Annotated in this window: 50 protein-coding genes, 1 tRNA gene and 1 pseudogene; 29 read left to right on the top strand and 23 right to left on the bottom strand. The window is 69.7% G+C overall.

Features of this window, described 5'->3' with window-relative positions:
• Positions 1–331 precede the first annotated feature (331 nt).
• Positions 332–1,456 (bottom strand): septum site-determining protein Ssd, encoded by a 1,125-nt coding sequence (gene ssd / locus EBH09_RS19835; RefSeq protein ID WP_121748311.1) that lies wholly within the window; start codon positions 1,454–1,456, stop codon positions 332–334.
• Between the two features lie 670 nt (positions 1,457–2,126).
• On the opposite strand from ssd, the gene EBH09_RS19830 reads away from it, so the two are divergent.
• Entirely contained in the window at positions 2,127–2,984 is an 858-nt protein-coding gene (locus EBH09_RS19830; protein ID WP_193776413.1) for an HAD-IB family hydrolase, read from the top strand.
• A 418-nt stretch (positions 2,985–3,402) separates the two neighbouring features.
• Here the strand turns inward: EBH09_RS19830 and EBH09_RS19825 are convergent, their stop codons facing one another.
• Positions 3,403–4,227, bottom strand: a complete 825-nt coding sequence (locus EBH09_RS19825) for an oxidoreductase (RefSeq protein ID WP_121748309.1) — start codon at positions 4,225–4,227, stop codon at positions 3,403–3,405.
• A gap of 111 nt (positions 4,228–4,338) precedes the next feature.
• On the opposite strand from EBH09_RS19825, the gene EBH09_RS19820 reads away from it, so the two are divergent.
• Positions 4,339–5,319 carry an ATP-binding protein gene (locus EBH09_RS19820; protein WP_193776412.1) on the top strand — a complete coding sequence of 327 codons (981 nt, stop codon included), beginning with the start codon at positions 4,339–4,341 and terminating at the stop codon, positions 5,317–5,319.
• Positions 5,320–5,348: 29 nt separating this feature from the next.
• Here the strand turns inward: EBH09_RS19820 and EBH09_RS19815 are convergent, their stop codons facing one another.
• Positions 5,349–6,632 carry a hypothetical protein gene (locus EBH09_RS19815; RefSeq protein WP_121748307.1) on the bottom strand — a complete coding sequence of 428 codons (1,284 nt, stop codon included), beginning with the start codon at positions 6,630–6,632 and terminating at the stop codon, positions 5,349–5,351.
• Between the two features lie 349 nt (positions 6,633–6,981).
• On the opposite strand from EBH09_RS19815, the gene EBH09_RS19810 reads away from it, so the two are divergent.
• From EBH09_RS19810 to EBH09_RS39080, 6 genes are all read left to right on the top strand, one after another.
• Positions 6,982–9,522, top strand: a complete 2,541-nt coding sequence (locus EBH09_RS19810; RefSeq protein WP_121748306.1) for a SulP family inorganic anion transporter — start codon at positions 6,982–6,984, stop codon at positions 9,520–9,522.
• A 265-nt stretch (positions 9,523–9,787) separates the two neighbouring features.
• Positions 9,788–11,749 (top strand): acetate--CoA ligase, encoded by a 1,962-nt coding sequence (acs, locus tag EBH09_RS19805; RefSeq protein WP_121748305.1) that lies wholly within the window; start codon positions 9,788–9,790, stop codon positions 11,747–11,749.
• Between the two features lie 238 nt (positions 11,750–11,987).
• Positions 11,988–13,412 carry a Na+/H+ antiporter NhaA gene (gene nhaA, locus EBH09_RS19800; RefSeq protein ID WP_121748304.1) on the top strand — a complete coding sequence of 475 codons (1,425 nt, stop codon included), beginning with the start codon at positions 11,988–11,990 and terminating at the stop codon, positions 13,410–13,412.
• A 113-nt stretch (positions 13,413–13,525) separates the two neighbouring features.
• Entirely contained in the window at positions 13,526–14,014 is a 489-nt protein-coding gene (locus EBH09_RS19795; protein ID WP_121748440.1) for a phage holin family protein, read from the top strand.
• Positions 14,011–15,024 carry an alpha/beta hydrolase gene (locus tag EBH09_RS19790; RefSeq protein WP_121748303.1) on the top strand — a complete coding sequence of 338 codons (1,014 nt, stop codon included), beginning with the start codon at positions 14,011–14,013 and terminating at the stop codon, positions 15,022–15,024. The genes EBH09_RS19795 and EBH09_RS19790 overlap by 4 nt, the downstream gene beginning before the upstream one ends.
• Positions 15,025–15,151: 127 nt before the next feature.
• Positions 15,152–15,343, top strand: a complete 192-nt coding sequence (locus EBH09_RS39080) for a hypothetical protein (RefSeq protein ID WP_121748302.1) — start codon at positions 15,152–15,154, stop codon at positions 15,341–15,343.
• Between the two features lie 43 nt (positions 15,344–15,386).
• Here the strand turns inward: EBH09_RS39080 and EBH09_RS19780 are convergent, their stop codons facing one another.
• The 3 genes from EBH09_RS19780 to nth are packed head-to-tail and all read right to left on the bottom strand — an operon-like array spanning position 15,387 to position 18,323.
• Positions 15,387–16,586, bottom strand: coding sequence for a MarP family serine protease (locus EBH09_RS19780; RefSeq protein WP_121748301.1), 1,200 nt, complete (start codon positions 16,584–16,586; stop codon positions 15,387–15,389).
• 47 nt (positions 16,587–16,633) lie between these two features.
• Positions 16,634–17,341 (bottom strand): CoA pyrophosphatase, encoded by a 708-nt coding sequence (locus EBH09_RS19775; protein ID WP_121748300.1) that lies wholly within the window; start codon positions 17,339–17,341, stop codon positions 16,634–16,636.
• A 52-nt stretch (positions 17,342–17,393) separates the two neighbouring features.
• On the bottom strand, positions 17,394–18,323 hold the full coding sequence (gene nth, locus EBH09_RS19770) for an endonuclease III (protein WP_193776411.1): 930 nt from the start codon (positions 18,321–18,323) through the stop codon (positions 17,394–17,396).
• 348 nt (positions 18,324–18,671) lie between these two features.
• Here nth and EBH09_RS19760 point away from each other — a divergent pair, with 348 nt between their 5' ends.
• On the top strand, positions 18,672–19,346 hold the full coding sequence (locus EBH09_RS19760) for a Crp/Fnr family transcriptional regulator (protein WP_003975365.1): 675 nt from the start codon (positions 18,672–18,674) through the stop codon (positions 19,344–19,346).
• Between the two features lie 50 nt (positions 19,347–19,396).
• Here the strand turns inward: EBH09_RS19760 and EBH09_RS19755 are convergent, their stop codons facing one another.
• The 5 genes from EBH09_RS19755 to EBH09_RS19735 all read right to left on the bottom strand — a co-directional run bounded on the left by EBH09_RS19755 (position 19,397) and on the right by EBH09_RS19735 (position 23,167).
• Positions 19,397–20,254 carry an MBL fold metallo-hydrolase gene (locus EBH09_RS19755; RefSeq protein ID WP_121748299.1) on the bottom strand — a complete coding sequence of 286 codons (858 nt, stop codon included), beginning with the start codon at positions 20,252–20,254 and terminating at the stop codon, positions 19,397–19,399.
• On the bottom strand, positions 20,251–21,222 hold the full coding sequence (locus EBH09_RS19750) for an NUDIX domain-containing protein (RefSeq protein ID WP_121748298.1): 972 nt from the start codon (positions 21,220–21,222) through the stop codon (positions 20,251–20,253). Before EBH09_RS19750 ends, EBH09_RS19755 begins: the two co-directional genes overlap by 4 nt.
• Before the next feature lie 59 nt (positions 21,223–21,281).
• A complete protein-coding gene (locus EBH09_RS19745) occupies positions 21,282–22,277 on the bottom strand; it encodes an alpha/beta hydrolase (protein ID WP_121748297.1) in 996 nt (331 codons plus the stop codon).
• Between the two features lie 264 nt (positions 22,278–22,541).
• The gene (locus EBH09_RS19740; protein ID WP_121748296.1) at positions 22,542–23,009 is read right to left on the bottom strand and encodes a RidA family protein; all 468 of its coding nucleotides are present in this window, start codon (positions 23,007–23,009) and stop codon (positions 22,542–22,544) included.
• Complete coding sequence (locus tag EBH09_RS19735; RefSeq protein WP_003975360.1) at positions 23,006–23,167, bottom strand: DUF4177 domain-containing protein; 162 nt, start codon at positions 23,165–23,167, stop codon at positions 23,006–23,008. The genes EBH09_RS19740 and EBH09_RS19735 overlap by 4 nt, the downstream gene beginning before the upstream one ends.
• Positions 23,168–23,285: 118 nt before the next feature.
• Between EBH09_RS19735 and EBH09_RS19730 the strand changes: the two genes are divergently transcribed.
• Complete coding sequence (locus tag EBH09_RS19730; RefSeq protein WP_121748295.1) at positions 23,286–24,263, top strand: ArsA-related P-loop ATPase; 978 nt, start codon at positions 23,286–23,288, stop codon at positions 24,261–24,263.
• Positions 24,260–25,675, top strand: a complete 1,416-nt coding sequence (locus tag EBH09_RS19725; protein ID WP_121748294.1) for an ArsA family ATPase — start codon at positions 24,260–24,262, stop codon at positions 25,673–25,675. The genes EBH09_RS19730 and EBH09_RS19725 overlap by 4 nt, the downstream gene beginning before the upstream one ends.
• 67 nt (positions 25,676–25,742) lie before the next feature.
• On the opposite strand, the gene wblA is transcribed toward EBH09_RS19725, so the two are convergent.
• The gene (wblA, locus tag EBH09_RS19720) at positions 25,743–26,081 is read right to left on the bottom strand and encodes a transcriptional regulator WblA (protein ID WP_193776410.1); all 339 of its coding nucleotides are present in this window, start codon (positions 26,079–26,081) and stop codon (positions 25,743–25,745) included.
• 460 nt (positions 26,082–26,541) lie between these two features.
• Between wblA and EBH09_RS19710 the strand changes: the two genes are divergently transcribed.
• A complete protein-coding gene (locus tag EBH09_RS19710; RefSeq protein WP_121748292.1) occupies positions 26,542–28,821 on the top strand; it encodes a transglycosylase domain-containing protein in 2,280 nt (759 codons plus the stop codon).
• Positions 28,822–28,954: 133 nt separating this feature from the next.
• Here EBH09_RS19710 and EBH09_RS19705 read toward each other — a convergent pair whose 3' ends face one another.
• Complete coding sequence (locus tag EBH09_RS19705; RefSeq protein WP_121748291.1) at positions 28,955–29,419, bottom strand: GatB/YqeY domain-containing protein; 465 nt, start codon at positions 29,417–29,419, stop codon at positions 28,955–28,957.
• 109 nt (positions 29,420–29,528) lie between these two features.
• Between EBH09_RS19705 and EBH09_RS19700 the strand changes: the two genes are divergently transcribed.
• The 5 genes from EBH09_RS19700 to EBH09_RS19680 all read left to right on the top strand — a co-directional run bounded on the left by EBH09_RS19700 (position 29,529) and on the right by EBH09_RS19680 (position 34,005).
• Complete coding sequence (locus EBH09_RS19700) at positions 29,529–30,455, top strand: metallophosphoesterase (RefSeq protein WP_121748290.1); 927 nt, start codon at positions 29,529–29,531, stop codon at positions 30,453–30,455.
• Positions 30,456–30,714: 259 nt separating this feature from the next.
• Entirely contained in the window at positions 30,715–31,464 is a 750-nt protein-coding gene (locus tag EBH09_RS19695) for a Pr6Pr family membrane protein (protein WP_121748289.1), read from the top strand.
• Positions 31,465–31,531: 67 nt separating this feature from the next.
• Positions 31,532–31,605 (top strand) — tRNA-Pro (locus EBH09_RS19690).
• 667 nt (positions 31,606–32,272) lie between these two features.
• Entirely contained in the window at positions 32,273–33,112 is an 840-nt protein-coding gene (locus tag EBH09_RS39075; protein WP_238697372.1) for an HNH endonuclease signature motif containing protein, read from the top strand.
• Positions 33,113–33,240: 128 nt separating this feature from the next.
• On the top strand, positions 33,241–34,005 hold the full coding sequence (locus EBH09_RS19680) for a GNAT family N-acetyltransferase (protein ID WP_121748287.1): 765 nt from the start codon (positions 33,241–33,243) through the stop codon (positions 34,003–34,005).
• Positions 34,006–34,026: 21 nt separating this feature from the next.
• On the opposite strand, the pseudogene EBH09_RS19675 reads toward EBH09_RS19680, so the two are convergent.
• The 5 genes and pseudogenes from EBH09_RS19675 to EBH09_RS19655 all read right to left on the bottom strand — a co-directional run.
• A pseudogene (locus EBH09_RS19675) lies at positions 34,027–34,662 on the bottom strand (IS5 family transposase); the annotation flags it as partial.
• Between the two features lie 45 nt (positions 34,663–34,707).
• Positions 34,708–35,691, bottom strand: coding sequence for an IS481 family transposase (locus tag EBH09_RS19670; RefSeq protein ID WP_121748286.1), 984 nt, complete (start codon positions 35,689–35,691; stop codon positions 34,708–34,710).
• Between the two features lie 126 nt (positions 35,692–35,817).
• Positions 35,818–37,323 (bottom strand): LacI family DNA-binding transcriptional regulator, encoded by a 1,506-nt coding sequence (locus EBH09_RS19665; protein WP_121748285.1) that lies wholly within the window; start codon positions 37,321–37,323, stop codon positions 35,818–35,820.
• A 32-nt stretch (positions 37,324–37,355) separates the two neighbouring features.
• Positions 37,356–37,733, bottom strand: a complete 378-nt coding sequence (locus EBH09_RS39070) for a helix-turn-helix domain-containing protein (RefSeq protein WP_078879445.1) — start codon at positions 37,731–37,733, stop codon at positions 37,356–37,358.
• Positions 37,734–37,864: 131 nt separating this feature from the next.
• Positions 37,865–38,383, bottom strand: coding sequence for a helix-turn-helix transcriptional regulator (locus EBH09_RS19655; protein ID WP_121748284.1), 519 nt, complete (start codon positions 38,381–38,383; stop codon positions 37,865–37,867).
• Between the two features lie 288 nt (positions 38,384–38,671).
• Between EBH09_RS19655 and EBH09_RS19650 the strand changes: the two genes are divergently transcribed.
• The 4 genes from EBH09_RS19650 (at position 38,672) to EBH09_RS19635 (ending at position 43,410) form a co-directional block, all read left to right on the top strand.
• Entirely contained in the window at positions 38,672–39,949 is a 1,278-nt protein-coding gene (locus tag EBH09_RS19650) for a DUF3631 domain-containing protein (RefSeq protein ID WP_193776409.1), read from the top strand.
• 211 nt (positions 39,950–40,160) lie between these two features.
• Positions 40,161–40,925 (top strand): DUF2637 domain-containing protein, encoded by a 765-nt coding sequence (locus EBH09_RS19645; protein ID WP_238697371.1) that lies wholly within the window; start codon positions 40,161–40,163, stop codon positions 40,923–40,925.
• A gap of 131 nt (positions 40,926–41,056) precedes the next feature.
• Positions 41,057–41,722, top strand: a complete 666-nt coding sequence (gene mobC / locus EBH09_RS19640; RefSeq protein ID WP_121748282.1) for a plasmid mobilization relaxosome protein MobC — start codon at positions 41,057–41,059, stop codon at positions 41,720–41,722.
• On the top strand, positions 41,719–43,410 hold the full coding sequence (locus tag EBH09_RS19635) for a mobilization protein (RefSeq protein WP_121748281.1): 1,692 nt from the start codon (positions 41,719–41,721) through the stop codon (positions 43,408–43,410). The genes mobC and EBH09_RS19635 overlap by 4 nt, the downstream gene beginning before the upstream one ends.
• 30 nt (positions 43,411–43,440) lie before the next feature.
• Here the strand turns inward: EBH09_RS19635 and EBH09_RS19630 are convergent, their stop codons facing one another.
• The 3 genes from EBH09_RS19630 to EBH09_RS19620 are packed head-to-tail and all read right to left on the bottom strand — an operon-like array spanning position 43,441 to position 45,965.
• Positions 43,441–44,130 (bottom strand): WbqC family protein, encoded by a 690-nt coding sequence (locus EBH09_RS19630; protein WP_121748280.1) that lies wholly within the window; start codon positions 44,128–44,130, stop codon positions 43,441–43,443.
• A 46-nt stretch (positions 44,131–44,176) separates the two neighbouring features.
• Positions 44,177–44,845: a YdcF family protein gene (locus EBH09_RS19625; protein ID WP_121748437.1), complete on the bottom strand. Its 669-nt coding sequence runs from the start codon at positions 44,843–44,845 to the stop codon at positions 44,177–44,179.
• Positions 44,846–44,861: 16 nt separating this feature from the next.
• On the bottom strand, positions 44,862–45,965 hold the full coding sequence (locus EBH09_RS19620) for a helix-turn-helix domain-containing protein (RefSeq protein WP_065487942.1): 1,104 nt from the start codon (positions 45,963–45,965) through the stop codon (positions 44,862–44,864).
• Positions 45,966–46,119: 154 nt separating this feature from the next.
• Between EBH09_RS19620 and EBH09_RS19615 the strand changes: the two genes are divergently transcribed.
• The 5 genes from EBH09_RS19615 to EBH09_RS19595 all read left to right on the top strand — a co-directional run bounded on the left by EBH09_RS19615 (position 46,120) and on the right by EBH09_RS19595 (position 49,290).
• On the top strand, positions 46,120–46,548 hold the full coding sequence (locus tag EBH09_RS19615; RefSeq protein ID WP_121748279.1) for a hypothetical protein: 429 nt from the start codon (positions 46,120–46,122) through the stop codon (positions 46,546–46,548).
• Between the two features lie 8 nt (positions 46,549–46,556).
• Complete coding sequence (locus tag EBH09_RS19610; protein WP_065487943.1) at positions 46,557–47,009, top strand: ATP-binding protein; 453 nt, start codon at positions 46,557–46,559, stop codon at positions 47,007–47,009.
• 53 nt (positions 47,010–47,062) lie between these two features.
• On the top strand, positions 47,063–48,166 hold the full coding sequence (locus EBH09_RS19605; protein ID WP_121748278.1) for a radical SAM protein: 1,104 nt from the start codon (positions 47,063–47,065) through the stop codon (positions 48,164–48,166).
• A complete protein-coding gene (locus EBH09_RS19600; RefSeq protein WP_069735528.1) occupies positions 48,163–48,375 on the top strand; it encodes a hypothetical protein in 213 nt (70 codons plus the stop codon). Before EBH09_RS19605 ends, EBH09_RS19600 begins: the two co-directional genes overlap by 4 nt.
• Before the next feature lie 120 nt (positions 48,376–48,495).
• On the top strand, positions 48,496–49,290 hold the full coding sequence (locus EBH09_RS19595; RefSeq protein ID WP_238697370.1) for an aminoglycoside phosphotransferase: 795 nt from the start codon (positions 48,496–48,498) through the stop codon (positions 49,288–49,290).
• Positions 49,291–49,312: 22 nt separating this feature from the next.
• Here the strand turns inward: EBH09_RS19595 and EBH09_RS19590 are convergent, their stop codons facing one another.
• The gene (locus EBH09_RS19590; RefSeq protein WP_121748276.1) at positions 49,313–50,542 is read right to left on the bottom strand and encodes a TerD family protein; all 1,230 of its coding nucleotides are present in this window, start codon (positions 50,540–50,542) and stop codon (positions 49,313–49,315) included.
• A 522-nt stretch (positions 50,543–51,064) separates the two neighbouring features.
• Here EBH09_RS19590 and EBH09_RS19585 point away from each other — a divergent pair.
• The gene (locus EBH09_RS19585; RefSeq protein ID WP_121748275.1) at positions 51,065–52,081 is read left to right on the top strand and encodes a hypothetical protein; all 1,017 of its coding nucleotides are present in this window, start codon (positions 51,065–51,067) and stop codon (positions 52,079–52,081) included.
• Between the two features lie 570 nt (positions 52,082–52,651).
• Here the strand turns inward: EBH09_RS19585 and EBH09_RS19580 are convergent.
• Complete coding sequence (locus EBH09_RS19580; protein ID WP_121748274.1) at positions 52,652–53,158, bottom strand: ATP-binding protein; 507 nt, start codon at positions 53,156–53,158, stop codon at positions 52,652–52,654.
• A gap of 150 nt (positions 53,159–53,308) precedes the next feature.
• Here EBH09_RS19580 and EBH09_RS19575 point away from each other — a divergent pair, with 150 nt between their 5' ends.
• Together EBH09_RS19575 and EBH09_RS39065 are read left to right on the top strand one after the other, a co-directional pair.
• Positions 53,309–54,226 (top strand): helix-turn-helix transcriptional regulator, encoded by a 918-nt coding sequence (locus EBH09_RS19575; RefSeq protein ID WP_121748273.1) that lies wholly within the window; start codon positions 53,309–53,311, stop codon positions 54,224–54,226.
• Positions 54,180–54,320 carry a DUF397 domain-containing protein gene (locus tag EBH09_RS39065; protein WP_345940946.1) on the top strand — a complete coding sequence of 47 codons (141 nt, stop codon included), beginning with the start codon at positions 54,180–54,182 and terminating at the stop codon, positions 54,318–54,320. Before EBH09_RS19575 ends, EBH09_RS39065 begins: the two co-directional genes overlap by 47 nt.
• The last annotated feature ends 25 nt before the right edge of the window (positions 54,321–54,345 follow it).

The following is a 54,345-nucleotide window of genomic DNA, read 5'->3' as shown; positions in this document are numbered from 1 at the left end:
CCCGCGGGCCGCCCCTCGGGCATCCCGGGGGCCTCGCCCGGCGACCGCCCGGCGACCGAGCCCGGTACCTGCCCGGGGCACGCCCCCGCCGACCCCCGAGAGGCCGGCTCAGCAGCCCCCCGGAGGGTCATCCCCGAAGGCCCCCCGAAAGCCATCCCTGCCGACCCCACGAGCCCTGCCGACCCCACGAACCCCGCGGCCCTCGCGACCCCCGTCACTCCCGCGCCCGGAGACCCGCCAGGCACCCCCGCACCCGCCTCGACCCGCCTCTCACCACTCACCGCGCCGGCCCACTCACCACCAGTCGCCCTCTCCGGACCCGTCAGCGCCCTCATGCGTCCCCTCCCGTCTCCGCCAGCGCCCGCTCCCAGAACTCCCCGCAGAAGCGCGCGAGCGGCCCGCGTGCGGACGCGCCCGGGGGGCGCCTGGCCTCGGTGGCGCGCAGGAGGCCGGACTCGACGGGCACCTCGCCGGCCAGGGGCAGTCCGAGCAGCCGGGCCACCTCGCGGTCGTCCAGTCCGGAGGCGTACGGCCCGCGTACCGCGACCCGGAGGTCGCGCAGGACCATGCCGACCGCGGCGGCCACCCGGCCGGCTGCCGCGACGGCCCGCAGTTCGGCCGGGACGACGAGGAGTCCGACGTCGAGCTGGGCGAGGACCTCGGCGACGCCGTCGTCGATCCGGCGCGGCAGGTCGACGACGACCGTGCCGCCCCGGCGCCTGGCCGCCGCCAGCACCGCCCGTACGGCCTGGGGCGGCACCGTGACGCAGTCACCCCGGTCCCAGCTGAGCACTCGCAGCGAATGCAGCTCGGGCAGCGACTCCTCCAGGGCGCCGCCGCCGACCCGCCCCCGCGAAGCCGCGAACGCGGGCCACCTGAGCCCCTCGGCCGTCTCCCCGCCGAGGAGCACGTCGAGGCCACCGCCCAGCGGGTCGGCGTCCACCAGGAGGCTGCGCAGCCCCTCTCGTGCGGCGCTGACGGCGAGTGCGCAGGCCAGCGTGGACGCTCCGGCGCCGCCTCGGCCGCCGATGACGCCGACGGTGAGTGCGGGCCGGCCGACGCCCTCGGTGACGTCGGCGATGCGGTCGATCAGCCACTGTTCGCCGTCGGGCAGCATCAGGACGTGGTCGGCGCCGATCTCGACGGCCCGCTGCCAGACCCCTGAATCGTCCTGATCACGGCCTACGAGGACCACTCCTCGTCTCCGCACGGCGCCGTGTACACGTCGCGCGGCGTCGTCGCCGACGAGCACGAGCGGCGCGGATTCCCAGCCGCCCCGCGGTCCGGAGGCAGCGGGCGCCGAGGGCACCGAGTGGTGTACCTCCGGCGTGGCGCCGGCCGCCGCGCACAGGCGCAGCAGGTCGTCGAGGAGTGCGGTGTCCTCGGTGACGATCAGTGGTCCGCTCTGCCGCCCTCCGGCGGCGGGCGGCGGATCATGGGTGATGGTTCCGGTCATGGCTTGCGTCCCCCTTCGCCGCGACTCCCGCGGTCGCGCCCGACTTCTGTGACCTCGCGCAGCCCTCGCGGCCCCGCGTTTCCCAACCGTGTGAAGAACCGGCAAACGTTCTCCACATGAACGGCCTACGTGAACGCCCGACTTGGCCACCGACTTGCGAGTCGGCTTGAACATCGGTCGAACTCGGCCATACGCATCCGGCAAACGGAACCGGCCGTGGAAGACGGCGCGGCCCGGACGCATGGGAATCACGGTGCAGCGATCCGGAAAATCGTGTGGATCTTGGTCAAAAACTGTGGACAACTCAACGATTGTGAATATCGCGTCACTCAAACCGGTGAGTCGGGGCGCACGCCGCTCTACCCCGTGTACGACTCCCGCAGAGCAGTCCAACGACTACCCTGCGTAGTGCATCATGCACATGACACGTCATCCGGGATCGGCGCCGTCACGACCCGAAAGCGGGGGCGGGGGGAGCGGAAAAACCCATCCGGACATGCGACGACCCCCGCCGGGGGGGAGAGCGGGGGTCGTCTCCACGGCCGACTCGGGGGGGGAGGAGTCGGACCGGGTTAGCACGGTCGCGAACGATCCGTGACTTCCATGGTGTACCCGAGAGCCATCTCAGGCAAACCCACGCGCCCCACCTTACGCCGAATGGGCTGCGCCTATGCTCGGGGTCGTGGAAAACCACTCCTTGCCCCACTCCTCGGCGCACTCCATGCCCCGCACAGCCGCCTTCTTTGACCTGGACAAGACGGTCATTGCGAAGTCGAGCACGCTCACGTTCAGCAAGTCGTTCTACCAAGGCGGGCTGATCAACCGCAGGGCAGTCTTGCGTACCGCATATGCCCAGTTCGTCTTCCTGGCGGGCGGAGCCGACCACGACCAGATGGAGCGGATGCGCGAGTACCTCTCCGCGCTGTGCCGCGGCTGGAACGTCCAACTGGTCAAGGAACTCGTCGCCGAGACCCTGCACGACCTGATCGACCCGATCATCTACGACGAGGCCGCCTCCCTGATCGAGGAGCACCACACCGCCGGCCGCGACGTCGTGATCGTCTCCACGTCGGGCGCCGAGGTCGTCGAGCCGATCGGTGAGCTGCTCGGCGCGGACCGGGTGGTGGCGACCCGCATGATCGTGGGCGACGACGGCTGCTTCACGGGAGAGGTGGAGTACTACGCGTACGGCCCCACCAAGGCGGAGGCGATCCAGGAGCTGGCCAAGTCCGAGGGGTACGACCTGACCCGCTGCTACGCCTACAGCGACTCGGCGACCGACCTGCCGATGCTGGAGTCCGTCGGACATCCCCACGCGGTGAACCCGGACCGTGCCCTGCGCCGCGAGGCACTCGCGCGCGAGTGGCCGATTCTCGATTTCCACCGTCCGGTGCGCCTCAAGCAGCGGATCCGGGGTTTCTCCGTACCGCCGCGCCCGGCGCTCGTCGCCGCTGCCGCGATAGGCGCCGCGGCGGCCACCGCGGGCCTCGTCTGGTACGCGAGCCGACGGCGGTCCGCAGCGGCCTGAACAGCCGGTCCATGGAGGGCCTGAACCGCCGAACCCGGATGCGCCCTTTCACCCGTGTATGAGCGCAAAAGTAAAGAAGTGCGCCCGGCACTTCCGCTTGCTCCGGGGCAGGAGTACAAAGGAATCAACGGCCCGCGAGACCGAGGACATCCGAAAGGATCGCCTTAAGAACGCATATGGCCCCACGGACCGAGCATGAACACCGGGCACCCACGCGACGTCGACCCGTCGATTACGGGCCAGCCGCACCAGGTGACGGGCAAAGTTCCCGACCTGATGGGCAACACATCGAGGACGCCTGGTAACCCGGTGGCCATGCCAGCGGCGGTACGAGCACTCGTACCGCCGCATTTCTGTGTCCGGAGCGCCTCTCATACGCCTCTCGTGTGACGCTCGTGCGCTTCTCTTGCCGCCCCTCCTACGCCGCCCCGCGCTGGAGCGCCTCGCACACCGCCGTCGACTCGCGCGCGCCCAGTTCGACCGCCCTGCCGCAGTGGGCGATCCAGGCGGCCATGCCCTCCGGGGTCCCGGAGACGTAGCCGTCGAGCGCCGCCAGATAGGCCGCGCGGCCCAGCTCGGCATGGCCGACCTCGGCCGGACAGACCGACTTCGGGTCCAGACCGCTGTTGATCAGAACGATGCGCTCGGCCGCGCGCGCGACCAGACCGTTGCGCGTCGTGAAGGGACGCAAGGCCAGGAGCTCGCCGTGCACTACGGCCGCCGTCACCAGAGCAGGCGCGGTCCCGCCCGCCATGACCAGCGCGGCCAGGCCGTCCAGACGGCCGTGCGCCTCCTCGGCGCCGGGCAGCGGCAGCTCCACGAGCGGCTCGTCCACCGGCTCGCCCTCCTGGCGGGGCCGGCCCACCTGGTCGGCCTTGTCCGCGGCCGCCACCAGGTGCAGCCGGGCCAGGACCCGCAGCGGGGACTGCCGCCAGATGGACAGCAGCTGCCCCGCCTCGGCGGTCAGCCGCAGGGCCGCACCCACCGCGCGCGCCTCGTCGTCGCCACTGAAGTCGGTCCGCCTGCGCACCTCCTCCAGGGCCCAGTCCGCCCCGGACAGCGCCGCCGAGCCCCGGGCGGCGCGCAGGGCCGCCTCGGAGGTGATCTCGTTGCTGCGGCGCCGCATGATCCGGTGGCCGTAGACCCGGTCCACGGCCTTGCGTACGGACTCCACGGATTCGGCCACGCCGGGCAGTGCGCCCAGGGCCGCGAGCGGATCGGCGGTCGCGCCTGTCGTACTCATGAGTACGACCCTACGCATCCCGGCGCCACACCCCACGAACGAGTGGTCTTCTTCACGTGCCTCCGGACTCCCGCGCCACCTACGGCTATCACCCAACTACGCTTGGTGAACATGAAAATTGCTTTCGTCGGGAAGGGCGGCAGCGGCAAGACCACCCTGTCCTCCCTGTTCGTCCGCCATCTCGCCGCCACCGGGGCACCCGTCGTCGCCATCGACGCCGACATCAACCAGCACCTGGGGGCCGCGCTGGGGCTCGACGAGGCGGAGGCGGCCGGGCTGCCCGCGATGGGCGAGCACCTCCCGCTGATCAAGGAGCACCTGCGCGGCACCAACCCGCGTATCGCCTCCGCCGAGCAGATGATCAAAACCACCCCGCCCGGCGAGGGCTCGCGCCTGCTGCGGGTACGCGAGGACAACCCGGTCTACGACACCTGCGCCCGGCCGGTGGAACTGGACGGCGGGGCCGTCCGTTTGATGGTCACAGGGCCTTTCACGGACGCCGACCTGGGTGTCGCCTGCTACCACTCCAAGACAGGAGCGGTGGAGCTGTGCCTGAACCACCTGGTCGACGGCCGTGACGAGTACGTCGTGGTCGACATGACCGCCGGCTCGGACTCGTTCGCCTCCGGCATGTTCACCCGCTTCGACATCACGTTCCTCGTCGCCGAGCCGACCCGGAAGGGGGTCTCCGTCTACCGCCAGTACAAGGAGTACGCCCGCGACTTCGGCGTCGCCCTGCAGGTCGTCGGCAACAAGGTGCAGGGGCCGGACGACCTCGACTTCCTCCGTGAACAGGTGGGGGACGACCTGCTGGTGACCGTCGGGCACTCGGACTGGGTGCGCGCCATGGAGAAGGGCCGGCCACCTCTGTTCGAGCTCCTGGAGGACGCCAACCGCCGTGCGCTCAGCGCCCTGCACACGGCCGCCGACGCGACGTACGAGCTGCGGGACCGGGAGCGCTACACGCGCCAGATGGTCCACTTCCACGTGAAGAACGCCCGCAGCTGGGGCAACGAGCGCACCGGGGCCGACCTGGTGGCGCAGGTCGACCCCGGGTTCGTTCTGGGCGAGGGAGTCGTCGCCTCGGCGTGACGACTCCCTGACCGTTCCGGCCGCCTCGGCTACTGCTTGGCGGCCGGCGCCCCGGGCACACCCTTCGGCGCCGGTGCGGGGGCGGCCGAGAGGAAGGACGCCCAGCCCTTCTTCGGGGCCTCACCGACATCCAGGGTGCGCAGCTTCTTCAGAACCTTCGGGTCCTGGGCGTCCAGCCAGTCCACGAGTTGCCGGAAGGAGACGCAGCGCACCTCGTCCTTGGTGCACACCCCCTCGATGACCTCCTCGACGGCGCGCATGTAGGTGCCGCCGTTCCAGGACTCGAAGTGGTTGCCGATGATCAGAGGCGCGCGGTTGCCGTCGTAGGCCCGCTGGAAGCCCTGGAGCAGGCCGTCGCGCATCTGGTCGCCCCAGAACTCGTGCTTGGCCGGGTCGCCCTGGGTGGTGGTGCCCGACTGGTTGACCATGAAGTTGTAGTCCATGGTGAGCTGCTCGAAGGTGTGCCCGGGGAACGGCACGAGCTGCATCGACAGGTCCCACAACTCCTGCTTCTTCTTCGGCCAGACCTGGTTGTTCACGCCGCTGCTGTCGTAGCGGAAGCCCATCTCGGCGGCGGCCCGCACGAAGTTCTTCTGGCCCTCCAGACACGGGGTGCGGGCGCCGATCAGCTCCTTGTCGTAGTCGAAGGGCAGGGGTGCCGCGTTCTTCGCGCCGGTGTTGGTCTTCCAGGTCTTCACGAACTGCTTGGCCTGGTTGATCTCGTCCTTCCACTCCTCGACGGACCACTCGCCGACCCCGCCACCGGCACCGCAGAAGTGGCCGTTGAAGTGGGTACCGATCTCGTTGCCCTCCAGCCACGCCAGCCGCAGCTGCTTGACGGTGTCGGCGATGCCCTGCTCGTCGTTGAAGCCGATGTCGGAGCGGCCCGGGGAGTGCTGCGGCGGCCGGTACAGGTCCCGCTTCTCCTTCGGCAGCATGTACACGCCGCTCAAGAAGTACGTCATCGTCGCGTTGTTCTCCTTGGCCACTTCGCGGAAGTGGGAGAACAGCTGCTGGCTGTCCTCGCCCGCGCCGTCCCAGGAGAACACCACGAACTGCGGGGGCTTCTGGCCCGGCTTGAGGCGTTCGGGACGGGGCAGGTGCGGCTGGGCTCCGGTGTACGCGGTGGAACCGTCACCGATGAGCCGGACCGCGTTCTTGGGTGCCGGTGCCGCCTTTCCCTTCTCCTTCTGCGGATCGTGCGTCCCATCACCGGAACCGTTACTGCTGCCGATCGCGCAACCGGCGAGCGACGCGGCGCAGACCGCGGCGGCGATCGCGGTGCGCGCGGCGATCCTCTGGGTGGCGGCCATGTTCCGCCCACCTTCTTCCTTCTCTCGGGCCAACGCCGACGAGGGCGATGTCGGGTGCTGAGCCGGGACGTGCCGTCAGCGCCGTCAAGGTGGCACGAATGCGAGAAGGAATTAGTACGACAAGCCGATAAAAAGAACGGTTCACCTGCTTGAGCGGTCTATTAGGCCGTTTGCGGGGAAAGTCTATGCCTCTTCTTTACTCTGAATTACGATCTGTTTACAGAGCGCAACAACCGAGCGCTCGGGCATCCCGCCGCTGTACGCCGTGACCCACGGCCGCGAACCGCCCCCGTCCAGCGGGGGACCGACCATGACCGCGACCGCGCAGCCCCGGAGGAGACGGGAAAACATGTCTGCCTGCGTCCCCGCCCGTGCCGATTCGGCCCGCACCGAACACGTCCATCCACCGCACAGCCCGCCACCCGGCGGCCCCCGGCGCTTCCGTGTCGCGGGCGCCGACGTGTCGGCCTCGATCGCCGTCTTCCTGATCGCCCTGCCCCTCTCCCTGGGCATCGCCCTCGCCACCGGCGCCCCCCTCCAGGCCGGCCTCGTCGCCGCCGCCGTGGGCGGGATCGTCGCCGGCTGGCTCGGCGGTTGCCCGCTCCAGGTCAGCGGCCCCGCCGCCGGACTCACCGTGGTCACCGCCGACCTCATCGTGCGCTACGGATGGCGTACGACCTGTGCCATCACCGTGCTCGCCGGCCTCGCCCAGCTGGGCCTCGGCTGTCTGCGCGTGGCGCGTTCCGCGCTCGCGGTCAGCCCCGCCATCGTGCACGGCATGCTCGCCGGCATCGGTGTCACCATCGCCGTCGCCCAGCTGCACATCGTCCTCGGCGGCACCCCGCAGAGTTCCGTGCCCGACAACCTGCGCGCCCTGCCGGCCCAGCTGGCGAGCCCCAGACCGGCCGACCTCGCGGTGAGCGTGCTGACCCTGACCCTGCTGCTGCTCTGGCCGCGCGTCCCGGGCCGGGCCGGGCGGCTTCTGGGCAAGCTCCCCGCCGCCCTGATCGCCGTCGCCGGCGCCACCGTGGTAGCGGCCCTCGCCGGGCTCCGCCTGCCCAAGGTCGACCTGCCGTCCTGGAGCAGCCACGCCTTGGCCACGCTGCCCGAGGGCCCGGTGCTCGGACTCGTCGCGGCCGTCCTCACGACCACGCTGGTGTGCAGTGTGCAGTCCCTGTTGGGCGCGGTCGCCGTGGACAAGCTGGCCGCCGCCCGGCCCGGCCTGACCGGCCGCGTCAAGCGCTCCGACCTCGACCGGGAGCTGCTCGGACAGGGCGCCGCCAACATCGTCTCCGGATCGCTCGGCGGACTGCCCATCGCCGGTGTGGCCGTGCGCAGTTCCGCGAATGTGGCCGCGGGCGCCGTCAGCCGGAACTCCACGATGCTGCACGGTGTTCTCGTAGTGATCGCCACACTGCTGCTGGTCCCGGCCCTGGAGTTCATCCCGCTCGCCGCGCTGGCCTCCCTGGTCATGGCCGTCGGCCTCAAGATGGTGTCGTTGAACCACATCCGCACGGTGACCCGCCACCGTGAGGTTCTGGTCTACGCGGTCACCACCTGCGGCGTGGTGTTCTTCGGCGTCCTCGAGGGCGTCGCGCTGGGCATCGCCGTGGCCGTCGGCGTCGCCCTGCACCGCCTGACCCGCACCCGGATCACGCACGACGAGACGGAAGGAGTCCATCACGTACATGTCCGAGGCCAGTTGACATTCCTCGCGGTGCCGAGGCTTAGCCGGGTCCTGCACCACGTTCCGCAAGGCGCGGATGCCGTCGTGGAGTTGGACGGCTCGTTCATGGACCACGCGGCGTACGAGACACTGCAGGACTGGCAGCGGACGCACAACGCGCAGGGCGGCTCCGTCGACATCACCGGCCGCCGGCCCGGCACCCGTATCTCCGAACCGGCCGACCTGGACGGATGCCGCTGCCGCCCCTGGACGCCCTGGCGCAATCACCAGTGCGAACCTCCGCGGCCGGCACCCCCGCGGCCGGCACCCCCGCACGGCACGGACCGGCAGGACGCCGCCGACGAGAACGCCGACGCAGCTACCGGTCCGAGCGGGCCCAAGGGAATCGACGGAACCAACGGACCCGACGGACCCGACGGACCCGACGGATCAGCCGGACGGCCCGTCGCGCCCGGCACAAGCGGCAAGACCGGCAGGAATGGCACGACCGGCAGGCTCGACGCGCCCAACAGGCCGAACAGCCCCAACGGGCCCAGCGGACGGGAACTGGCCCGCGGCATCAGCGCGTTCCAGCGCAACACCGCCCCGCTGGTGCGCGGCGAGCTGGCCCGGCTGGCTCGGGAGGGGCAGCAGCCCTCTCAGCTGTTCCTGACCTGCGCCGACTCGCGGGTGGTCACGTCGATGATCACCTCCAGCGGCCCCGGTGACCTCTTCGTCGTGCGCAACGTCGGCAATCTCGTGCCGCTGCCCGGCGACAAGAGCGGCGACGACTCGGTGGCCGCCGCGATCGAGTACGCGGTGGACATCCTGAAGGTGCGGTCCATCACGGTGTGCGGGCACTCCGGTTGCGGGGCCATGCAGGCGCTGCTCAGCGCCGAGCCCGGGGGCGTGCAGACCCCGCTCAAGCGGTGGCTGCGGCACGCGCTGCCCAGCCTGGAACGCATGACGGAGGACGAGACGTCCCGGCCCCGTCTGGCCGGACGCCGGTCCGCCGACGCGACCGAGCAGCTCTGCCTGGCCAACGTGGTCCAGCAGTTGGAGCACCTGCGCGCCCACGACGCGGTGTCCCGGGCACTGGGCGCGGGCGACCTGGAGCTGCACGGCATGTACTTCCACGTGGGCGAGGCCCAGGCGTACCTGCTCTCCGAGGACGCCGGCGACGGGGTGTTCGAGCTGGTGCTGGAGACCGACCTGACCGCCTGAGCCACACGGCGGGCCGAGGCGCGGGGAGTGTGAGCGGTGTTACAGACCCTGAACCCCGCGCCGTCGGCGTCCGTGGGTACGGATGACCACTGGCCACGAAGTCAGGCGATCGCCAGACAGGTCTAAACCAATTGCCCGTCGACCCTTGTCACCGGCCCTCCGGGTCTGATGAGCTGTGGCCTGGGACACAACGGACAACCCTGAGAATGGGAGATGTCGTGAGCAACGAATCCTTGGCCAACCTGCTCAGGGAGGAGATGGGACGATGAGCGAGACTTCTTCCTCCCTCTCCAACCTGCTCAAGGAAGAGCGCAGGTTCGCGCCCCCCGCCGACCTGGCCGCGAACGCCAACGTCACGGCGGAGGCGTACGAACAGGCCAAGGCCGACCGGCTCGGCTTCTGGGCCGAGCAGGCCCGCCGGCTGAGCTGGGCCGAGGAGCCGACCGAGACCCTGGACTGGTCGAACCCGCCGTTCGCCAAGTGGTTCAAGGACGGCAAGCTCAACGTCGCCTACAACTGCGTGGACCGGCACGTGGAGGCCGGGAACGGCGACCGGGTCGCCATCCACTTCGAGGGCGAGTCCGGCGACAGCCGCGCCATCACCTACGCCCAGCTCAAGGACGAGGTCTCCAAGGCGGCCAACGCCCTGCTGGAGCTGGGCGTGCAGAAGGGCGACCGGGTCGCCGTCTACATGCCGATGATCCCGGAGACGGCGATCGCGATGCTGGCCTGCGCCCGGATCGGCGCCGCCCACTCGGTGGTCTTCGGCGGCTTCTCCTCGGACGCCCTCGCCACCCGTATCCAGGACGCCGACGCCCGCGTCGTCATCACCGCCGACGGCGGCTACCGGCGCGGCAAGCCGTCCGCGCTCAAGCCGGCCGTCGACGAGGCCGTCGAGCGCGCGGGCATCGTCGAGCACGTGCTCGTCGTCCGCCGCACCGGCCAGGAGGTCGCCTGGGACGACTCCCGCGACAAGTGGTGGCACGAGACCGTCGACCGGCAGTCCGCCGAGCACACGCCGGAGGCGTTCGAGGCGGAGCACCCGCTGTTCATCCTGTACACGTCCGGCACGACGGGTAAGCCCAAGGGCATCCTGCACACCTCCGGCGGCTACCTCACGCAGACGGCGTACACGCACTGGGCGGTCTTCGACCTCAAGCCGGAGACCGACGTCTTCTGGTGCACCGCCGACGTCGGCTGGGTCACCGGGCACTCGTACATCGTCTACGGCCCGCTCGCCAACGGCGCGACGCAGGTCATGTACGAGGGCACCCCGGACACCCCGCACCAGGGCCGTTTCTGGGAGATCGTGCAGAAGTACAAGGTCTCCATCCTCTACACCGCACCCACCGCGATCCGGACGTTCATGAAGTGGGGCGACGACATCCCCGCGAAGTTCGACCTGTCGTCCCTGCGCGTCCTCGGCTCGGTCGGCGAACCGATCAACCCCGAGGCGTGGATCTGGTACCGCAAGAACATCGGCGCGGACGCCACCCCGGTCGTCGACACCTGGTGGCAGACCGAGACCGGCGCGATGATGATCACACCGCTGCCCGGAGTCACGGAGGCCAAGCCGGGCTCCGCCCAGCGCGCACTGCCCGGTATCTCCGCCACCGTCGTCGACGACGAGGCCAACGAGGTGCCGAACGGCGGTGGCGGCTACCTGGTCCTCACCGAGCCGTGGCCGTCGATGCTGCGCACCATCTGGGGCGACGACCAGCGGTTCATCGACACGTACTGGTCGCGCTTCGAGGGCAAGTACTTCGCGGGCGACGGCGCCAAGAAGGACGACGACGGCGACATCTGGCTGCTGGGCCGTGTGGACGACGTGATGCTCGTCTCCGGGCACAACATCTCCACCACCGAGGTCGAGTCGGCCCTCGTCTCCCACCCGTCGGTCGCCGAGGCGGCCGTGGTCGGCGCGGCGGACGAGACGACCGGGCAGGCCATCGTGGCCTTCGTGATCCTGCGCGGCACGGCCGCGGAGACGGAGACGCTGGTCGGCGAGTTGCGCAACCACGTCGGCGCCACCCTCGGCCCGATCGCCAAGCCCAAGCGGATCCTGCCGGTGGCCGAGCTGCCGAAGACCCGATCCGGCAAGATCATGCGGCGCCTGCTGCGCGACGTGGCGGAGAACCGGCAGCTCGGGGATGTCACCACCCTGACCGACTCCACCGTCATGGATCTCATCCAGACGAAGCTCCCTGCGGCGTCCAGCGAGGACTGAACCGCCTGCTCCGAGGGCACCCGGCGAGAACCACGCCGGGTGCCCTTTTCATGCGGAGTGCCCCATTACGCACCGTCACGGAGATCACCCGGCACCGTCGCCGCAGTTTAGGTAGGCTAAGGAACGCGTAAGAGACTCAACAAGATCCTCGAAGAAACCCCCTCGAAGATCCTCATGGTGTGCCGGGAAGTCTGGTCGGCAAGCGATTCGTGCTGCCCACCAACCGGAGGTTCCCCCTGTGACCGCGCCCCGCACCCCCCGCAAAGCCTTCGGACGCCTGTCCCTCCCGGAGCGGAACTACGTCGCGGACGCGCTGCGCACCGAGACGGTCGGCGGCGTCCTGCTCCTCATCGCCGCCGTCGCCGCGCTGGCGTGGGCGAACATACCGGCGTTGAGCGACAGCTATGAGAGCGTCAGCCACTTCCACTTCGGTCCCGAGACCCTCGGCCTGAACCTGTCGGTCGCCCACTGGGCCGCCGACGGACTGCTCGCCGTCTTCTTCTTCGTCGCCGGCATCGAGCTCAAGCGCGAACTGGTCGCCGGTGACCTGAAGGACCCGAAGGCCGCCGCGCTCCCCGTGGTGGCGGCGCTGTGCGGCATGGCCGTACCCGCGGTCGTCTACACGATCACCAGCTCCGCGGGCGGCGGCTCCCTGGCCGGCTGGGCCGTGCCCACCGCCACCGACATCGCGTTCGCGCTCGCCGTACTCGCCGTCATCGGCACCTCCCTGCCGAGCGCCCTGCGCGCCTTCCTGCTGACGCTCGCCGTCGTCGACGACCTGTTCGCGATCCTGATCATCGCCGTCTTCTTCACCGAGTCGCTCAACTTCGCCGCGCTCGGCGGCGCGGTCGTCGGTCTCGGCGTCTTCTGGCTGCTGCTCCGCAAGGGCGTTCGCGGCTGGTACGTGTACGTCCCGCTCGGCCTGGTGATCTGGGGGCTGATGTACAACAGCGGCGTCCACGCCACCATCGCCGGCGTCGCGATGGGCCTGATGCTGCGCTGCCACACCCGCGAAGGTGAGCGGCACTCCCCGGGCGAGCACATCGAGCACCTCGTGCGACCCCTGTCGGCGGGCCTGGCCGTGCCGCTGTTCGCGCTGTTCAGTGCGGGTGTCGCACTCTCGGGTGATGCGCTCGCCGACGTGTTCACCAAGCCGGAGACCCTCGGTGTCGTGCTGGGGCTCGTGGTCGGCAAGACACTGGGCATCTTCGGCGGCACCTGGCTGACGGCACGCTTCACCCGGGCCTCGCTCAGCGACGACCTGGAATGGGCCGACGTGTTCTCGGTGGCCACCCTGGCCGGCATCGGCTTCACCGTCTCACTGCTCATCGGCGAGCTGGCCTTCGAGGGCGACGCGGCGATGACCGGCCAGGTCAAGGCCGCCGTTCTGGCCGGCTCCCTCATCGCGGCGCTCATGGCCACCGTCCTGCTGAAGATACGGAACGCCAAGTACCGCAAGATGATCGCGGACGAGGAGCGCGACGACGACCTCAGCGGCGTCCCGGACATCTACGAGGAGGACGACCCCGCGTACCACCTGCGAGTGGCCGCGGTCTACGAGAAGAAGGCCGCCGAGCACCGCCGGATCGCCGAGGAGATGGAATCGGCGCGGCTTGCCGAAGTGCCGGGCGGGGCAGGCGATGAGGGCGACCGTCCGGCATGATCTGACGGGACGGTACAGAAGACGGACCGTACGCGGTCGGGCCGCAGCAGGCGGGCAGCACGCGACAGCCACGGAACCGTACGCAGATGAGCCAGCAGAAGAGGGAGACCGCGATGAGCGCACCCGACGGCAGCCCGGTCGGCACCGAACGCAGCATCGGTCAGCTGTTCGCCTCGGCGACCACCGACTTGTCGGCGCTCGTGCACGACGAGATCGCGTTGGCCAAGGCGCAGCTGAGGCAGGACGTCAAGCGCGGGGCGACGAGCGGCGGCGCGTTCTCGCTGGCCGGTGCCGTTCTCCTGTTCTCGCTGCCGATGCTGAGCTTCGCGCTGGCCTACGCCATCCGGACCTGGAGCGACTGGAACCTGGCGGTCTGCTTCCTGCTGTCCTTCGCGGCGAACGTCCTCCTCGCCGCTCTCCTCGCGCTGATCGGCATCGTCTTCGCGAAGAAGGCCAAGAAGGGCCGCGGCCCGCAGAAGGTCGCCGCGTCCGTCAAGCAGTCGGCGGGTGTGCTGCAGAACGCCAAGCCGCACCCGCGGCCGGAACTGCCCGCGGACCGGTCCCCCGAAGCCATCGAGGCTGTGGCACGCTCGTCCTCATGACGGGCTCCTCCATCCCTTCGGGTCAGTCCCCCTCGGGACAACCCCCTTCGGGACACTCCCCCTCGGGGCAATCCCCACCGACGCAACAACCCACCTCGGTCGTACGGCACGACATCCCGGGCGGGCACGAGGTGACCCACCGGGACGTCGCCGCCAACGGCGCCCGCTTCCACATCGCCGAGCTGGGCGACGGGCCGCTGGTGCTCCTGCTGCACGGCTTCCCCCAGTTCTGGTGGACCTGGCGGCACCAGCTGGTGGCCCTCGCGGACGCCGGTTTCCGCGCCGTCGCCATGGACCTGCGCGGCGTCGGCGGCAGCGACCGCACCCCACGCGGCTACGACCCCGCCGGCCTCGCCCTCGACATCACCGGCGTGGTCCGCTCGCTCGGCGAGCCGGACGCCGCGCTGGTCGGCCACGACCTGGGCGGCTACCTGGCCTGGACGGCCGCGGCGATGCGGCCCAAGCTCGTACGGCGGCTCGCGGTCTCGTCCATGCCGCATCCCCGGCGCTGGCGCTCGGCGATGCTCGGGGACGTCCGTCAGACCCGGGCGGGGTCCTACATCTGGGGCTTCCAGCGCCCCTGGATCCCGGAGCGCCAACTGACCGCGGACGACGGCGCGCTGGTCGGCCGGCTGATCCACGACTGGTCGGGGCCGCGCCCGCTGGACGACGAGGCGGTGGAGATCTACCGCCGGGCCATGTGCATCCCCTCCACGGCCCACTGCTCCGTCGAGCCGTACCGCTGGATGGTGCGCTCCCTGGCGCGTCCGGACGGCATCCAGTTCTACCGCCGTATGAAGCGGCCGGTGCGCGTGCCGACCCTGCATCTGCACGGTTCGCTGGACCCCGTGATGCGGACGCGGAGCGCGGCCGGGTCCGGGCAGTACGTCGAAGCGCCCTACCGCTGGCGGCTGTTCGACGGTCTCGGGCACTTCCCGCACGAAGAGGACCCGGTCGCGTTCTCCGCCGAACTGATCAATTGGCTGAAGGATCCCGAACCCGATCGGTGACCGAACGAACGCTCCCGGTATCCGAACCGGAACGCTTGTCCTACGAGCGGCCACTTGCCCGACGCATAGGCCAATTGAGGGCCCTGAGAACGGTTATCGACCTTGGGGTGGGGGCACACGTCCGGGTATGGGCTGGACGCACGACTACAGTGACGTAGCACGCGACGGCCGCTCCACGAGCGGCGTGAGCAGCACCCACCGACGAGGAGGCACCCCGCAATTGGCGGGTGCGGACCTACGGGTGGGCATTCCGCGCATCCTGCGCCGCCGGGCCCGCTGGGTCTCCGTGCGCCTGCGCCATCCACGCGGCGTGAGCTGACCGGGCCGGCGCCCGCGCGACTCGCGTCACCGGGTTCCCGTTCCTAGAGGGCGCAGCTGTCGCTGTCCACCTGCTGGTTCGCGGCGCGGCCCTCGGCGATGTCCTCGCGGATCTCGTCCACGGTGAGCGCGTAGCCGGTCTCGGCGTCGTCCAGGGACTTGGCGAAGACCACGCCGTAGACCTCGCCCTCGGGCGTCAGCAGCGGTCCGCCGGAGTTGCCCTGACGGACGGTCGCGAACAGCGAGTAGACGTCGCGGCGGACGGTGTCGCGGTGGTAGATGTCCGGACCGTTGGCCGTGATGCGCCCGCGCACGCGCGCGGCCCGGACGTCGTACGCCCCGTTCTCCGGGAAGCCCGCGACGATCGCGCCGTCGTCGCGGGCGGCGTCCTCGTCGGTGAATCGCAGCGCGGGCGCGTTCAGTTCCGGCACGTCCAGTACGGCGATGTCGCGCCGCCAGTCGTAGAGGACGACCGTCGCGTCGTACTTCCTGCCCTCGCCGCCTATCTGCACCGTGGGCTCGTCGACGCCGCCCACGACATGGGCGTTGGTCATGACGCGGCGGTCGGCGAAGACGAAGCCGGTGCCTTCCAGGACCTTGCCGCAGTCGGGGGCGGTGCCCATGACCTTGACGATGGAGCGCTTGGCTCGGGTGGCGACCGGGCTGTTCGCCAGCGCCGGGTCGGGCGGCTGGACTTCGGGGATCTGCTCGTTGGAGAACGGGCTGAAGACCTGCGGGAAGCCGTTCTGCGCGAGGACGGAGGAGAAGTCCGCGAACCAGGTGTCGGCCCGTGCGGGCAGCGCCCTGGAGACGCCCTGCAGCACGGTGGAGCTGCGGACCTCCTTGCCGAGCGTCGGCAGCGTGGTGCCCGCGAGGGCGGAGCCGATCAGCCAGGCGACCAGGAGCATCGCCACGACGTTGACCAGGGCGCCGCCGGTGGCGTCCAGGGCGCGGGCCGGGGACCAGGTGATGTACCGGCGCAGCTTGTTGCCGAGGTGGGTGGTCAGGGCCTGGCCGACGGAGGCGCAGACGATGACGACGACGACCGCGACGACGGCGGCGGTCGTACTCACCTCAGCGTTGTCCGTCAGGGCGTCCCAGAGCACCGGCAGCAGGTAGACGGCGACGAGACCGCCGCCGAGGAAGCCGGTCACCGACAGGATGCCGACGACGAAGCCCTGGCGGTATCCGACGATCGCGAACCAGACGGCGGCCAGCAGCAACAGGATGTCCAGCACGTTCACTGATTCAAGCCCCGCCTTGTCGTCCTACGCTCACACCGGTCACCCTGTCATGACCGCCAGTCCAGCGGGACCTGCTTCTCCCTGTCCCAGGGCCGCTCCCAGCCCGCGAAGTGCAGCAACCGGTCGATGATGCCGGCGGTGAAGCCCCACACGAGCGCCGATTCGACCAGGAATGCCGGGCCTCGGTGACCACTCGGATGAATGGTGGTGACCCTGTTGGCGGGGTCCGTGAGATCCGCCACGGGGACGGTGAAGACGCGCGCCGTCTCGTTCGGATCGACGACCCCCACCGGGGAGGGCTCGCGCCACCAGGCCAGGACCGGCGAGACGACGAAGCCGCTGACCGGGATGTAGAGCTTGGGCAGGACGCCGAAGAGCTGCACGCCGGCCGGGTCGAGCCCGGTCTCCTCCTCGGCCTCGCGCAGGGCGGCCCGCAACGGCCCGTCGCCGTGCGGATCGCCGTCGTCCGGGTCGAGGGCGCCGCCCGGGAAGGCCGGCTGGCCGGCGTGCGAGCGCAGGGAGCCGGCCCGCTCCATGAGCAGCAGCTCGGGGCCGACACCGGCCGCGCCCTCGCCGAAGAGGATCAGGACGGCGGACTGGCGCCCGGCTCCGTCCTCCGGCGGCAGAAAGCGGCTCAGCTGGTCGGGGCGCACCGTCTCGACGGCCCGCACCACCGGGTCCAGCCAGCCCGGCAGGCCCTCCTTGCTGAGGGCCCCGCCCCGGATGTGCCCCTGTGTGTCGCTCGCCCGCGTCATAGCCACCCCCGTTCTGCCGATTCCAACGCCCGAGGCCACCGAGATCGTTCCGTCACCCGGCCGCCCCCAGTGGCGGTGCCGGTTTCCCGCCCGCGTCCAGGTAGGCCTGCGGGGGGTTCAGACGCTGACCGGGGAAGCCGCCCTTCTCGTACTTCAGCAACTTCTTCGCCTTCTCCGGGTCCGTCTCGCCCTCGCCGTACGCCGGGCAGAGCGGGGCGATGGGGCAGGCGCCGCAGGCGGGCTTGCGGGCGTGGCAGATCCGGCGGCCGTGCCAGATCACGTGGTGGGAGAGGTCCGTCCAGTCGCTCTTGGGGAAGAGCGCGCCGATAGCGGCCTCGATCTTGTCCGGGTCGGTCTCGGCGGTCCACTGCCACCGGCGCACCAGGCGCTGGAAGTGCGTGTCCACGGTGATGCCGGGGCGGCCGAACGCGTTGCCGAGCACCACGAAGGCGGTCTTGCGGCCGACGCCGGGCAGCTTCACGAGGTCTTCGAGACGCCCGGGGACCTCGCCGCCGAAGTCCTCCGCCAGGGCCTTGGACAGCCCTATGACCGACTTGGTCTTTGCCCGGAAGAAGCCGGTCGGGCGAAGGATCTCCTCGACCTCCTCGGGGTCGGCGGCGGCCAGGTCCTCCGGAGTGGGGTACTTGGCGAAGAGGCCGGGCGTCGTCTGGTTGACGCGCAGGTCGGTGGTCTGGGCGGACAGCACCGTGGCCACGACCAGCTGGAACGGGTTCTCGAAGTCCAGCTCCGGGTGCGCGTACGGGAAGACCTCCGCGAGTTCGCGGTTGATACGGCGGGCGCGGCGCACCAGCGCGGTGCGCGACTCGCCGCGCGGGGCGCTCGGGGCGACGGTCTTCGCCGGGGCGACGCCCTTGACGGCGGCCGCGGCCTTCTTCGGGGCGACGGCGGGCTTCTTGGCGGGCGCCTGCTTCTTGACGCTCTTCTCGGTCTTCTTGTTCACGGCACCCTCCTGCGCAGTCACCCTCTTGGCAGGTGCCGCCTTCTTTGTCGCTTTCGCCGTTTTCCTACCGCCATCGGGGCCCTGTTCGCCCACAGCGGAATCGCGACGTACACCCACCCGCGCAGCCCCCTCGGCCTGTGCTCTCACCGGCGATTTGGACACCCGGCCAGCGTACGGCCCGGCACCGACATCCGCCCCGGACCCCGAAGATCGGCGCCCAATTGGACCCCTGCCGCGTACCCCAGGACACCAGTGCGGCATCCTTGTGACAGATCACACTGTTTGGACTGTCCGGCAAAATGGGCACCACGGACCCCTGGTACACCGGGGGAACATGATCCTCTGAGCCGGTCGACAAGGAGAGAACTCGTGGACGACGTTCTGCGGCGCAACCCGCTCTTCGCGGCGCTCGACGACGAGCAATCCGCGGAGCTCCGCGCCTCCATGAGTGAGGTGACCCTCGCCCGTGGAGACACGCTGTTCCACGAGGGGGACCCCGGAGACCGCCTCTATGTGGTCACCGAGGGCAAGGTCAAGCTTCACCGCACGTCCCCCGACGGACGCGAGAACATGCTGGCCGTCGTCGGCCCCAGCGAGCTGATCGGCGAGCTGTCGCTGTTCGACCCGGGCCCGCGCACGGCGACCGGCACCGCGCTGACCGAGGTCAAGCTGCTCGCCCTCGGGCACGGCGACCTCCAGCCCTGGCTGAACGTCCGCCCCGAGGTGGCCACCGCACTGCTGCGCGCCGTCGCGCGCCGCCTGCGCAAGACCAACGACGCCATGTCCGACCTCGTCTTCTCGGACGTCCCCGGCCGTGTCGCCCGCGCCCTGCTGGACCTGTCCCGCCGCTTCGGCGTGCAGTCCGAGGAGGGCATCCACGTCGTTCACGACCTGACGCAGGAGGAGCTGGCCCAGCTGGTCGGCGCGTCCCGCGAGACGGTCAACAAGGCGCTCGCGGACTTCGCCCAGCGCGGCTGGCTCCGCCTGGAGGCCCGCGCGGTGATCCTGCTGGACGTGGAGCGGCTGGCCAAGCGCTCCCGCTGACGCTGCACGACCGGGCGACCTCGGTCGGGCAGGCCTCGGTCGGGCAGACGTCAGTCGTAAGTCGGGCAGTCGGGCAGCTGGATGAGCCCGTGCTCGCCCAGGTACTCCAGTTGCGCCCGCACCGACAGTTCCGCCGCCGGCCACAGTGAGCGGTCGACGTCCGCGTACACGTGGGCGACGACCTCGCCCGGCGTCCGGTAGCCGTCCTCCACGGCCGTCTCGACCTGGGCGAGGCGATGGGCGCGGTGGGCGAGGTAGTACTCCACGGCGCCCTGTGCGTCATCCAGGACGGGGCCGTGGCCCGGAAGCACCGTCTGCACCCCGTCGTCGGCCGTGAGCGACCTGAGCCTGCGCAGTGAGTCCAGGTAGTCGCCGAGACGGCCGTCGGGGTGGGCCACCACCGTCGTACCGCGGCCCAGGACCGTGTCACCCGTCAGGACCGCCCGGTCGGCCGGGAGATGGAAGCACAGGGAGTCGGCCGTGTGCCCCGGGGTCGGTACGACCCTCAGCTCCAGACCGCCGACCTCGATCACGTCACCGGCGGCCAGCCCCTCGCCTCCCAGCCGCAGCGCCGGGTCCAGCGCCCTCACGTTCGTCCGCGTCAGCTCTGCGAAACGCGCGGCGCCCTCCGCGTGGTCCGGGTGACCGTGAGTCAGGAGTGTCAGCGCGACGCGCTTGCCCGCCCGCTCGGCCGTGTCGACGACGCGCCGCAGGTGGACGTCGTCCAGAGGGCCCGGGTCGACGACGACGGCCAGGTCGGAGTCGGGTTCGGCGAGGATCCAGGTGTTCGTGCCGTCCAGCGTCATCGCGGAGGCGTTGGGTGCCAGGACGTTCACCGCGCGCGCGGTGGCCGGGCCCGACAGGACGCCGCCGCGCGGCTGTCCGGGCAGTGCTGCTGCGTCCGTCATGCGGGGGCTCCCCCGGTCGGGTCGGAAGGTGTCGCGGGCGCCGGAGCGGAAGGCGCGGCCGTGTCCGTGCTCGGGACGTGCTTGGTGAACTCGTCGTGCCCCGGCCAGGAGAGCACGATCTCACCGCCGACGAGCCGCGCCCGGGCCAGCACGGGCGTCATGTCGCGGCCCGGAGCCGACGCCAGCGCCTCCGCCGCCGTACCGCACGCCGCGAGACCGCGCAGGGTCGCGATGGTCGGCGGCATCATCAGCAGCTCGCCCTTGTCGTACCCGGCCGCCGCCTCGGCCGGGGTGACCCACACCGCGCGGTCGGCCTCCGTGGAGGCGTTACGGGTGCGCTGCCCCTCGGGGAGGCCGGCCACGAAGAACCACGTGTCGTAGCGCCGGGACTCGAACTCCGGGGTGATCCAGCGGGCCCAGGCGCCCAGCAGGTCGGAGCGCAGGACGAGGCCCCTGCGGTCCAGGAACTCCGCGAAGGACAGTTCACGGTCGACCAGGGCGGCCCGGTCCGCCTCCCAGTCCGCGCCCCTCGTGTCGCCGACCACGGAGTCGCCGGTCGGGCCGGCGAGCAGGACGCCCGCCTCCTCGTACGTCTCCCGTACGGCCGCGCAGACGATCGCCTGGGCGCCCGTCTCGTCGACACCGAGCCGGTCCGCCCACCACGCGCGCGTGGGGCCCGCCCAGCCGATGTCGCGGTCGTCGTCGCGCGGGTCGACCCCGCCCCCCGGATAGGCGTACGCGCCCCCGGCGAACGCCATGGAGGTCCGGCGCCGCAGCATGTGCACGGCGGGCCCGGCACCGGCGTCCTTCAGGAGCATGACGGTGGCCGCGCGCTTCGGGGTGACGGGGGTGAGGGTGCCGGCCGCCAGTGCGCGGATGCGGTCCGGCCACTCCGGCGGGTACCACTGGCCGTTCGTCCGACCGCCCGCCCGACCGCTCGCCTGATCATTCGCCTGACCGTTCGCCATGGCCGGAGGCTATCCGGTGACGGGCGGATGTTCGAGTGGCTCCCGGGGCCGGCCGGGCGTCAGGAGGGCAGGGCGGTCAGCCACTCCGTGAGCAGCCGGTTCGTCTCCTCCGGGCGCTCCTGCTGGAGCCAGTGGCCGCAGCCGTCGAGGAGGTGCGAGGCGGTCAGGCCCGGCAGGGTCGTGGGATACGCCTCGATCGCGTCCGACAGCCAGGTGGTGGAGGCGTCCCGGCCGCCGCCGAGGAACAGGGACGGCTGGGTGACCGGGGCGCCGCGGTGGCCGGCGAGGTCGGCCCAGTCGCGGTCCATGTTCCGGTATCGGTTGAGGGCGCCGGTCAGACCGGTGCGCTCGAACTCCCCGGCGTAGACGTCCAGCTCCTCCTCGGTCAGCCAGGACGGCAGCCGTCCGCCGGACGGGAACCGGTCGCACAGCCTGCCGCCTGGGGCGACGAAGTGCGGGTCGGGCGCCTCCGGGGCGGGCATGGTGTCGGCGGACAGGGCGGCGTAGAAGCCGGCCAGCCAGCCGCGTACGTCGGGCTCGATCTCCGCCTCGGCCCGGCCCGGCTCCTGGAAGTAGGAGACGTAGAACTCCTGCCCGGCGAAGGGGCCGGCCGGATCGCTCATGCCGGCGAAGACCTCGCTGGGCTTCGGTCCGCCCGGCGGGGTGTACGGCACGCTCAGCAGGCCGACCGCGCGGAACACGTCGGGTCGCAGCAGCGCGGAGTGCGCGGCGATCGTCGCGCCCCAGTCGTGGCCGACGATCACGGCGGACCGCTCGCCCAGCGCCTCCACCACGGCGACGTTGTCCGCCACCAGGTCGAGCGTCCGGTACGCCGCCACCGCGTCGGGCCTGGAGGAGCGTCCGTAGCCGCGCACGTCGATCGCGGCGGCGCGGAAGCCCGCGGCGGCCAGCGCGGGGAGCTGGCGGCGCCAGGAGTACCAGGACTCGGGGAAGCCGTGGACGAGCAGGACCAGCGGGCCGCTGCCCTGCTCCACCAGATGGATCCGGCCGGCCGGTGAGGGCACCAGCCGGTGCACGGGCGGCTGAACGGTCACGGGCTGACCTTGGCTCACGGGCTGGTGATCGGCTACGGGCTGGTGATCGGTCACGGGCTGGTGATGCGGCACGGGCTGATGCGGCACGGCTCCTCCAGGGGCACACGGTCGGTCCGGCACCCGGACGGACCGGGGCCGGCACCACGACCGGCTCCCGCCCCGTACGCGGCACCGGATGCGATCCTGCCGGGGCGGAGGCGGCGAGGGCGAGGTTTGTTGCCGGGCCGGCAACGCCCACCCTGCGCCGCGCCTGCCTATGCCTGCCTACGCCTGGACGAGCTCCACCTGGACCTCGACCTCCACCGGCGCGTCCAGCGGCAGTACCGCCACGCCGACCGCGCTGCGTGCGTGGACGCCCTTGTCGCCCAGCACCTCACCGAGGAGTTCGCTGGCGCCGTTGACCACGGCCGGCTGGCCGGTGAAGTCGGACGCGGACGCGACGAAGCCCACGACCTTCACCACGCGCGCGATGCGGTCGAGGTCACCGGCGACGGACTTCACGGCGGCCAGGGCGTTCAGCGCGCAGGTGCGCGCCAGCTCCTTGGCCTCCTCCGGCGTGACCTCGGCACCGACCTTGCCGGTGACCGGAAGCTTGCCCTCCACCATGGGCAGCTGGCCCGAGGTGTAGACGTACGGGCCGGACTGCACGGCCGGCTGGTACGCGGCCAGCGGCGGGACGACCTCGGGCAGCGTCAGGCCGAGCTCGGCCAGCTTCGCCTCGACGGCGCTCATGCCTGCTTCTCCCGCTTCAGGTAGGCCACGAGCTGCTCGGGGTTGTTGGGCCCGGGCACGACCTGGACGAGCTCCCAGCCGTCCTCGCCCCAGGTGTCCAGAATCTGCTTCGTGGCGTGGACGAGCAGCGGCACGGTTGCGTATTCCCACTTGGTCATGTGGCCGACTCTAGCCGTTGCCCCGGGCCCCCTCGGACGGCCGTCCGGGGAGGCGTTCTCCACACGTTGTCCACAGCCTCCGGCGTACTCGGCGCGCGGACTGGTTACGCTCGAATACGTGAGCAGGCTCCAGGTCGTCAGCGGCAAGGGCGGAACCGGCAAGACCACGGTGGCCGCGGCCCTCGCGCTGGCCCTGGCCACCGAGGGGAAGCGCGCGCTTCTCGTCGAGGTCGAGGGTCGCCAGGGCATCGCGCAGCTCTTCGAAACCGAAGCGCTGCCTTATGAGGAGCGGAAGATCGCCGTCGCTCCCGGGGGCGGGGAGGTGTACGCCCTGGCCATCGACCCCGAGCTGGCGCTTCTGGACTACCTCCAGATGTTCTACAAACTGGGCAGCGCCGGGCGGGCGCTGAAGAAGCTCGGGGCGATCGATTTCGCGACCACCGTCGCGCCGGGCGTCAGGGACGTCCTGCTGACCGGCAAGGCGTGCGAGGCGGTGCGGCGCAAGGACAAGAGCGGACGGTTCGCGTACGACTACGTCGTCATGGACGCCCCGCCGACCGGCCGCATCACGCGGTTCCTCAACGTCAACGACGAGGTGGCCGGTCTCGCGAAGGTCGGTCCGATACACAATCAGGCGCAGGCCGTGATGCGGGTGCTGAAGTCGCGGGAGACCGCCGTGCACCTGGTGACGCTGCTGGAGGAGATGCCGGTCCAGGAGACCGCGGACGGCATCGCCGAGCTACGGTCCGCGCGGCTCCCGGTGGGGCGGGTCATGGTCAACATGGTCCGGCCCGAGGTGCTGGACGCGGCCGACCTGGAACTCGTTCGGAGCACACCGCGTACGGCACTCGCCCGGTCCCTGTCGGGGGCCGGGCTCGGCGGGGCGCGGCGGGGCGGGCACGCCGAGCGGCTGGTCGATCCGCTGCTCGCGCAGGCCGAGGAGTACGCCGAGCGGTACGCGCTGGAGGCGGAGCAGCGGGGTGTCCTCGGCGAACTGGGCCTGCCGCTGCACGAACTCCCGCTGCTCGCCGAGGGCATGGACCTGGCGGGCCTGTACGAACTGGCCACCGAGCTGCGGAAGCAGGGGATCGCATGAGTCCGGACCCGGCCCGGCACCAGGAGGGCGCACGGCGCCTCTCCCCCGCGCGTGTGCTCGACGTCGACCCGCTGCTGGAGGACCCGAAGACCCGCATCGTGGTGTGCTGCGGCTCGGGCGGCGTCGGCAAGACGACCACCGCGGCGGCCCTGGGGCTGCGTGCGGCCGAGCGGGGACGCAAGGTGGTCGTCCTCACCATCGACCCCGCCCGGCGGCTCGCCCAGTCCATGGGCATCGACTCGCTCGACAACACCCCGCGCCGGGTGAAGGGCGTCGACGACTCGGCGGGCGGTGAGCTGCACGCCATGATGCTCGACATGAAGCGCACCTTCGACGAGATCGTCGAGGCGCACGCGGATCGCGAGCGGGCGGCGGCGATCCTGGGCAACCCCTTCTACCAGTCGCTCTCGGCGGGCTTCGCGGGCACGCAGGAGTACATGGCGATGGAGAAGCTGGGTCAGCTGCGCGGGAGGGACGAGTGGGACCTCATCGTCGTCGACACGCCGCCGTCCCGCTCGGCGCTGGACTTCCTGGACGCCCCCAAGCGTCTCGGGTCCTTCCTGGACGGCAAGCTGATCCGGCTCCTGCTGGCCCCGGCGAAGGTCGGCGGCCGGGCCGGCATGAAGTTCCTGAACGTCGGCATGTCGATGATGACGGGCGTCCTGGGGAAGGTGCTGGGCGGGCAGTTCCTGAAGGACGTGCAGACCTTCGTGGCCGCGATGGACTCGATGTTCGGTGGCTTCCGTACGCGCGCGGACGCGACGTACAAGCTGCTCCAGGCGCCCGGTACGGCGTTCCTGGTGGTCGCGGCCCCGGAGCGGGACGCACTGCGCGAGGCCGCGTACTTCGTGGAGCGGCTGGCGGCCGAGGACATGCCGCTCGCCGGCCTGGTGCTCAACCGGGTCCACGGCAGCGGCGCCGACCGGCTGTCGGCCGAGCGGGCGCTCGCCGCCGCGGAAAGTCTCGCCGGGGAAAATCTTGAGGATCCCCGCATTGTGGATCAGGACGGCGGGAAAGTAGGAGTTCGTAACTCTCCCGACGCGTACGGCAGTTCAGACTCATCCGAGCCATCTTCCGAGTCTTCTCCCGAGCCCTCTCCCGAGGCTCCCGACACAACGCACGGCAGGCTGGACGCCACACTGGGCGGCGTGCCGGACGGCGCACTGCCGGACGGCACACCGGAGCGTTCCGTCGACCAGCTCACCGCGGGCCTGCTGAGGCTGCACGCGGACCGGATGCATCTGCTCGCCCGCGAACAGCGCACGCGGGACCGCTTCACCGCGCGTCACCCCGAGGTGGCGGTCACCGAAGTGGCCGCGCTGCCCGGCGACGTGCACGACCTCGCGGGGCTGCGGGAGATCGGCGTCCGTCTCGCGACGGACCGGCCCGAGCTGCCCGAGACGGGAGCCTGATCCGGCCGGGGCATCCGCGCCCCGGTACATCGGTACATCCGGTCCGGAGATCGATCCCCGGGCAGGTTCAGCCCACGGCCGCGTAGTTCTCGTAGATCTCCTGGTCGTCGAGGGACACGATGCCGGCCCCTCGTTCGTACTCCGTCCGCGCCGTCTCCAGAAGTCGGCGCCAGGAGGTCACGGTGGGCCGCCGGCGCAGCAGTGCGCGGCGTTCCCGCTCCGTCATGCCTCCCCACACGCCGAACTCGACGCGGTTGTCCAGCGCGTCGGCCAGGCACTCGGTGCGTACCGGACATCCGGTGCACACCGCCTTGGCCCTGTTCTGCGCTGCTCCCTGGACGAACAGTTCGTCCGGATCGGTAGTGCGGCAGGCGGCCTGCGCACTCCAGTCGGTTACCCAGCCCATACCGGCGCCGTCCTCTCCCGAATCGAGGCTCCCCCACGGCGGCAGCGGCATATTCACCGCCGCCAGTTGAGGACGTTACGGAAGGTGGGCACAGCGCAACACCCCCTTCGGGCCCAATCTTGAATGGCCCGAACGGACTATGGGTAAGCGGCAGATCACCCGGGGGAGTGAGCTGGCGACATTCGCGACGATCCCGGCATTCAGGTCATCTCTGTTGCGCCACAACGGACACCAATTGACACACAAGGCGGATTCGGACACGCGTCCCACACGCCGTGGCGCGCGCCCGTACACATCAACGCGCCCCCCAGCGGGGCCCTTCAGAAAAAAGTCGAGCAGATCCGGAACGATTCGGGGTCGCCGGACGTATTGATACGTGGCCTCACTGCTGTGACAGTTGAGTGCAGCTTAGGCCAAGGCATATACGCGTGTCCGGCGAATGAGAACGTAGGCTGCCTCCATGCCAAAGAAGCGCTCGGGCGGTGGTCTGTCGCCAACCCAGCAGGCCGCCAAGTTCCTCGGTGTCAGTGTGCTCGCGGGAGCAGTGCTGGCCGGCATCGCGTTGCCCGCCGTGGGTGCGCTGGGGCTGGCCGCCAAGGGGTCGGTGGAGAGTTTCGACGCTCTCCCGGCCAACCTGAAGACTCCCCCGCTGAGCCAGCGCACCGCCATCCTCGACGCCGAGGGCGGCACCATCGCCACGGTCTACTCACGCGACCGCACGGTGGTGGCCCTCAAGGACATCTCGCCGTACATGCAGAAGGCGATCGTCGCGATCGAGGACTCGCGCTTCTACGAGCACGGGGCGGTCGACCTGAAGGGCGTACTGCGCGCGCTCAACAAGAACGCCCGCAGCGGCGAGGTCTCCGAGGGCGCGTCCACGCTCACGCAGCAGTACGTCAAGAACGTCTTCGTGGAGGAGGCCGGTGACGACCCGACGAAGGTCGCCCAGGCCACCCAGCAGACCATCGGCCGCAAGATCCGCGAACTGAAGCTCGCGATCCAGGTCGAGGAGGAGCTGGGCAAGAAGAAGATCCTCGAGAACTATCTGAACATCACGTTCTTCGGCCAGCAGGCCTACGGCATCGAGGCGGCCGCCCAGCGCTACTTCTCCAAGTCCGCCAAGGACCTCAACATCCAGGAGTCCGCCCTCCTGGCCGGCATCGTCCAGTCGCCCAGCCGGTACGACCCGGTCAACGACGAGGCGGAGGCCACCAAGCGGCGCAACGTGGTCCTGACGCGCATGGCGCAGGTCGGCGACATCTCCCGGGCGGAGGCCGACAAGGCGAAGAAGGCGCCGCTCGGACTGGAGGTCAGCCGGCCCAAGAACGGCTGCATCACGGCCGTCAAGGGCGCGGGCTTCTTCTGTGACTACGTACGCGAGGTGTTCCTCAACGACCCGGTCTTCGGCAAGACCAAGGAGGAACGGGCCAAGATCTGGAACCAGGGCGGCCTGACGATCCGTACGACGCTCGACCCGAAGGCCCAGAAGTCGGTGCAGCAGTCGATCAAGGACCACGTCTACAAGAGCGACGAGGTGGCGACCGCGGCCACCATCGTGGAGCCCGGCACCGGCAAGATCGTGGGCATGGGCCAGTCGCGTCCTTACGGCATCGACGTCAAGCAGGGCGAGACGACGATCAACCTCTCGGTCGACAACGCCATGGGCGGCGGCGCGGGCTACCAGCCCGGTTCGACGTTCAAGCCGATCGTGGCCGCGGCGGCCCTCGAGGGCGGCATGCCGGTGACGAAGTCGTACTCCTCGCCGTACGAGATGGACTACCCCACCCCGGTCGCGGCCTGCGACGGCAAGACGTGGAACGAGAAGGGCGTCCGGCTCGCCAACGAGAACGAGACCGAGGTCGGCCCGTACGACATGAAGGAAGCGACCGCCAAGTCGGTCAACACCTACTACGTGCAGATGATCAGCGACATCGGCATCTGCCCGGTGACGCAGATGGCGGACAAGATGGGCGTACAGCGTGCCAACGGCAACAAGCTGGAACAGACGCCGTCCATCGCCCTCGGTGTCACCGAGGTCTCCCCGCTGACCATGGCGAGCGCGTACGCGACCTTCGCCTCGCGCGGCATGTACTGCACGCCGGTCGCCATCGAGTCGATCAGCCAGCGGGTCGGCAACAAGAGCAAGTCGCTCGAGGTCCCGAAGTCCACCTGCTCCCGGGCCATGTCCGAGACCACGGCCGACACCGTCAACACCCTCCTCAAGGGCGTGGTCGAGGACGGCACGGGCAAGCAGGCCGGCCTCGACAGCCGCCCGAGCGCCGGTAAGACCGGCACGACGGATGAGCGCTACGCGGCCTGGTTCGTGGGCTACACGCCGGACCTCGCCGGCGCCGTCTGGGTCGGCGACCCCAAGCACGAGCGGCAGATGGTCAACATCACCATCGGCGGTGTCCCGCACGGCAAGGTCTTCGGCGGCGCGGTCCCCGGCCCGATCTGGGGCGACATGATGTCGGGCGCGCTGGAGGGCGAGCCGGTCTCCGAGTTCAACCTCGTCGACATCCCGGACAGCAAGGAGAAGGACAAGGGCCGGGGCGACGACGGCGACCGGGACGACGGCGGCAACGGCGACGAGGACAACGGCGGCAACGGCGACGGCGGTGTCATCGGCGGCCTGATCGACGGCGGCACGGACAACGGCGGCACCGACGGCGGCTTCCCGGGGAACCTCTTCCAGGGGCAGGGCAACGGCGGCAACGGCATCGGCGGCCGACGCGACTGAGGCCCCGTAGCGACGACGAAGACCGGCGGCCCCTTCCTCATCGGAAGGGGCCGCCGGTCTTCGTCGTCGGTCTTCGCCGCCGGTCTTCGCCGTCGGTCTTCGTCTCGGTACGGTCGCCCGCGGTGGGGCGGGCTCAGCCCGCCAGCAGCTTCTTGACCGCGGCGGCGACCCGGCCGCCCTCGGCCTGCCCGGCCACCTTCGGGTTCACGATCTTCATGACGGCACCCATGGCCCGCGGCCCCTCGGCACCGGCCGCCTTCGCCTCCTCGACGGCCTGCGCGACGATCGCGTTCAGCTCGTCGTCGGACATCTGCTTCGGCAGGTAGGCGGCGAGTACCTCGCCCTCCGCCTTCTCCCGCTCGGCGCTCTCGGGGCGGCCGCCCTGGGCGAAGGCGTCCGCGGCCTCGCGGCGCTTCTTCGCCTCGCGGGTGATCACCTTCTGCACCTCGTCGTCGGAGAGCTCCCGCTTCTCCTTCCCCGCGACCTCCTCCTTGGTGATCGCGGCGAGCGTCAGCCGGAGCGTGGAGGAGCGGAGCTCGTCGCGCTCCTTGATCGCGGCGTTGAGGTCGTCCTGCAGCTTCGACTTGAGCGTGGTCATGGCAGCGATTGTCGCAGGTGCGGGAGGAAGGGCGCCTGCTGATTTAAGTGGGCTGCCGGCTTGTCCACATGCTGTCGGCCCCCGCCACCGCTTCTGAGACGATGGACGTATGCGCGCGCGATTCGGAGTACCCCTGGGAATCACGGCGGTTGGCGCCGCCGGTCTGGTCTACGCGGCGGGCTTCGAGGCCCGCTCGTTCCGCCTGCGACGGGTGACGATCCCCGTCCTGCCCTCCGGGATGCGCCCCCTGCGCGTGCTGCAGGTCTCCGACATCCACATGGTCGGCGGTCAGCGCAAGAAGCAGCGCTGGCTGCGCTCTCTGGCCGGCCTGCGCCCCGACTTCGTGATCAACACCGGCGACAACCTGTCCGACCCGGAGGGCGTCCCGGAGGTCCTGGACGCCCTGGGCCCCCTGATGGAGTTCCCGGGCGCCTACGTCTTCGGCTCCAACGACTACTACGGCCCGAAGCTGCGCAACCCCGCCCGGTACCTGATCGAGAAGGCCCAGGGACGCCACGGCCTGAACGGCAACGCGCCCGCCGAGGGCGTCGTCCACAACCCGTGGGAGGAACTCCGCGACGGCTTCGACGCCGCAGGCTGGCAGAACCTCACGAACACGCGCGGCACGCTCAAGGTCGAGGGCGTGTCCGTCGAGCTGACGGGACTGGACGACCCGCACATCAAACGGGACCGGTACGCGCAGGTGGCCGGCGGCCCCTCCGGCACGGCCGACTTCTCGATGGGCGTGGTCCACGCGCCGTACCTGCGCGTCCTCGACTCCTACACGGCGGACGGCTACCCCCTCCTCCTCGCCGGCCACACCCACGGCGGCCAGCTGTGCATCCCCTTCTACGGCGCCCTGGTCACCAACTGCGACCTGGACACGGAGCGCGTCAAGGGCCTGTCGACACACACGGCCGAGGGCCGCACGGCCTACCTCCACGTGTCGGCGGGCTGCGGCACGAACCGCTACACCCCGGTACGTTTCGCCTGCCCACCGGAGGCGACGCTGCTGACGCTGGTGGGACGGGAGTAGGGGGCCGCGGGGCTCACATTCGGGTGGGCCGGGGGGTCGGGGGACCCGGGGTCCCGGAGGCCCCGCAGGCCCGGAGGTCCCGAGGCAGACGGGGGCGCCGCTCTCCGGGTGGGTGTGCACGGCGCGGCGCACCGCGGTGGTGCGCAGCCCGCCGTCCGGCCGCCAGCGCCCGGAGGTCCGAAGGTCCGCAGACCCCGCGGGATAGCCCACATGGCCCACCCGTATAGCCCGGTATGTCCGGCCTGCCTAGCGTGAGGCCATGACAGCCCCGATACCCAGGGACATCCCGGACCTCCCCGCGGTCCCGGGCCCGCCCAGACTGCTGCCCTCCCCCGTCCCGGCCACGGCCGTCGTGACCCCCGTGCGCCGCCCGCTGGTCGCCGTCTTCCGCCTCGTCACCGCGGTGCTGGCGGTGACGGGAGTGACCATCGAGCTCCTCACGGCCGGGCCGGTCACCAGGCTCCTGAGCCACTTCACCACGCAGAGCAGCATCCTGCTGGCCCTGGTCCTGATCGCCTCCGCCCGCCGCGCCTGGTCCGCCCGCCGCCCCCTCTCAGGGGCCCTCACGGGCGCGGCCCTGCTCTACGTCGTCGCCGCCGGGCTCGTCCACCACCTGCTCCTGGCCAACACGGCCAGTCCGTTCGCCGTGACGGACGGCACCGGCTCCGGCTGGCACGCGGTCGCGACCCACCTCCTGAACACGGCCGTCCCCGTCGCCGCAGCCCTGGACTGGCTCCTGCTCACCGCCCCCGGCCGCCTGCACCTGCGCCAGGCCGCCGCGTGGATGCTCTACCCCCTGGCCTACCTGGCCTTCTCCCTGGCCCGCGGCGAGCTCCTCATCCCCGACACCCAGGGCCGCTACCTCTACCCCTTCCTCGACGTCGACCAGCACGGATACAAGGGCGTCCTGGGCAACGCCCTCCTCCTCGGCCTCGCCCTCTACGCCCTGGGCGTCCTCCTCGTAGCCCTGGACCACATCCGCCCGAACCCGCTCCGCCGCCGCTGGTAAACCGGATTTCGCCTCCGGCCGCCGGTGGGCTAAAGTAAACGACGTCGCCGCGACGAGCAGCGACAATCGGGGTGTGGCGCAGCTTGGTAGCGCGCTTCGTTCGGGACGAAGAGGTCGTGGGTTCAAATCCCGCCACCCCGACAGCTGAAACACCAGGTCAAGGGCCTGATCCTCTCTGAGGGTCAGGCCCTTCCTGCGTCTCCGGTGATCGTTTGGGAGAAATCTGGGAGAAGATCTTGGTCGGCTTCTCCCAGCAGACAACCACCCGGCAGAGGCAGCACGCCTCCGGTATGTCTCCTCGCACCTGCGCGTTCGCGAACTCCAGTTGCCCACTCGACCCCGAGGACAATCTGTGGACCACGGCTTCGACAGCACCGAAGAGGCCGGCACCAACGCCTCCGAGCGAGCGGGTCGCCCGTGCGCGGTCTGCGGCACAGAGATGGAGTATTGGCGCCCACGCAGCCAGAAGTACTGCTCCGATCCCTGCCGAACCTCGGCCGCCAAGAAGCAGCGGGCCGAGCGCCCGAAGGACGCGCCGAGGGTGCCTCGCCCGAAGCAGACGCTCACGCCAGGGACACCGCCGGTGCCCGACCTCTCAAGGACCCGCGAGGTGCGCGGTGATCCTCACTGGAACCCGATCCTCGCCGCTGCCGAACGTGCCACCGGCGGCGAGCCATGCCGGATCTGTGGCGAGCCGGTGCCGAGGAGCGCGCACTGGGAGCACCGTGACCGGCACGTCTGCTCGGGTCGGTGCAACACCACGCTGAAGCGGCGCACGAAGGCACGGATCGAAAGAGGTGAGATCGACGTGACCGCCATCCCTGATCACGGAGACCGCTCCTCCGCCGATGCCGACCAGCGCGCTCGGTTCAGTGCGGCAAGAGAGCCGCAGGTCTTCCGCACCAGGACCGCTGACGGTGACTTCCCATACGAGTTCTACGGGTTGAGCCCCATCGAGGGCGATGTCATCGAGCGGCACGGCTCCGTCACTACGTACACCACCGCTTCCTCCCTGGGCGCCGACGATCTCGTCGCCCTGGTGCGCGCCAACTCCGAACCCGACGCAGAGCCGATGGTCGCGATCCACCAGCAGACTGGCGCACTCCTCGCCTACACGGACCGCGTCCTGTGGTGGACCAAGGTGCCCGGCCAGGAGCACCCCATGGTCCAGCAGACGTCGTTCAAGGGAGACGACGGGCAGCTGTGGCACTGGCAGAACGAGATATTCCGCGACGTGGACGAGGACGGGAAGACCTACGACTGGGAAGCCTGGGTCTGCGTCGCCGAACCGACGCCCACCCTCTGGACCCCGGCGTACACCGCCCGCTCCGAAAAGCAGCGGCGCTCCACTCGGGCCCGCAACAGCTACCAGGCCCGCATGCGCGGCTACGGCACACTCGATGCCGGAGCCGATCAAGTGGACCCGTTCGACATCTACGAACGCGACCAATGGGTCTGCCGGTTGTGCCGCCGTCCGATGAACCCCGCCATCGAGTGGCCAGACCTGTGGTCCTCCACCCTTGATCACATCAAGCCTGTTGCGGAGGGCGGGGCACACACGGCCGAGAACCTGCAGGCGGCCCATTGGATCTGCAACATCCGCAAGGGAGACGCCTGGGGACCTGGCGAGGCCGAGCCCTCCTCCTAGGGCGTGTATCGAAAGTGCTGGTCACCGGCGTGGCACCGCTTAAAATGGCATGCGCTCTTCGTCCGGTCGTGCTGGGATCAATCTTTATGAATGGTTACTTTCTCGATGAAGCCGACTTGACGGACAGGATGGAGCGGAATCTAGCGGAACACGCTTGCCATCTGCACCGGAGCATGTCCGGTGCGACCGTCACGGAGACCGATGTCCTCCTGGTCGCAGACAGCGGCCTGGACGACGACACGTTCAACATCGTCGCCGCGGCCCGCTTCACCGCCGACGACGCCGCGGCCCACATCTCCGAGACCGTCGGGTCGCTGGCCGGCACCGGCCGCGGCTTCTCCTGGTGGGTGGGACCTGCCTCGACACCGACAGACCTCACCACCCGCCTGACCGCGGCCGGTCTGCCGGTGTCCGAGCGTGAGACGGCGATGTGGGCCGAGCTGGACGACACCCTGCCGAGTCCCTCTGTCCCGGGTCTGGACATCCGAACGGTGACCACACCCGAGCAGCTCGCCGACTACGCCACGGTCCTCGCCGCGAACTGGAATCCACCCGCCGAAACCGTCCGTGACTTCTTCGCCCGGGCTGCTTCCCAGGCGCTGGCCGCGACCTGCCCGGCCCGGTACCTGGTGGGCTACGTGGAGAACCGTCCGGTCTGCTCCGCCGAGGTGTTCCACCACGCGGGAGTCGCCGGCATCTACAACATCTCCACCCTGGCCGCCCACCGCCGGCGCGGCTACGGCGGAGCCGTCACGCTCGCGGCCCTTCACGCTGCCCGCGAGCGAGACCATGGCGTCGCGGTCCTGCAGGCGTCGGCCGACGGCGAGCCTGTGTACCGCCGGCTGGGGTTCCGGGCCTGCGGCCAGTTCGTCGAATACGCCATCAACACCTGAACCTCCACGGATGCCGCGACGGCGCAGGTAGCCGCGGTTCTTGCGGGAGGCGTACGCCTTGTCCGCACGGACCCGGTCGGGGCGGACACGCGGCCGACCCGGCCCAAGGCGGGGCACGCGGACCTTCTTCAGCACGGGCTCGAATTGCGGCGAGTCGCCGCGCTGCCCGGCGGTGATCACGATGGACATGGGCTTTTGGCCCTGCTCGACCGCCAGGTGCAGCTTGGTGGTGAACCCGCCCCGCGAGCGTCCCAGCCCATGATCAGCAGGCTCGGTGAACATGCCGCCCGGCGGTTCTTTCTGTAGTGCACCCTGCCGACGGGCTCCGGCCGCATGCTGATGGGCACGGCACACCGTGGAGTCGACGTTCAGGTCCCACGTGATCGCGCCCTTCGCATCAGCCAGGGACTGAAGCCGGGTGAGGACCTGGTGCCAGGTGCCGTTCCGCTGCCATCGGCGAAACAGATCGTAGACCCGGCTCCACGGTCCGTACTCGACGGGGACGTCCCGCCACGGAACACCCGTGCGGACCCGGAACCGTATGCCGTCGATCAGCCGTCGCCGAGGCCAGATGGGTGGCCGCCCCGCCTTGACACCCTGCGGCAATAGCGGCTCCAGCACTGCCCACTGCTCGTCCGTGAGATCTCCCCGACCCATGAAACGTGATCATTCACAGTCCAAGATTCACTTTCGATACACGGCCTAGGTGTATTGACCCGCAGCGTTGTTGACCCGGCTGATCGGGGGCTGGCCGCCGAGTGCGGTGTGGCAGCGGTGGTGGTTGTAGGTGTGGAGGAAGTCTGCCAGGGCTGCGGTGCGCTCTGTGTTGCTGGTGTAGGGCCGCAGGTAGGCCCACTCCTCCAGCAGGGTGCGGTTGAAGCGTTCGACCTTGCCGTTGGTCTGTGGCCGGTAGGGGCGGATGCGCTTGTGGGCGATGCCGTCCGTGGTGATGGCCTGGGTGAAGAGTTTGGACTTGTAGCAGGAGCCGTTGTCGGTCAGGACTCGTTCGACGGTGATGCCGTGTTCTGTGAAGAACGCGTGAGCCCGCTGCCAGAACCCGATCGCGGTGTGCTGGCGTTCGTCGGCCAGGACCTCGCTGTAGGCGAGGCGGGAGTGGTCGTCGACGGCGGAGTGGATGTAGCTGTAGCCGATCACCGGTTTGCAGCTCCTGCGCAGGTCGGTGGTGCTCTGCCGGTTCCGGTTGCCGGCTGTTCTGCCGACCGTGCGCCAACCGCCGCCGTCGGGGATGTTGCCGAGCTTTTTGATGTCGACGTGCACCAGTTCGCCGGGACGGCTGCGTTCGTAGCGGCGTATCGGCTCGCCGGTCGGCCGGTCCAGCCAGGCCAGACGGTTCAGGCCGTGGCGGGTGAGGATCCGGTGCACCGTGGAGGCGGGCAGTCCGAGGATCGGGCCGATCCGTGCCGGACCGAGCTTGCGGGCCTGCCGAAGAGCGCAGACGGCTGCTTCCGTGTCGGGGGCCGCGCGATGCGGGGTCGTGCGCGGCCGGCTCGAGCGGTCGAACAGTCCCGGGTCGCCCTCGGCCTGCCACCGCCGAACCCACTTGTGGGCGGTCGCCCGCGAGATCCCCATCTCCCCGGCCACATGAGCGACCGGGCGGCCGGAACGGACGCGTTGGATCAATAGCCGCCTGCGATGAACAGTCAGCCGGGCATTACGGTGGGACACGAAGACCTCCGTGTGGTGCAGTCCTAGACAGCTCCACCACACCGGAGGTCTTCGCCTTTGATCAAGACCCCCGTGTCAACAACGCTCGTGATCAATACACCTAGGAGAAGGGCTCGGCCTAACGCGTCAGCTGCCAGTCTGGAGAAGTCGATCCAGCGCAGATACCGGGGAGCGCGGGTGCAGCGCACGCCTGGCGACAATTGCCGCTTCCCATTGCTCGGTCAGACCGGCCGCGAGGCGCCGGCGCATGCCGGGTGTGACGTGGGCGTAGCGCGCGGAGACCGAGCCATCGATGTGGCCCATGCGTTCGTCCATGAGGACCTTCTCGGTGCCGAGGTCCTCCATCATCGTCCGGTGGGTATGGCGTAGGCCGTGGGGCGTGAGGCCCTTGGCTATCGGGAGCCAGCAGGCGTCCGCCCGCGCAGCAGCCCCTCGACCTCGTGCCGGGATGCCGGGCCACGGCTCGCCGAGGATCGGCACCGGACGAGCCTCCTGCGGCGCCTTCTTCGGGTACCAACCCGAGGCCGCCGGGGTGAACAGCCAGGTCGCGAAACCGTTGCGGCGCCAGTGAGCGGCGTGCTCCGACGGGGCGCCTCCGCGTACGAACCCGAGCTCCGCGATGGCGAGTTCGACGCGTACACGGGTGTCCTCGCGTACGCGGTCGGGGTGGTTGAGGACGTTGGAGACCGTGCCCGTGGAGACTTCGGCGCGGCGGGCGACGTCGACGAGCCTCGCGCCCTGGTGGCCGCCGGTGCGCGCCGCACCCTGGCCGCGGAAGACGTACGTCCTGCCGTGACAGGGGCAGGGCGTCGGCTTCGTGCGGGCGATGTGGTTGAAGACCAGGGCCGACAGCCAGTCCATCGAGTCGATGTCGCGGTAGCTGTCGTCCTTGGGCGGGCAGCGGACCAGCTCGCCGGTGTCAAGCTCGTACAGCTGCCACTCGACGCGGAAGGCGCGGGGCCGAACGAACTCCGTTTCCAGGCCGACGATTTCGCCCCAGCGCTTGCCGGTGTAGCCCTTGAGGACCGTGGCGACGAACTCGTCGTCGCGGCCGGAGAGCAGCGCCGCGCGCTCGGCGGTGAGCAGGATGCCGAGCGCGTCGGTGACGACCTTCTCCGGGCCGCGGTCGCGGGAGCGGCCGGCGCGCTTACCCCGGCCTCGGCGCCTCGCTGCCGGGTTGGACGTGAGCAGGCCCTCGTCGATCGCGTCCTCGAAGATCAGGTGGAGCGTGGAGCGCCAGGTCTTGACGCTGGAGGCCGCGTACACGGCCCGCTCCTTCTTCTCCCAGGCATCGACGTCCGCGCGCAGGATGCCGACAAGCGCCTTGTCCTCGAAGTCGGGGAGCAGGTGCTCCTCAATGTGGCGCTTGTAGTTCTGCATCGTCGAGGCGGCCAGATCCTGGGCCGCGTACCAGCGGCTCGCGTACTCGCCGAACGTCTCCTGACCGAGCCCCGGGTCGCGCCACTGACCGCGCCGAACGGTCACCTCTTCCGCGTCTGCGGCCTGCTTGGCCTCCCGCTTGGTGGCGAACTTGACCACGACGCCTGCGGAATCGGCGACGGTGCCGTACTTGCCGTCTTCGATCTTGTAGCGACCTCGCCAGTAGCCGCCGCGCTTCTCTGCGTACCCCACAGTTTTCCCTCCCTTCTGTCGTGTGGGGCGCGTTAAGCAGCGGTTCCGAACTGGGACTTGGTCATCCGGCGCGGTGGCCGGGCCTTGAGACGAACGGTGGACACAACCCTCTCGGCCTGCCGCCGGGCGCGAGGCTTCCGGGTCGGGGCAGCAATGACGCCAGGGCGCTGCGGAGTCCGGGCCGGGCGCTCTTCGTGCATGCGGATGATCTCGGCGAGATGCTCGTCCGAGAAGCGGTAGGCGCGGCCGACGCGGGTGAACGGGATGAGCCGACGCCGCGCTCGGTCCTTGACCCACCAGGCGGAGCAGCCGAGTACGGCCGCGACTTCCTCGGGGACGTAGAGGCGTGGCAGGGCGACCTCGGCGTACGGAGTCGGAACGGAGGCAGGGGGTATTGCGGGTAGGCGCAAGGAGTGAGTCCTCTACAGGTTGTGGCGGGCGTGGGCGCGGCAACGCCGACCCGCCGGTCGATCGCTAGGGATGAAGGTGAGATGCCCTGCCTGGGGGTTTGCGGGCCCAGACAGGGAGGGGGTGCCGGAAGCTATGCCTCGTCGGTGGAGTGGCCGTCGCTGTCACCGGGCGGAGGGCCGTGCTTCTTCAGCATGGTCTTGTTGGCCTCCTCCGCGATGGCGCTCTGGACCATGAGGTCGGCTTCCTCGCGGATGTCGGGGTGCTCGGCTAGGTAGGCGTCGAACGCTTCGCGCGCCTGCGTGAAGGCCATGCTGGCTCTCTGGGTCGCGCGGAACGCATCCACGACCTCGTCGATGAGCTCCATGGCGCGGGCCTTGGCAGCCAGCTGCGGCGGCCCGACGAGATTGCGCAGATCGATGCCGAGGACCTCGGCGAAGCCGATGGCGTCGTCGAGGTTGATGCGGCGCTTCCCGTTTTCGATCCGCCAGACCGCGGACGGGTTCATCTCGAAGCCGGCCTCGTTGAGCCGGTCGGACAGAGCGTTGGTGCTCCAGCCGCGCGCCTCACGCTCCACCCGGATGCGGGTCGCGACGTTCGCCTCGCCGCTGAGCAGGACGCCCTCGGACGGTTCTTCCTCCGCCACCGGCACCTCTTTCCGTTCGTAGCGATGCCCTGCGGTTTGCAGCGCAGCCTAAACAGTAGCATCGCTACTGCGAGATGCAAAACACTTCTGCGATTTGCAATTCGTGTGGCATAGTGGTGGTACCCCACTCCGCCAAGCTCAGGAGTCCGCACGCCCGCACGTCACATGAAAGAAGCCCCCGGCGATGCCGGGGGCTCAAGCGCAAACCTCTCAACCGCCATCCCTAGCGATCAACCTGCGGAGACCGGGATTGCCGTCCCATGCGGCCCGCAAGCAGAGGAGCTGATGCCCAGTATGACCGATACCCAGCCGAGTACGCCATCCCTTCCCGACGGCTCCGGCACGCCGTGGCCCCCAGTCGCCGTGCCCGGCCAACCGTCCGGCGCCGCTGCGCCTTCGGCAGAGGAGGACCGCGACGACGCCGCCTCGTCAACACCCCTGCCCGAGGGGGCGCAGGTCCTGGACGACCTGCGGACGCAGATCAAGCGGTACGTGGCGATGCCGAGCGAGGAGGCCGTCACGGCGGTGGCGCTGTGGATCGCGGCGACGCATCTACAGCGTGCGTGGCAGCACGCACCGCGCCTGGCGATCGTCGCGCCAGAGAAGCGGTGCGGTAAATCCAGGCTGCTGGACGTGGTGACCGAGACCGTGCACAACCGGCTGATCACCGTCAACGCCACCGCGGCGGCGATCTTCCGGTCGATCGACGGGGACGACCCGCCGACCCTCCTGGTCGACGAGGCCGACGCCATGTTCAGCACCACCAAGGCCGCGGAGAAGAACGAGGAGGTCCGCGGCCTGATCAACGCCGGACACCAGCGCGGCCGGCCCACCCTGCGGGTGTCCGGGCCCGAGCACCAGGTGCAGGAGTTCCCCACCTTCGCCATGGCCGCGCTCGCCGGGATCGGTGACCTGCCCGACACGATCATGGACCGTGCGGTGGTGATCCGGATGCGGCGCCGTGCGGCGGGCGAGAAGGTGGCGTCCTTCCGCACCGGCCGGGACACTCCCGCCCTGAACGCGATCCGTGACCGCCTCCATGCCTGGCTCCAGCCGCTGTACGCGCAGGCGATGGAGATGGAGCCGCCCATGCCGGTCGAGGACCGCGCGGCGGACACCTGGGAGCCGCTGGTCATCATCGCCGACCTCGCAGGAGGCGACTGGCCGGTGCTCGCCCGCGCCGCTTGTCGCGCCATGACCGACTACGAGGCCGGCCAGGACGAGGAGGGCGGTCTGCGCACCCGCCTCCTGGCCGGCATCCGCCGCGCCTTCGCCACCGTGGACGATCCGGCCGTGCTCAGCACGAAGTTCCTGCTGGAGGCGCTCAACGCGGACAAGGAAGCGCCCTGGGCGGAGTACGGCGCCAACGGCCTGACCCCGCGCGGACTGCAGCTGCTCCTGAAGCCCTACGGCATTAGCTCAGCCAACCGCCGCTTCCCCGACGGCAACCAGGCCAAGGGCTTCGCACGCAACCAATTCCTCGACACCTGGGCGCGCTACTGCCCCGAGCCGAAGCCATCGGCCGAGCCCGCGCAGTCGGCGGACGAGCCGCAATCCGGCGCCGCAGCCTGACCCGACTCCACTCGCATCACTCGTCCCTGCGCAGGTCAGCGCGGGGACGAGTGAGCAGCCCGCAACGAGTCGAGTCGACATCACCACGCCACTCGTACCTGCTCTGACCTGGCACGCGACGAGTGGTACGAGTCCCAGCACCCCACGGCGGCCACGCCCTGCCCTCCCACTGCACCGCAGCCGCCGCCCCAAGCCACCTGGAGCACCCCGCTTGTTCGCACGTATCGCCGCCGTACGCGGCACCGACCTGATCCGCCTCGGCATCACCCTGCTCGCCGTATTCGCCTTCGCCCTCTCCTACGACGCCCTGCGCCAGATGGGAGTCGCCATCCACATCCGCGGACTGCTCACCTACGCCTTCCCGCTCGTGATCGACGGGTTCATCGCCGTCGGCGTCGGCGCCCTGCTCATGCTGCGCACCGCCCCCTGGTACTCCCGCCTGTACGTGTGGCTGCTCGTCGGTACGGCCACGATGACGAGCATCTGGGCCAACGCCGTACACGCCGTCCGCCTCAACGAGCAGGCCCGCCACGGTGATGGCCTCCGCCTCGACAACGTCACCGTCGGCGCCTTGTCCGCCATCGCCCCGCTCGCTCTGGCCGGCGCCGTCCACCTCTACATCGTCATCCACCACCACCCCGCTGCCCACAGCCCCGCCGATGTGGCGCGGGACTCTGCCGACGTGGCTTCGGACACCACAGATGTGGCCGACACCCCTCAGCCCCCTGCCGACCCAGAGGATCACGAGCCCCGCGAGATCTCTCCCGAACGGCTCGCCCTCGCGCGCACCGCGCCACTCGGGCGCAAGGGCCGCGCCTCGCGTCGCCACATCGAAGCCACTTTCCGAAGCAGGGAGTTGACCATCGGCAGGGCGGAGGCGGACAAGCTCAAGGACACCCTGCAGGCCGAGCTCGACGCAGCCGCCGCCGAGCGGCCGCAGGAACTCGAAGCGGTCCCTGCCAGTACCGCCGCCTGACCCCTGCGTCCACGCCGGTCGCCCCGCCTCCGGGCTCGCCCCGTGTCCCCCGTGCAGCCAGGCACTGGGGACACGGGGGCCCGGCGCAGCGATGCACCCCAACACCCCAGCACCCGTAGGAGAACCAGCCCATGCACGATCCGCACCACGAACTCCCCGTCCACCAGCAGGTGATGAACACTGGCCTCAACAGCGCAGCAAGGTATCCCGCTGGACCGTCCAAGGGCCGGTCTCACGGGGAAGCCTCCGCCCCGGGGGTGTCGGAGGCACTCGGGCACCAGGGGGTGCCCGAGCAGGAACAGCCCACCGCCGTCGCCGACAGCTCTGCTGCCGTCGAGATGCCGGTGCCGCGTGCCGCAGAAGAAGCCGCCTTGCACCGCGTCGCCCAACGTCGCAAGCCCGACCCCAACGGCCGTCGCGAGGGACGAGTCGACGTCCGCTACAGCGAAGGGGAAGAGGCCGTCATACGCGCCAAGGCAGCGTCGCTGAACCTCAGCGGTGCCCACTACGTTGCCGCAGCCACTCTGGCCCACGTCCACGGCGATCTCACCCTGGCCGGCCAGCGCACCCAGCTCGACGACTACATCGACGAGATCAACGCTCTGCGCGAGCAGGTCGCGGCCATCGGCCGCAACGTCAACCAGATCGCCAAGAAGCTCAACTCCGGCGGCCATCCACACCCTGGGGACAACGCTCTCCTCGCCCAGACCGACCGGACTCTCGATGCAGTCGGTGAGGCGGTGCGCCACATCGCCACCGCCGCGAACCAGGCCGTCAGCCACAAGGCGCCGCGATGATCGCGAAGATCACCGGCGGCAAGGACACCGCCAACCTCATCCGCTACCTGTATGACACGAAGAAGAAGGGCCACACCGACCCGCACCTGGTCGCCTCCTGGGACGGCTTCGCCCCCGACCCCGGCCGCACCAATGATGTCGACGCCACGAAGAGGGCTCTCGTCGCCGATCTCGACCTGCACGTAAAGCAGGCCGAGCGGCTCGGCCGCGCACCCGAGAAGCACGTGTGGCACTGCTCGATCCGCGCCACCAAGACCGACCGCCACCTGAGCGACGACGAATGGGCCGACATCGCCCGCCGGATCGTCGCCGCCACCGGCATCGCCCCCACCGGTGACCCGGACGGCTGCCGCTGGGTCGCCGTCCGCCACTCCCCCGACCACATCCACATCGCCGCCACCATGATCCGCGCCGACCTGCGCACCGCCCGCCACTGGAACGACTACCTCACCGCCGACCGCGAACTCGCCACTATCGAGGAGGAGTACGGCCTGTTCCAGGTCATACGCGGCGACCGCACCGCCGCGAAACGGCCCGCCCGCGCCGAGCAGGAGAAGGCCAAGCGCGCCGGCCAAGCCCGCACCGCACGCGAACACCTGCGCACCACCGTGCGCACCGCAGTAGCCGTCGCCACCAGCACAGAGGAATTCCTCCACCTGCTGGAGCACACCGATGGCATCCTCGTGGACATCAAGCACTTCCCGTCCGGAGACGTACGCGGCTACACCGTCGCCCTCGAAGGCGACGTCAACGCCGCCCAGGAGCCGATCTGGTACTCCGGCTCCGGACTCTCCCCCGACCTGTCCCTCCCCAAGATCCGCAAGCGCCTCGACGCCACCGAACCCCAGCAAAGCGCGCGGCGGGTGAACCCATGGCACCAGGCAACCGCCGCCGCGGAACGCATCCCCCACCACCTCGACGGCGATGACGATGCAGCCGCTCAGGCCCACCTAGCCGCCTTCGGGGAAGCCCTCGACGCCCTGCCCCTCCTGGCTCCCCAGGCCATCCGCCCCCAGCTCCACCAGGCAGCCGAAGCGTTCGAGCGCGCCACCCGCTCCCGCATCCAGGCCGAGCACCAACACGCCCGCGCCCTGCGCAGCGCCGTACGGGCCATGGTCCGCGAGCCCGCCCCCAAGGACGGCGCCCTGCTCGCGATGCTCCTCGACGCCGCGATCCTCGTCGTCATCGCCGCCCGCCGCTGGCACCAGCGACGCCACCACGACCAACAGGTGACCGCAGCCCACCAGGCCCTGATCCACCTGCAGGCCGCCTACGAGCAGACAGCCACCGCACCCCTGACCGCGCTCGCCCAGCGCCGGCCACCCCAGCAGATGGTGGAACGGCACACCCTCCTCATCCGACAGGCCATGCCGGCCCACGCCGAGCAGGTGGTCGAGGGCCCGGCCTTCGACGCCCTCACCGCCGCCCTCGCAACCGCCGAGAAGGCCGGGCATGATCCAAAGCAGCTACTGCAGCAGGCCACCGACGAACGGGCACTCAACGACGCCCGAAGCCCCGCACGGGTAGTGACCTGGCGCGTCGAGCGGCTCAGCACCAGGCCAGTTCCGAGCGACCGTGCACGAGTGGCACGGATGCGGAGCGCGGCACGGCGACAAGGCACATCGGTCAGCCCGGCAGCGGTCGCGCCGGCCTCCCAGCCACAGCCGCCACAGGCACATCGACGTTGATCACACCCGCTTCCGTACCCGAAGCGGGTGTCAGGCCGCGCACCCCAGCGCATCGTGGGCGAACGCGAGAGCTCGAAACCGAGCTCCCACAGCGTCGGGGCCGCGGAAGGCCAACGCCCGCAGAGCACTGACCTGTCGCCCCGAGGCCCACAGACCAGTGGCCGGCGAGAGAAACGGGACGACGGCTACGCCCAGATCGGTGAAGGGGGCATGGTCCAGGTAGGTCATGCCGCCGGTGCCGCACAGGTACGCGCGTGCGCCGGTGGCGTCGGCCAGGTCGGCCAGCCGCTCGGATCGACCCTTGCGTGCGGGCAGGGCGCTGCTGGTGAAGATCTGCCCCCGCCAGCCGAGCAGTTCGAGCAGGGCGCGAGTCGAGGCCGTGGCGACCGGCGCGACCCTTCCTGTGTCGAACGCATTCCAGACCGGCTGAAGGGCACGGTCAAGTGCGGGCCAGTGAGGACTGGTCCCGTACTGCTGGCGCAGGATCGATGAGGCTCTGCGTCGGGCCGCGGCAGGGTCGGCGATCAGGGTGTCTCTGATAAGGGTGGCGCGCCCGGAGGGGCGGTGAGTGGGGATGGTCAGCCACCGGTTCGGGCCGAGGCCGTCGAGTGTGGCGATGCGGGCGCGATGCTGGTAGTCGCGGCGGGCGAACTGCACGTCGTCCAGGACGATCCAGTGGTCCGACGCGAACAGCTTGGCCAGCGTGGTCAGCCGGGGCATGAAGTTGGGCTGGTGGATGGCGCACAGGCTGCCCGGGGAGGAGAGTTCAGGAAGCGATGAGGCGGCTGGTGAAGCCGGCGTGGATGAGGGATTCATACGCAGCATGCACGTCCTCCGGGACCTCCTGCTCGATGGCGAACCCGAGCTTCGGATACTCGATCACCCGCTGGAGGTCGCCGACGAGCATGTCCACCACTAGCTTCTCGTCGCCGATGGACTTGAGGTAGTCGTCGAACTCCAGGGTTTCCGAGGCGCACACCATCTCGACCTCGGGCCACAGCTTGCGGGCGGTGGCGTACGACCGCCGTTCCATGTAGGGCTTGGAGACCAGCAGCACCTTCTCCGGGGTGATGCCGGCGTCGGCCAAGACCTCGCGGGCGAGGGTGATGTTCTGCCCGGTGTTCGCGGCGTGGGGCTCCAGCAGGATCGCTGAGGCGGGGACGTCGAGGTCGATGGCGTGCTCGCGGAAGTGGACCGCTTCCCCGCGTGGGAAGACCTTGGCGGTGGTCGGGCTGTTGCCGCCGGTGAAGACCAGCGTGGGGAAGAGACCCGCGTGGTACAGCTCGGCGGCGCGCGTGGCCACCCCCAGGTCGTGGCTGCCCAGGCCGATCGCCACGTCCGCGGGATGGGCCTGGTGGTGCATCTGGTGGTAGTCCCAGATCGTCTTGGCCTGGTGCCACTGGTCTTCAGTGATGACCTGCTGGCTGTCACTCATGCGTTCGTCTCCCTGATCACCGTCGGCGGGGCCCCGGGCGCCCTTCACTGCTGGCCTTGACGCTCTCGATACTGCGCAGTTGGTGCACGAGGCCGTACTGCGCGGCCGTCCGAGCGGCCTGGCCGAGAACGCGTAACCCATCATCGCGGGTCGCCGCGTCGGACAGCAGGATGTGGCCGTGAGCGGTGTCCAGTCGTACACGTTGCATCGGTGAGTCGCTGCTCCCGCTGCTTCGGGCGATGTCGATGAAGTGCAGGGCTTGGGTGAGGTCCCCGACGCCCCGGCGGGCCAGGGCGAGCTTCTGATGGGCCACCGACCAATCGTCGGGTTCGGTGAGGTCTTCGAAATCACGGGTCGCGGCCTGCATCACGCGGGTCGCGTAGTCGTGGTTGCCGTCCTTGCTGAGTGCGGTGCCCACCCACAGGCGGGCTCTGGCCCGGTCACGGCGAGAGAGCCGGTCGTCGACGGCGAGCGTTTCGTACGTACGGGCCGACGTCTCCAGGTCACCGGACATCTCCGCGACGACCGCGAGGGACAGATCGAGCTGGGCGACACGGCGGGGAATGTCGAGCTGGGTGAAGATCGAGCGCGCGCCCGCGTAGGAGTGGCGTGCGGACAGTGGTCCGAGCACCGCGCCCTGATCGCGCTTGAGGTCTCCGAGTAACGCGGTGGATCGGGCGTAGAGGTACAAGCCCTTGTCATCGAGTTCGGCGGCCGTGAAACGGTTGAGCCATCGGCCCAGCAGGCTGTCGGCGAAGGTGAAGTTCTGCCGGGACAAGGCGACGACGGCACGGTCCAGGTCATCGGTCCACGACTCGTACTCCCAGGCTCTGGGCCCGGCGGCCGTCACCCGGCGTCCGGCTGCCACCTGCCCGGGGCCGGCCATCTCCGACAGGAGCGTTTCGAAGCGCAGGTGCACGGAGGCATCGGCGCGACCGAGCGCGGTGTCGAGAATGGCCTGCGTGTCAGGGCGGGGCTCGGTCGCGGACCGGAGCTTTTCCCACTTCGAGATGGTCGCGACGGCGAGACCGAGGCGCTCGGCGAAAGCACGCACGCTCAGGCGGAGGGCGAGCCGTAGAGCTCTGGCCTCCAGGCCGGTCCAATGGTGCACGGTCGCCATGCGTCGCTCCCTTCCACCAGCCATGGAAGCAGAAGCGTGCGGCCGGTGGGGCGGAAGTAGAGCGCAAGTGGAACAGCCGGTGATTCCCTGCGCATTGAGGTACGGCGACGCTCAAGGGGTCTCTTTTCGCCGAGTCCCTTGGACGGTCACCAGCATGGAACTCCTTACCGAGCACCGCCCGGTCAACGGGCCCGTCGTCTACGGCTTCCTGCGGCTGGCCGGAGTCTCCGCAGCCCGTCAAACGGCGTTACAGGCGTCGCTGACGGAGTACTGCCGGATCCATGAGCTGCAGCTCTCCGGCGTCTTCAAGGACAGGCTCGCGACGACCGAACCGAGCTCCACCGCGTTCACCGGCCTGCTGGACGCGCTGGCCCTTCCTGACGTCTACGGTGTCATCGCCCCCGCCCTGTCTCACCTGGGGCCGAAGCACCTCGCCGCCGAACGCACCCGCCTTATCGAGGCCGTCGGCGCCCGCCTGCTGCTGGCCCGCCGCCCCCGCATCGGGCCTGGCCACGTACCTCGTCAGCAGACCGCCCACCGCCGCTTCCCCGCGCCACTCCTCCTCCTGAGCACGGAGTCATGAGGCACCCCATGCCCGAGTCGCTTCAGCAGTTCTTCGAGGCCCGCCGCCAGTCCGTACGCAAAGCACGGGAGTTCGCCACCAGAGCGCTGGACGGCTGGGGTCTGACGAGCCGCACCGAGGACATCTGCCTATGCGTCTCCGAACTCGCCACGAACGCCGTTCTCCACGGCACCGCCCGCGGGCACGGCTTCCTCGTCCGGCTCGACATCGACGACAACTGCGTACGCCTGGAAGTGCACGACAGCCGTCGCCAGCAGCCCGTCGTACGCGAGCCGACCGCCACAGACATCTCCGGGAGGGGCCTGACGTTGGTGGCCGCGCTTTCCGACGAGTGGGGAGTGAGGGACCGTACACCGCTCGGGAAGATCATCTGGTCCTGCTTCAAGACCGCGGACGACGCCGCACAGTCGATCAGCCCTCCCGTCCCAAACCACGACGACCGCCCTCTGGAGGTCCGATGACCGAAACCGGCACACCGGATCGGGCGGCGCCTGCCGCGTCAAGCACGCGTCTCGTGGCCAGCCCGTTCCTCGCCCAGCACCTCCTTCTTCAGCCAGGCCGAGCGGTCGGTGTGCGCATTCCTGGGATTCGCTACGAGGAGCTGCGCGCCGCGAGCCACGTCGGAGGCTCTCTGCCAGCTTGGCTTGTTGATGCCGCGCGGCAGGCGTGGGGCACCGAGCTGCCTGACGGACCGGTCGGCGATTTCGTCCTTGTGCGCGAGCGATCGCCGTACGGGTACGCGAAGGCGTCCTGGGAAATCAACCTTGGCTGCGACTACGACTGCGAGTTCTGCTACCTCGGCGAGAAGCGCTTCGAGGGCCTGGACTGGGCGGGCAAACAGCAGCTCCTGCGGACGATGCGCGACGCGGGCGTGCTCTGGCTGCAGATCACGGGCGGTGAGGCACTGATCGACCGCGAGTTCGGCGCGGCCTACGAGTACGCCCACCAGCTCGGGATGATGGTGCAGGTCTCCTCGAACGGTTCGTCCCTGCGCAAGCCGCCGATCCGCGGGCTGTTCGCACGCCATCGCCCTTACCGGCTCACGCTCAGCGTCTACGGCGCGACCGCGGACACGTACGACAAGGTCACTCGCAACCGCGGCGCGTTCGGCCGGTTCATCCAGGGTCTGGACGCGGCCCACCAGGACCGGCTGCCGGTCCGGCTGAACGTGATCGTGTCGGACGACAACGCCCATGAGGTCGACGCGATGGTGGCTCTGTGTGAACGCTACAGCTTCCCACACCAGGTCTTCACGAACATGTCGCCGACGATCGACGGTGAAGCGAACCCGCTGGCGACGCAGGCCAAGGGCCACATCAAGGTCCGGAGCGTCTTCACCGGCTGCAATGCCGGCCGGACGTTCTTCCACGTCAACCCGCACGGCATCGCATCTGTCTGCAAGGTCGGCCGCGACCCGAGCGTGAACCTCGTGACCGAGGGCGTCGCCGCCCTCACCCGGCTCGGCGCCATCGCCGAGTCCCTACAGCTCCGCACCGGTGGATGCTCCGGCTGCACGAAGGTCGGCACCTGCCGTACCTGCCGGCCGCTGGCCAAGCTCTACCAGGATGCGGGGGACCAACGAGAGCTCTACTGCCAACACGGAGGCTACGGATCATGACTCCACCCACCACAACCCTCACCCCGCCGCGCGAACCGATGCTGCTCACCATCGGCCGGCGCCCCACCGATGGTGCAACCGGCACCCTGCCCGTGCCACTGCCGGCCGGGGCCATCCGCGATGACGAGGTCCAGATCATCACCGACCTGGACGAGGCCGCCGAGGGTGCCGAGTGCAGCTGCTCGGCCGGCGACGACCAGCCGTACTAGATACACCGCAGGCGGGCGCCGCACCGCTCGCGTACGCGCCCCATGAGTGCCGCCCCGGTCGTACCCTGGCCGGGGCGGCACTCCCTTGTCTCCGAGCCCCATGAGGAACCGCGCGTGTCCATGTCTCGCATTCCCTTCGATCAGCTCCCAGCCGACGCCCGCCAGGCTGTCACTGACAAGACCGGCCCCGTGCATCAGGCGGTGACCATGACCGGCGGCATGAACTCCGGCGTCGCCTCCGTCCTGGAAACCGAGAGCGGCAGCGTTTTCGTGAAGGGCATCGCGAGTGATCATGCGCAGGTCGCAGCACAGCGCCGCGAGGCGGAGATCGCCCCCCACCTGCCTACGTCCTGCCCCCGCCTGTACTGGCACCTGGAAGTCGGTGGATGGAGCCTTCTCGGATACGAGGTCCTCAGCGGTCGCCACGCCGACTACAGCCCCGGCTCGGCCGACTTGGAGCTCATAGAAGCCGCGCTCACCGAACTGCAACAGATCACCGCTCCGGCCGACATCGAGATCAAGGACGCGGTGGACCGCTGGGCGGACTACGCTCCGCCCGGAACGCTCCAGCACTTCACCGGCAACACCCTGCTGCACACCGACTTCGCACCGCACAATGTCCTGATCGCCGACGGGCGTGCCCGCCTCATCGACTGGGCGTGGCCAACGCGCGGTGCGGCATGGATCGATCCAGGCACCTTGGCACTGAGGCTCATGGAGGCTGGCCACCTGGCGGAGGACGCGATCTTGTTCGCAGGCCGTTTCCCGTCGTGGCGGAACACCGAGCCGGAGGCAACGACGGCATTCGGTTCCGCATCTGCGGCGCTGTGGCGGGAGGTCGCCGAGGAAGATCCGACGCCCTGGAAGCAGGGGATGGCCAAGCGGGCCGCTGCGTTCAGGCTCGCACTCCTCTGAGAGTCCATGCTCGCCGTCAGATCTACCTCGTCTTGAACTCGATCTTTCCGGTACTCATACGGAAGTTCCCACTCGAGTACAGCGTGGGTCGGGCCTCAACGTGGTTGCCGCTGTACTTCTCCACATGCCGGATCTCCACACCGCCTGGAACATTGAAGTCGATCAGGGCAATGGCGACCCAGTAGGACAGGTTGCGATTGTTGAACAAGGGCACCGTCACCGTGGACCCGCGCCCATCCGTGACCACCACCTGAGCGCCGTACGACTTGAAAGAACCTGTTCCGTTCTCCACCGCGCTGTAAGCGCATAGTAGGACGTAGCCCTGGAGGTCTGGGCGACGGATGGTGATCGTCTCTCGACCTGGCACCTTGGAGTCGCCGTCCAGTGCGATGTAGGGGGGCGCTACTGACGATCCGAGTTGCCGGTAGTAGACGGCCTGGTCCGTCTTGACCGGGCGCTGCCCGGGTGAGGTGACCAGACTCCGGGGGACGTAGAGGGCGTAAAGATCCAGGTCCGCTCCAGCCCTTCTTCGTGCCGCACTTCCGCCGTTCCACTCAAGAGTGGCTGTCACTACAAGGCTCGGGTCGTCCTTACGCATGTCGATGGTCGCCTGGCCGGCCTTGGTGAGGAGCACTTTGCCCAACGGCGCAGGGAGCCGGGCAGGTGTTGTCACCAGCCTCGGCGACGACGCCCCAGGTGACAGCTGGCGGCTTCGCGCGGGTGTGACGGTTGGAGGGGCCGCTGCGGTAGGGCCGGGGTCATCTACAACGATGCCGAAGTCCGACGCCAACCCCGCCAGACCCGTGTCCCACCCCTGGCCCACTGCCCTAGCCTTCCAGCTGCCCGCCCGCCGGTACAGCTCGACGAGCACAGCCACTGTCTCCCGGTGCATGAGCGGCGGCGGCTCAAAGGTACTTCGAACACCGCCACACTCGATGACCGCATGCGGGGTGCTACTCGCGTCGAAATACCTCACCCGCAGCTCCGGATCGATGCTGGCGACGATGGCAACGCGGTCCACCGTCTCCGGGATTGCGGCAAGATCAGCGACGATGGTCTGCCCGGTCAGCCTGACCCCGTCCTGCGCAGCATGGTTGTAGAAGATCAGGTCGTCATCACTCCGCACCCTGCCGTCCGGCCCGAGCAGGACAGCGGACACATCAATGCCCGTCGTAGGGGAGCTGAGGGTGACGCGGCATGCCGCCGCAGCAGACAGGGCAGTATTGCCGCCTTTGGCAAGGGCAGTAGTCATGAGTCGACCTCTCTCCGAGATCCGTACATGATGGTGGCCCTGGCCGTCCTACGTAGCACAAACACGGATTTTCTAGCCCCGCACCGTGCCATGGATGTGGCGTGGGCGGGCCGCGAGTCCCTGACAGACCACGATCACGAAGACACCTAGGCCGCGAATCCTGGCCCAGCCCTTCTCTGGTCCACCCTCTACGCCCTCGAGACCGGCGCGCTGGCAGCGATAGTGTTCAGAGCCCTACGTCTCAAACTTACTCACCGGACGAACCTCTACTCCTGCTGGTATGTGTCCCTCAGCTATGCGTCTGGGCCTCCATCAGTCGAGGTCCAGAGGACTGCCCGCCACGAAGGCGCTACACTCGCGTGAGGCGAACACGCTCGCCGCTACGTCGGACCTGGATTCCTCCCGCAGTCGTCCAGGGTTGAGGGCGCAAAGTGCCGTCGGGCACGCGTGAAGTAGGGCTGTTGTTCCTCCTATGGGGCGCAGTGGGCGGGAGCACTGAGGCGCGCCCACCAGGAGCCGGACATGACGCTCGACAGGGACATCACCGAACTCGCACACCGAATCCAAGTCGAGTCGGGGAACACCCTCCCCTACCAAAAGGCAAGGTTGGCCGCTGCCAAGGAGCTGGGCGGGCTGCCCGTCCACAGCATGTCGGCCGAGGACCGGATCGAGCTCCGCGCCCAGTACACCGGCGAGAGCGCGGACGCAGCAGGATTCGCGATCCGTGGCGGCACTCATGGACTGGGCCTGGACCACTGCTCGGACGAACAGCGTTCTCTTCGAGCCTTGTTGGCCCTCGCACTTTTCAACGGCAATGTATACAACGGCCCGACGGCGAAGTGGAACTACGCGGTGGTCGCCTCGTACGACCCGGTGATGTCGCCCCGGCGGGACCGGTTGGTGCTGGTGGTGGAGCGCGCCCCGGAGAACGTGGCCACCCGGCTGCTACCTGCGGCTTGGGACGGCTCGCGCGGTGTTCCTGGCCTGCGGTACGAGGACACGTACAACTGCCATGGCCATGCCTCTGTCTGCCTGCGTCACCTGCCGACTGGTGCACGACTGAGCATCACCGGGGACCCGGCTGGATGCCAGCATGGCGGCAAACGCAGCCTCGTGCCCAGGGATCGCTATCCCACCGTCGACCAAGACCTCATGGCGCACGAGCGTCGCGCACTGGCAGAAGTTCCCCCGATTTCGGGCGATGCCGCCACCCTGCTGGCCGGCCTGGTGTCCCGCTACAACCTGGTGGACCGACGGAGGGGCTGGGCGACCAGCTTGTCCTGGGATCCTCTGGAGCGCCCCGAAGTGGAACACAGGAGAGAGCCAGCTGTGCTGCGGGACGGTGCCGTGTCCCGACTGTGGGGCGCTGGTGATTCGTGGGAGTTCCGCTGGACCGGCTACCCCGAACCTCACGACCTGGCCCGTGCCTTGACTCACCGGGAGGCCGGAATCAAGGGCGCGAGATTCACCCACCACGGCGATGCCTTCCAGGTCCTGTTGGGCACCGCCTCACTGGATCTTTGCGAGGGGGAGGAATGATCCGTGTCGCTTCTCACTGACCATCCGGAGTCGGTATCCGTGCTGGTGTGCACCATCGTCCTCGGAGTCCTCCGCTGCACGTTCCCGAAGGACTCTCGCCATCGCCTGGAACTGTGGAAGGCAGTCCTCGAACACCGACGCCAAAGCTGGCAGGTGACAGAGCGCCGCCGCGCGACTGCGCGCCGACCGCAAATCCCTCGCCATAGGGAGGCTCCACCCTGCGCAAACTCGCTCCCGCAACCAACTCCGGAAGCCGAGCAGGGCACCCTGGCCTCCCCTCGCTGGGAGAAATCTGGGAGATGATCTTCCCCCAGAGACCCTCGAAGACCACACGGGACCACCCCTCACCAAGCCTCTGACCAGCGCGAATATCAACTACCCCTGGTCGTGATCACGTACGATCCTCATTCGGGACGAAGAGGTCGTGGGTTCAAATCCCGCCACCCCGACAGAGAAGTACCAGGTCAGGGGCCTGATCCGCAGTGCGGGTCGGGTCCCTGCCTCGTTTCCTGGGGCTCTTCCCTCGCCGTCAGTGCCTGCCGCTACCGTCGCCGTGCTCGTCGTGTTCCGTCATGACACTCCTTTCTCTCCTGCGCTCAGGTCGGCCCATACCGTCTTGCCGACTGGGCGGCGCGGCAGCGATCCCCACCGCACGGCAAGGATGTCCACCAGGAGCAGTCCTCGGCCGGACTCGCCTTCGGGATACGACGAGGGAGCAACTATTGGCAACCGCTTCGCGGAGGCGGCGTCGTCGACCTCGATCCGTAGCAGGCCCGCGGCGCGGTCGAGGGTGAGCCGGAGACCGAACTCGTGACCGGGGACCCGACCGTGCTGTACGGCGTTCGCCGCGAGTTCTCCTACGACGAGGGCGGCGGTGCAGGACACGTCCGACGTCGGTGGGTGGCCCCGGTCTTCCAGCCACCGGACGGCGTGACGCCGGGCGAGCTGCGCGCCCCGCGGGGACGAGGGGAACTGCGGGGTGAACGGCCGGCGTTCGGGTTCACCGCCGTCGAGTCCCGCGTGCCGCTCAGCGCTTCGCTGCGGCTCGTCTCCCGGCGTGGCGGTTTCTGTGAGCACCGTGCGTCCGTCCCTTCGACCCAAGTCGTCACGTTCCGTACTCAAGAGTCGACCGATCGTCATACGCTCGACAGGGGCCGCGGCCTTACCTTTCAAGCCGTAAGGAACGGAAGTGATGCCTTGGCCAACGGAATTGATCCCAGCGCGTCGATGGCCGCGCTGTTCGGCACCCGAGTGCGCAGACTCCGGACGGCAGCCGGACTGACCCAGGCCGAACTGGGCGAGTTGACGCACGTGGTGAGCACGCGGATCACGCAGATCGAGCGGGCGTCCGGAGCGAAGCCCACGCTGGAGCTGGTGCGGGCGCTGGACGCGGCTCTCGGCGCGGAGGAACTGCTGGTGGAGCTGTGGCCGTATGTGTACCGGGAGGCGTTTCCTGACTGGTCGCGGCGGTTCGTGGAGTACTCGGAACGGGCGGTGGTCATCCGGCAGTACGCGGCGCATGTGGTGCCGGGTCTGTTGCAGACGGAGGACTACGCGCGAGCGGTTCTCGCTCTGGACGCGATGCTCGACAGCGAAGAGCAGTTGGAGGAGCGCATCACCGCCCGAATGAAGCGGCAGGAACGCCTCAGTTCGCCAACCCGGCCGGAGCTGATGGTGATCCTGGACGAAGCGGTGTTGAGGCGCCCCATCGGCGGCCACGGCGTGATGCGACAGCAGTTGGCGCGACTGCTCCATGCGGCAGCGGAACGCCACATCGAGGTGCAGGTTCTGCCGTTCGACCAAGGCGGACACGAGGCGATGGGGGGATCGCTGACGATCCTGACACTCACGGACAGCCCGGAAGTGGCATACACGGAAGGCTCGGACTACGGCCAACTCATCGAAGAACCAGCCAACGTCAGCCGCTACAAGGTGATTTACGATCGGCTGCGGGCGGCAGCGCTGCCCCCGCTCATGTCACTCGACATGATCCGGTCCACCCTGGAGGGCAGCTACCGTGGCGCGAATCTCCCGTCCAAGCCTGAACGGCGCCGCCTGGCGCAAGAGCAGCTACAGCAATCAGGCGGGAGGCGACTGCGTGGAGGTGGCCGACGGATTCCAGGAGGCCGTCGTCCCCGTCCGTGACAGCAAGGTCCCGTGCGGTCCAGCGCTGTACTTCGAAACCGCCGCCTGGCTCGCCTTCATAGGCGAGTTGAAGGCCGACGGCCACCGTCACTGAATCCGCCGGGCTCTGGTCACCGTCC

The sequence above is a fragment of the Streptomyces sp. E2N166 genome (assembly GCF_003671715.1).
GTDB lineage: Bacteria > Actinomycetota > Actinomycetes > Streptomycetales > Streptomycetaceae > Streptomyces > Streptomyces thinghirensis.
Note: the sequence above shows the minus strand (reverse complement) of the source record. Positions and strands in the feature narration are given on the sequence as shown.

Bases quoted from the DNA above. Each gene is read 5' to 3' on its own strand.
- EBH09_RS19810 (WP_121748306.1), top strand. From the start codon at position 6,982: ATGTCTGCCTGCGTCCCCGCCCGTGCCGATTCGGCCCGCACCGAACAC.
- wblA (WP_193776410.1), bottom strand. From the start codon at position 26,081: ATGGGCTGGGTAACCGACTGGAGTGCGCAGGCCGCCTGCCGCACTACC.
- EBH09_RS19725 (WP_121748294.1), top strand. From the start codon at position 24,260: ATGAGTCCGGACCCGGCCCGGCACCAGGAGGGCGCACGGCGCCTCTCC.
- EBH09_RS19820 (WP_193776412.1), top strand. From the start codon at position 4,339: ATGAAAATTGCTTTCGTCGGGAAGGGCGGCAGCGGCAAGACCACCCTG.
- ssd (WP_121748311.1), bottom strand. From the start codon at position 1,456: ATGACCGGAACCATCACCCATGATCCGCCGCCCGCCGCCGGAGGGCGG.
- EBH09_RS19700 (WP_121748290.1), top strand. From the start codon at position 29,529: ATGCGCGCGCGATTCGGAGTACCCCTGGGAATCACGGCGGTTGGCGCC.
- EBH09_RS39080 (WP_121748302.1), top strand. From the start codon at position 15,152: ATGGGCTGGACGCACGACTACAGTGACGTAGCACGCGACGGCCGCTCC.
- EBH09_RS19630 (WP_121748280.1), bottom strand. From the start codon at position 44,130: ATGCCCCGGCTGACCACGCTGGCCAAGCTGTTCGCGTCGGACCACTGG.
- EBH09_RS19775 (WP_121748300.1), bottom strand. From the start codon at position 17,341: ATGACGCGGGCGAGCGACACACAGGGGCACATCCGGGGCGGGGCCCTC.
- EBH09_RS19710 (WP_121748292.1), top strand. From the start codon at position 26,542: ATGCCAAAGAAGCGCTCGGGCGGTGGTCTGTCGCCAACCCAGCAGGCC.
- EBH09_RS19750 (WP_121748298.1), bottom strand. From the start codon at position 21,222: ATGGCGAACGGTCAGGCGAATGATCAGGCGAGCGGTCGGGCGGGCGGT.
- EBH09_RS19625 (WP_121748437.1), bottom strand. From the start codon at position 44,845: ATGAGTGACAGCCAGCAGGTCATCACTGAAGACCAGTGGCACCAGGCC.
- EBH09_RS19575 (WP_121748273.1), top strand. From the start codon at position 53,309: ATGGCCGCGCTGTTCGGCACCCGAGTGCGCAGACTCCGGACGGCAGCC.
- EBH09_RS19595 (WP_238697370.1), top strand. From the start codon at position 48,496: ATGTCTCGCATTCCCTTCGATCAGCTCCCAGCCGACGCCCGCCAGGCT.
- EBH09_RS19755 (WP_121748299.1), bottom strand. From the start codon at position 20,254: ATGACGGACGCAGCAGCACTGCCCGGACAGCCGCGCGGCGGCGTCCTG.
- EBH09_RS19740 (WP_121748296.1), bottom strand. From the start codon at position 23,009: ATGAGCGCCGTCGAGGCGAAGCTGGCCGAGCTCGGCCTGACGCTGCCC.
- EBH09_RS19795 (WP_121748440.1), top strand. From the start codon at position 13,526: ATGAGCGCACCCGACGGCAGCCCGGTCGGCACCGAACGCAGCATCGGT.
- EBH09_RS19590 (WP_121748276.1), bottom strand. From the start codon at position 50,542: ATGACTACTGCCCTTGCCAAAGGCGGCAATACTGCCCTGTCTGCTGCG.
- EBH09_RS19815 (WP_121748307.1), bottom strand. From the start codon at position 6,632: ATGGCCGCCACCCAGAGGATCGCCGCGCGCACCGCGATCGCCGCCGCG.
- EBH09_RS19680 (WP_121748287.1), top strand. From the start codon at position 33,241: ATGGAGCGGAATCTAGCGGAACACGCTTGCCATCTGCACCGGAGCATG.
- EBH09_RS19615 (WP_121748279.1), top strand. From the start codon at position 46,120: ATGGAACTCCTTACCGAGCACCGCCCGGTCAACGGGCCCGTCGTCTAC.
- EBH09_RS19610 (WP_065487943.1), top strand. From the start codon at position 46,557: ATGCCCGAGTCGCTTCAGCAGTTCTTCGAGGCCCGCCGCCAGTCCGTA.
- EBH09_RS19650 (WP_193776409.1), top strand. From the start codon at position 38,672: ATGACCGATACCCAGCCGAGTACGCCATCCCTTCCCGACGGCTCCGGC.
- EBH09_RS19620 (WP_065487942.1), bottom strand. From the start codon at position 45,965: ATGGCGACCGTGCACCATTGGACCGGCCTGGAGGCCAGAGCTCTACGG.
- EBH09_RS19585 (WP_121748275.1), top strand. From the start codon at position 51,065: ATGACGCTCGACAGGGACATCACCGAACTCGCACACCGAATCCAAGTC.
- EBH09_RS19695 (WP_121748289.1), top strand. From the start codon at position 30,715: ATGACAGCCCCGATACCCAGGGACATCCCGGACCTCCCCGCGGTCCCG.
- EBH09_RS19635 (WP_121748281.1), top strand. From the start codon at position 41,719: ATGATCGCGAAGATCACCGGCGGCAAGGACACCGCCAACCTCATCCGC.
- acs (WP_121748305.1), top strand. From the start codon at position 9,788: ATGAGCGAGACTTCTTCCTCCCTCTCCAACCTGCTCAAGGAAGAGCGC.
- EBH09_RS19830 (WP_193776413.1), top strand. From the start codon at position 2,127: ATGCTCGGGGTCGTGGAAAACCACTCCTTGCCCCACTCCTCGGCGCAC.
- EBH09_RS19600 (WP_069735528.1), top strand. From the start codon at position 48,163: ATGACTCCACCCACCACAACCCTCACCCCGCCGCGCGAACCGATGCTG.
- EBH09_RS19790 (WP_121748303.1), top strand. From the start codon at position 14,011: ATGACGGGCTCCTCCATCCCTTCGGGTCAGTCCCCCTCGGGACAACCC.
- EBH09_RS19735 (WP_003975360.1), bottom strand. From the start codon at position 23,167: ATGACCAAGTGGGAATACGCAACCGTGCCGCTGCTCGTCCACGCCACG.
- mobC (WP_121748282.1), top strand. From the start codon at position 41,057: ATGCACGATCCGCACCACGAACTCCCCGTCCACCAGCAGGTGATGAAC.
- EBH09_RS19705 (WP_121748291.1), bottom strand. From the start codon at position 29,419: ATGACCACGCTCAAGTCGAAGCTGCAGGACGACCTCAACGCCGCGATC.
- EBH09_RS19825 (WP_121748309.1), bottom strand. From the start codon at position 4,227: ATGAGTACGACAGGCGCGACCGCCGATCCGCTCGCGGCCCTGGGCGCA.